Origin of the sequence: Micromonospora globbae (assembly GCF_003610785.1) — a bacterium.
In the GTDB taxonomy this organism is placed as follows: Bacteria; Actinomycetota; Actinomycetes; order Mycobacteriales; family Micromonosporaceae; genus Micromonospora; species Micromonospora globbae.
Genome location: NZ_RAQQ01000026.1, coordinates 1 through 57671, shown reverse-complemented (window position 1 = coordinate 57671; position 57671 = coordinate 1). Strand labels below are relative to the sequence as shown.

Annotated in this window: 45 protein-coding genes (1 of these 45 running past the window's edge); 23 read left to right on the top strand and 22 right to left on the bottom strand. The window is 74.4% G+C overall.

The features are described 5' to 3' along the window. Together D7I43_RS27525 and D7I43_RS27520 are read right to left on the bottom strand one after the other, a co-directional pair. A protein-coding gene (locus tag D7I43_RS27525) for a GH116 family glycosyl hydrolase (RefSeq protein WP_204985298.1) crosses the window boundary here: on the bottom strand, window positions 1–1962 show its 5' portion. It extends 1722 nt beyond the left edge of the window; only the first 1962 of its 3684 coding nucleotides appear in the window; the start codon lies at window positions 1960–1962; the stop codon falls past the left edge of the window. 17 nt (window positions 1963–1979) lie between these two features. After that, a complete protein-coding gene (locus tag D7I43_RS27520; protein WP_204985297.1) occupies window positions 1980–3059 on the bottom strand; it encodes a GTP-binding protein in 1080 nt (359 codons plus the stop codon). Between the two features lie 253 nt (window positions 3060–3312). On the opposite strand from D7I43_RS27520, the gene D7I43_RS27515 reads away from it, so the two are divergent. The 5 genes from D7I43_RS27515 (at window position 3313) to D7I43_RS27495 (ending at window position 12094) form a co-directional block, all read left to right on the top strand. Beyond that, window positions 3313–6564: a DUF2961 domain-containing protein gene (locus D7I43_RS27515; RefSeq protein WP_120331485.1), complete on the top strand. Its 3252-nt coding sequence runs from the start codon at window positions 3313–3315 to the stop codon at window positions 6562–6564. Window positions 6565–6652: 88 nt separating this feature from the next. Then, the gene (locus tag D7I43_RS27510; RefSeq protein WP_120331484.1) at window positions 6653–8191 is read left to right on the top strand and encodes a sugar ABC transporter ATP-binding protein; all 1539 of its coding nucleotides are present in this window, start codon (window positions 6653–6655) and stop codon (window positions 8189–8191) included. Then, the gene (locus tag D7I43_RS27505; RefSeq protein ID WP_120331483.1) at window positions 8188–9249 is read left to right on the top strand and encodes an ABC transporter permease; all 1062 of its coding nucleotides are present in this window, start codon (window positions 8188–8190) and stop codon (window positions 9247–9249) included. The genes D7I43_RS27510 and D7I43_RS27505 overlap by 4 nt, the downstream gene beginning before the upstream one ends. Window positions 9250–9275: 26 nt before the next feature. Further along, window positions 9276–10280 carry a substrate-binding domain-containing protein gene (locus tag D7I43_RS27500; RefSeq protein ID WP_120331482.1) on the top strand — a complete coding sequence of 335 codons (1005 nt, stop codon included), beginning with the start codon at window positions 9276–9278 and terminating at the stop codon, window positions 10278–10280. A gap of 128 nt (window positions 10281–10408) precedes the next feature. Continuing rightward, the gene (locus D7I43_RS27495; RefSeq protein ID WP_120331481.1) at window positions 10409–12094 is read left to right on the top strand and encodes a family 43 glycosylhydrolase; all 1686 of its coding nucleotides are present in this window, start codon (window positions 10409–10411) and stop codon (window positions 12092–12094) included. 66 nt (window positions 12095–12160) lie between these two features. Here D7I43_RS27495 and D7I43_RS27490 read toward each other — a convergent pair whose 3' ends face one another. Continuing rightward, window positions 12161–12766, bottom strand: a complete 606-nt coding sequence (locus D7I43_RS27490; protein WP_120331520.1) for a YdeI/OmpD-associated family protein — start codon at window positions 12764–12766, stop codon at window positions 12161–12163. Window positions 12767–12990: 224 nt separating this feature from the next. Here D7I43_RS27490 and D7I43_RS27485 point away from each other — a divergent pair, with 224 nt between their 5' ends. After that, window positions 12991–14097: an esterase-like activity of phytase family protein gene (locus tag D7I43_RS27485; protein WP_240033193.1), complete on the top strand. Its 1107-nt coding sequence runs from the start codon at window positions 12991–12993 to the stop codon at window positions 14095–14097. A 107-nt stretch (window positions 14098–14204) separates the two neighbouring features. Further along, complete coding sequence (locus tag D7I43_RS27480; RefSeq protein ID WP_120331480.1) at window positions 14205–15365, top strand: low temperature requirement protein A; 1161 nt, start codon at window positions 14205–14207, stop codon at window positions 15363–15365. Window positions 15366–15385: 20 nt separating this feature from the next. On the opposite strand, the gene D7I43_RS27475 is transcribed toward D7I43_RS27480, so the two are convergent. Further along, the gene (locus D7I43_RS27475; RefSeq protein ID WP_120331479.1) at window positions 15386–15970 is read right to left on the bottom strand and encodes a TetR/AcrR family transcriptional regulator; all 585 of its coding nucleotides are present in this window, start codon (window positions 15968–15970) and stop codon (window positions 15386–15388) included. Window positions 15971–16075: 105 nt separating this feature from the next. Here D7I43_RS27475 and D7I43_RS27470 point away from each other — a divergent pair, with 105 nt between their 5' ends. Together D7I43_RS27470 and D7I43_RS27465 are read left to right on the top strand one after the other, a co-directional pair. After that, complete coding sequence (locus D7I43_RS27470) at window positions 16076–16543, top strand: MarR family winged helix-turn-helix transcriptional regulator (protein WP_120331478.1); 468 nt, start codon at window positions 16076–16078, stop codon at window positions 16541–16543. Continuing rightward, entirely contained in the window at window positions 16540–18180 is a 1641-nt protein-coding gene (locus D7I43_RS27465) for an MDR family MFS transporter (RefSeq protein ID WP_120331477.1), read from the top strand. Before D7I43_RS27470 ends, D7I43_RS27465 begins: the two co-directional genes overlap by 4 nt. A gap of 136 nt (window positions 18181–18316) precedes the next feature. Here the strand turns inward: D7I43_RS27465 and D7I43_RS27460 are convergent, their stop codons facing one another. The 3 genes from D7I43_RS27460 to D7I43_RS27450 all read right to left on the bottom strand — a co-directional run bounded on the left by D7I43_RS27460 (window position 18317) and on the right by D7I43_RS27450 (window position 21675). Continuing rightward, a complete protein-coding gene (locus tag D7I43_RS27460) occupies window positions 18317–19465 on the bottom strand; it encodes a winged helix DNA-binding domain-containing protein (protein WP_120331476.1) in 1149 nt (382 codons plus the stop codon). A gap of 68 nt (window positions 19466–19533) precedes the next feature. Continuing rightward, window positions 19534–20850 carry a low temperature requirement protein A gene (locus D7I43_RS27455; protein ID WP_120331475.1) on the bottom strand — a complete coding sequence of 439 codons (1317 nt, stop codon included), beginning with the start codon at window positions 20848–20850 and terminating at the stop codon, window positions 19534–19536. 234 nt (window positions 20851–21084) lie between these two features. Next, window positions 21085–21675 (bottom strand): DoxX family membrane protein, encoded by a 591-nt coding sequence (locus tag D7I43_RS27450; protein ID WP_120331518.1) that lies wholly within the window; start codon window positions 21673–21675, stop codon window positions 21085–21087. 285 nt (window positions 21676–21960) lie between these two features. Here D7I43_RS27450 and D7I43_RS27445 point away from each other — a divergent pair, with 285 nt between their 5' ends. After that, window positions 21961–23187: a low temperature requirement protein A gene (locus D7I43_RS27445; protein WP_158610160.1), complete on the top strand. Its 1227-nt coding sequence runs from the start codon at window positions 21961–21963 to the stop codon at window positions 23185–23187. Window positions 23188–23306: 119 nt separating this feature from the next. On the opposite strand, the gene D7I43_RS27440 is transcribed toward D7I43_RS27445, so the two are convergent. The 7 genes from D7I43_RS27440 to D7I43_RS27410 form a co-directional block, all read right to left on the bottom strand. Next, window positions 23307–25610 (bottom strand): M64 family metallopeptidase, encoded by a 2304-nt coding sequence (locus D7I43_RS27440; protein ID WP_204985296.1) that lies wholly within the window; start codon window positions 25608–25610, stop codon window positions 23307–23309. Between the two features lie 120 nt (window positions 25611–25730). Continuing rightward, the gene (locus D7I43_RS27435) at window positions 25731–26372 is read right to left on the bottom strand and encodes a TetR/AcrR family transcriptional regulator (RefSeq protein WP_120331472.1); all 642 of its coding nucleotides are present in this window, start codon (window positions 26370–26372) and stop codon (window positions 25731–25733) included. Between the two features lie 190 nt (window positions 26373–26562). Next, entirely contained in the window at window positions 26563–27924 is a 1362-nt protein-coding gene (zwf, locus tag D7I43_RS27430) for a glucose-6-phosphate dehydrogenase (RefSeq protein ID WP_120331471.1), read from the bottom strand. A 195-nt stretch (window positions 27925–28119) separates the two neighbouring features. Beyond that, window positions 28120–30939, bottom strand: a complete 2820-nt coding sequence (locus D7I43_RS34185; RefSeq protein WP_120331470.1) for a M14 family zinc carboxypeptidase — start codon at window positions 30937–30939, stop codon at window positions 28120–28122. A gap of 63 nt (window positions 30940–31002) precedes the next feature. Then, window positions 31003–32292, bottom strand: coding sequence for an MFS transporter (locus D7I43_RS27420; protein WP_120331469.1), 1290 nt, complete (start codon window positions 32290–32292; stop codon window positions 31003–31005). Window positions 32293–32539: 247 nt separating this feature from the next. After that, window positions 32540–34408, bottom strand: coding sequence for an adenylyl cyclase (locus tag D7I43_RS27415; RefSeq protein WP_120331468.1), 1869 nt, complete (start codon window positions 34406–34408; stop codon window positions 32540–32542). Window positions 34409–34590: 182 nt separating this feature from the next. Next, window positions 34591–35097 (bottom strand): winged helix-turn-helix transcriptional regulator, encoded by a 507-nt coding sequence (locus tag D7I43_RS27410; protein ID WP_120331467.1) that lies wholly within the window; start codon window positions 35095–35097, stop codon window positions 34591–34593. Window positions 35098–35295: 198 nt separating this feature from the next. Between D7I43_RS27410 and D7I43_RS27400 the strand changes: the two genes are divergently transcribed. From D7I43_RS27400 to D7I43_RS27385, 4 genes are all read left to right on the top strand, one after another. Then, window positions 35296–35619, top strand: coding sequence for a nuclear transport factor 2 family protein (locus tag D7I43_RS27400; RefSeq protein ID WP_120331466.1), 324 nt, complete (start codon window positions 35296–35298; stop codon window positions 35617–35619). Between the two features lie 46 nt (window positions 35620–35665). After that, window positions 35666–36448 carry an FkbM family methyltransferase gene (locus D7I43_RS27395; RefSeq protein WP_240033191.1) on the top strand — a complete coding sequence of 261 codons (783 nt, stop codon included), beginning with the start codon at window positions 35666–35668 and terminating at the stop codon, window positions 36446–36448. An 85-nt stretch (window positions 36449–36533) separates the two neighbouring features. Beyond that, on the top strand, window positions 36534–38930 hold the full coding sequence (locus D7I43_RS27390) for a PEP/pyruvate-binding domain-containing protein (RefSeq protein WP_120331465.1): 2397 nt from the start codon (window positions 36534–36536) through the stop codon (window positions 38928–38930). Between the two features lie 117 nt (window positions 38931–39047). Beyond that, window positions 39048–39626 carry a TetR/AcrR family transcriptional regulator gene (locus D7I43_RS27385; RefSeq protein WP_120331516.1) on the top strand — a complete coding sequence of 193 codons (579 nt, stop codon included), beginning with the start codon at window positions 39048–39050 and terminating at the stop codon, window positions 39624–39626. Between the two features lie 157 nt (window positions 39627–39783). Here D7I43_RS27385 and D7I43_RS27380 read toward each other — a convergent pair whose 3' ends face one another. The 3 genes from D7I43_RS27380 to D7I43_RS27370 all read right to left on the bottom strand — a co-directional run bounded on the left by D7I43_RS27380 (window position 39784) and on the right by D7I43_RS27370 (window position 44864). Continuing rightward, the gene (locus tag D7I43_RS27380) at window positions 39784–40539 is read right to left on the bottom strand and encodes an ABC transporter permease (RefSeq protein ID WP_120331515.1); all 756 of its coding nucleotides are present in this window, start codon (window positions 40537–40539) and stop codon (window positions 39784–39786) included. 104 nt (window positions 40540–40643) lie between these two features. Beyond that, window positions 40644–41624, bottom strand: a complete 981-nt coding sequence (locus tag D7I43_RS27375) for an ATP-binding cassette domain-containing protein (protein WP_120331464.1) — start codon at window positions 41622–41624, stop codon at window positions 40644–40646. A 66-nt stretch (window positions 41625–41690) separates the two neighbouring features. Continuing rightward, window positions 41691–44864, bottom strand: a complete 3174-nt coding sequence (locus tag D7I43_RS27370; RefSeq protein ID WP_240033188.1) for an AfsR/SARP family transcriptional regulator — start codon at window positions 44862–44864, stop codon at window positions 41691–41693. 127 nt (window positions 44865–44991) lie between these two features. Between D7I43_RS27370 and D7I43_RS27365 the strand changes: the two genes are divergently transcribed. After that, on the top strand, window positions 44992–46176 hold the full coding sequence (locus D7I43_RS27365; RefSeq protein ID WP_420870250.1) for an FUSC family protein: 1185 nt from the start codon (window positions 44992–44994) through the stop codon (window positions 46174–46176). A gap of 35 nt (window positions 46177–46211) precedes the next feature. Here the strand turns inward: D7I43_RS27365 and D7I43_RS27360 are convergent, their stop codons facing one another. The 3 genes from D7I43_RS27360 to D7I43_RS27350 all read right to left on the bottom strand — a co-directional run bounded on the left by D7I43_RS27360 (window position 46212) and on the right by D7I43_RS27350 (window position 48523). Further along, the gene (locus tag D7I43_RS27360) at window positions 46212–46628 is read right to left on the bottom strand and encodes a hypothetical protein (protein WP_120331463.1); all 417 of its coding nucleotides are present in this window, start codon (window positions 46626–46628) and stop codon (window positions 46212–46214) included. A gap of 51 nt (window positions 46629–46679) precedes the next feature. Then, window positions 46680–47147, bottom strand: coding sequence for a hypothetical protein (locus D7I43_RS27355; protein ID WP_147427305.1), 468 nt, complete (start codon window positions 47145–47147; stop codon window positions 46680–46682). Between the two features lie 296 nt (window positions 47148–47443). Further along, entirely contained in the window at window positions 47444–48523 is a 1080-nt protein-coding gene (locus D7I43_RS27350; RefSeq protein WP_120331461.1) for a Gfo/Idh/MocA family oxidoreductase, read from the bottom strand. Window positions 48524–48686: 163 nt separating this feature from the next. On the opposite strand from D7I43_RS27350, the gene D7I43_RS27345 reads away from it, so the two are divergent. Next, on the top strand, window positions 48687–49169 hold the full coding sequence (locus tag D7I43_RS27345) for a hypothetical protein (RefSeq protein ID WP_120331460.1): 483 nt from the start codon (window positions 48687–48689) through the stop codon (window positions 49167–49169). Window positions 49170–49247: 78 nt separating this feature from the next. Beyond that, window positions 49248–50438 carry an MFS transporter gene (locus D7I43_RS27340; protein ID WP_120331459.1) on the top strand — a complete coding sequence of 397 codons (1191 nt, stop codon included), beginning with the start codon at window positions 49248–49250 and terminating at the stop codon, window positions 50436–50438. Window positions 50439–50630: 192 nt separating this feature from the next. On the opposite strand, the gene D7I43_RS27335 is transcribed toward D7I43_RS27340, so the two are convergent. Both D7I43_RS27335 and D7I43_RS27330 read right to left on the bottom strand, forming a co-directional pair. Then, window positions 50631–50930, bottom strand: coding sequence for a putative quinol monooxygenase (locus D7I43_RS27335; protein WP_120331458.1), 300 nt, complete (start codon window positions 50928–50930; stop codon window positions 50631–50633). A gap of 208 nt (window positions 50931–51138) precedes the next feature. After that, on the bottom strand, window positions 51139–52608 hold the full coding sequence (locus tag D7I43_RS27330; protein ID WP_192902290.1) for a S1 family peptidase: 1470 nt from the start codon (window positions 52606–52608) through the stop codon (window positions 51139–51141). 224 nt (window positions 52609–52832) lie between these two features. Between D7I43_RS27330 and D7I43_RS27325 the strand changes: the two genes are divergently transcribed. From D7I43_RS27325 to D7I43_RS33820, 6 genes are all read left to right on the top strand, one after another. Then, entirely contained in the window at window positions 52833–53246 is a 414-nt protein-coding gene (locus D7I43_RS27325; RefSeq protein ID WP_120331457.1) for an RlpA-like double-psi beta-barrel domain-containing protein, read from the top strand. A 15-nt stretch (window positions 53247–53261) separates the two neighbouring features. Continuing rightward, window positions 53262–53618 (top strand): hypothetical protein, encoded by a 357-nt coding sequence (locus D7I43_RS33300; RefSeq protein WP_204985295.1) that lies wholly within the window; start codon window positions 53262–53264, stop codon window positions 53616–53618. After that, window positions 53615–53857 (top strand): hypothetical protein, encoded by a 243-nt coding sequence (locus D7I43_RS33295; RefSeq protein WP_204985294.1) that lies wholly within the window; start codon window positions 53615–53617, stop codon window positions 53855–53857. The genes D7I43_RS33300 and D7I43_RS33295 overlap by 4 nt, the downstream gene beginning before the upstream one ends. Before the next feature lie 67 nt (window positions 53858–53924). Further along, window positions 53925–54791, top strand: a complete 867-nt coding sequence (locus D7I43_RS27315) for a MauE/DoxX family redox-associated membrane protein (protein WP_192902289.1) — start codon at window positions 53925–53927, stop codon at window positions 54789–54791. Between the two features lie 42 nt (window positions 54792–54833). Then, window positions 54834–56027 carry a peptidoglycan DD-metalloendopeptidase family protein gene (locus D7I43_RS27310; RefSeq protein WP_120331456.1) on the top strand — a complete coding sequence of 398 codons (1194 nt, stop codon included), beginning with the start codon at window positions 54834–54836 and terminating at the stop codon, window positions 56025–56027. Between the two features lie 58 nt (window positions 56028–56085). Beyond that, window positions 56086–57471: an N-acetylmuramoyl-L-alanine amidase gene (locus tag D7I43_RS33820; RefSeq protein WP_120331455.1), complete on the top strand. Its 1386-nt coding sequence runs from the start codon at window positions 56086–56088 to the stop codon at window positions 57469–57471. The last annotated feature ends 200 nt before the right edge of the window (window positions 57472–57671 follow it).

Genomic DNA, 57671 nt, shown 5'->3' with positions numbered 1-57671 from the left:
GGCCACCGACCCGGCCTGCCCGGCCAGCGAGCCGTCCACCTCGGTGGGGCCGTCCTCGGCGGCGAAGACCTCGTCCGGGCCGTCCCAGCGGGCGACCGACGGCCGCGCGACGGCCCGGCCGTCCAGCGCGGCGAGCGCGAGCGTGCCGTGGTCGGGGACCTGCTCCAGCGGCCGGGTGTCCGTCGGTACGTCGCTGAAGACGATGCGGTCGACGTTGACGTGACCCCACCCGCCGGTGTCCGCGTCCACGATCTCGATGACCGCCGTGCGGCCCTGGTAGGCGAAGACGTTCATGGTCGCCACGCTCACCGGCTCCGCGTCGCGGCCGGCCACGCTGGCCACCAGCACCCCGTCGACCAGGAGGTTCACGCAGGTGGTGCCGCGGTGGCTGCCGCCGCCCACGGCCACGTTGACGTAGCGGCGCGCGACGGTGAACGGCCGGCTGGTGAGCTTGCCGGTGGCGGCGTCGGCCCGACCCGCGTCGCCGCCGGCGCCACGGAAGTCGTGCGAGGTCACGAACCGCTGGCCGGACGCCCCGAGGTCGCCGAAGCGCTTCATGTAGTCCGGGATCTCGGAGACCGGCACCGGGCCGGCGCCGAACGCCGTGCCCTCGACGGTCCAGCCCTCGTACGTGTCCCGTTCCCAGTCCTCGAACACGATCTCGGGGCGGGGGGCGACGTCGGTGAACACGATCCGGTCGCAGTTGACGTGCCCCCAGGCGCCCGTGTGGTCGTCGACGATCTCGATGACCGCGGACTTCCCCTCGTGCGCCGCCACGTCGAGGAAGACGGTGTGCATCACCTCGGTGTCCCGGCCGGTCGCCGTGGCCACGACCGCACCGTCGACCACCACGTTGACGCAGGTCTGCCCGGGGTGGTTGCCGCCGCCGAGGGACAGCCGGACCGACCTGCGGGTGATGGTGAACGGCCTGCTGGTGAGCCGGCCGGTCGGCGCGTCGGCCCGCCCGATGTCGCCGCCGGCGCCGCGGAAGTCGTGGGACGTGACCAGACGCTGCCCGGTGGCGTTGAGGGGGCCGCTGCGCTTCATGTAGTCCGGGATCTCCGAGACCGGCACCGGGCCGGCGCCGAACGCCGTGCCCTCGACGGTCCAGCCCTCGTACGTGTCGCGCTCCCAGTCCTCGAAGACGATGTCGGGGCGGTCGGCCGTCTCCGTCTGCTCGGCGGCGGAGAACGCGATCCCGCGCAGCGACCGGCCGCCGAACGCGGACGACCGCAGCGTCACGCCCCGTTGCGTCCGCGTGTCGAGGCAGACGGGGTTCTCCACGTACCCGAGCAGGGTGGCGTCGACGGTCCGTCCCGAGGTGTTGCGCAGCGTGTAGGCCAGGACGGTCGCCGGGAGGGTCGAGTCCGCCACCGAGAGCGGAACGAACGGCGAGAACGCCTCCAGCGTGACCTCGACGGGGGCGTCGGCGGCGCGGTACCGCACGCGGCCGAGGGGGTACTGCCCGGTGAAGCGCACCTGGTCGAAGCCGGCGGCGTCGAGGGCCCGGGTCTGGACGCGGCCGGCGGACCGGGTCCGCAGCGCGAAACCGTGCCGGATCGGGGAGGAGGGCTGTCGCGGGTTCGCGTAGCCGGCGTCGGTGGTGCCGGCTGCCGGCCGGTTGAAGATGTCCCAGTTCCAGAGCCGCCCGTCGCCGCCGAGGTACAGCTGGCCGGCGGCGCCGCCGCCGATCGGCATCCCGATCCAGCGCAGGTCGGCTCCCTCGTAGCTGGTGGGCTCGCCCCGGCGGTACAGCTCCGCGGACCAGTCGGGGGGCAGCGCCTTGTCGACCGGCACCGCGATCAGCCGGTCCTCGGGTACGCCCAGCGCGGCGGCGGCCTCGGCCCGGGAGCCGGCGAGCACCGTGCCGGCGGCGGCCCCGAGGGTGATGGTGAGGAACTGGCGACGGTTGGGGCTGCAGGCGTTGCCGGGGCAGCACTCGTCGTACGACTGGTCGGCCATTCGTGGCTCCTGACGGGTCATGCCGGTGCGGCGGGAAGGCGGTGCACGGGCCGGGGATAGGACGGGGCGAAGGCGCGCGCCGGGCCGGGCCGGGCGGTGGCGCCGACGGCCAGGTCGGCCGTGTACGCGGCCGCCCGGACCAGCGATTCGAGGTCGGCCGGTGGGCAGGTGGCGCGGACGTTGACGAGCACGGTGGCGCTCGCCACCGGTGGTTCCTCGGGTCCGGCGGGTTCGTGCGTCGGCGGGTCACCGGCGGCCACGACGCTCATGCGGACCAGCCCGGCGGGTGACTGGACGGCGAGTTTGGCGTGACCGATGACGTCACCGCGCCGCGCGCAGGCGGCGGAGAGCGAGTCGAGCGCGACGTGCGCCCAGCGCCGCGCCGGGAACCCGCCGTCGGCCGTGACCTGCCAGACCTGGTTCAGCCAGCTGAGCTGCGCCTCGGCCGCGGCGTACCGGTCGTAGTCGACCTCCAGGTCGACGTCCCGCCGGCGTCCGGCGCCGGTCCATCGCGACACGAGGTCGTCGAGGTTCTCGCCCCGGCCCGCGCTGTACCCGAGCACGTCGGCGTCGGGGTGGGCGCGGCGCATCCGGTGCAGGAGCGCGTCCAGCCCGGCCCGGGGGAGGGTGTCCGACTTGTTGACCGCGATGAGGTCCGCCTCCGCGAGCTGGCGGTCGAAGAGGTAGCCGAGGTCGCCGTCGAGGGCGCCGACGCGTGCCGGGTCGACGACGGTGGTGAGCGGAGCCAGGGCGAGGCGGTCCCCGTAGTGGGCGCGTAGCGGTCGGACGACGGTCGCCTGCAGGTCGGTGCAGCTGCCGACGGCCTCGGCCAGGACGGTGTCCACCCGTCCGGCGTCGACCAGGTCGGTCACGAGGTCGGCGAGTTCGTCGAACCGGCAGCAGAAGCATCCGCCGGTGACCTCGGCGACGTCGGGTACCGCCTCCCGGGCCAGCCGGGTGTCGACGAGGTCGCTGCCCTGGTCGTTCGTGATGACGGCGACCCGGTCGCCGCGCCGGGTGAGCAGCCGCCCGGCGGCCAGCATCGTGGTGGTCTTGCCCGCGCCGAGGAATCCGGTGAGGACGACGAGTCGGGGCACGGGCGCCTCCCAGCCCGCCGCAGCGGTCGCGGCGTCTCTTCGCAAACGGAGAAATCGTTTGCTCGGTTCTGATCGAGGACCATAAGAGTGGCCTGCGAGGCTGTCAACGCCGGGATGTCCGCGACCTCGTAATCGACAGTCGAGGATTGACCGCCGCGCGGCGTCTGCCTACCCTGACGCTACTGCAGCGAGAAATCGATTCCTTGCCCTGCCGCACCTGACCCGCCCCACCCACCGATGTGGAAGGCGATTCATGACACCCACCACCCGCGCACCACGTACCCCCGGCCGCCGGCTGCTCGCCGCCGCGGCCACGGCGACGCTCGTCGCCGGCGGCGCCCTGGTCGGTCTCCCCGGACCAGCCGCGGCCGCCACCGGCTCGACCACGAACGGTCCCGTCGGCTGGGACGTCTACCGCCGGCTCGACCGGCTCCCGGAACTCACCGACGGCTCCCGGGCCTACCAGTTCTCCAGCTTCGACCGCACCGGCGGCAACGACGACGGCTTCTCCGGCCGGTACTCCTGCCTGCGCACCACCGCGGAGGGGTGCGTCCTCGCCGAGGCCACCGGCGCCGGCGAGATCGACTCCATCTGGTTCACCCGCGACGAGGGCAACGTCTCGGCCACCGGCACCATCAAGGTCGTCCTCGACGGCCGGACCGTGCTCGACGCCCGGCTCCAGGACGTCGTGGACGGCAAGCTCGGCGCCCCGTTCGTCTACCCGGTCGTCGCCAACGCGGCCCAGAGCTCCGGCGGCGTCTACATCAAGGCGCCCATGACGTACCGCGGCTCCATGCGGGTCGTGACGGAGAAGAACCCGGTCTTCTACCACGTCACCTACCGGAAGTTCACCAGCGCCGAGGGCGTGCGCACCTTCGACCCGTCGGACAAGGCCCTCGACGTCGTCGAGCGGCTGAAGGCCGCCGGCACCCGGGATCCCAAGCCCGCGCAGCCGGGCGCGACCACCGTCGAACGCCCCTTCTCCGTACCGGCCGGCGGCCGCACGACCCTCGCCAGCGGCGTGGGCCCCGGCGCCATCACGGCCCTCACGCTGCGCATGCCGCAGCTCGTCGGCGCACCCCAGCCGATCGCCGACGACGGGCGCGCCTTCGGCCCCGGCGGCAGCAGCCGGTTCACCGTGACGGTCGACCCGGCCAACACCGGCGTCCGGCTCACCCGCCGGCTCGACCCGCACATCGGTCACCAGCGGGCGCGGATCCTCGTGGACGGCGTACCGGTCGCCGAGTGGCCGGCCAACGACCCGGTGCCGTTCGGCACCTGGCTGGACCAGACCGTCGAACTGCCGGCCAGCGCCACGGCCGGCAAGTCCACGCTGACCGTCACCAACGAGTTCGTCTCCTCCGACCTGGACTTCAACGAGTTCACCTACTGGGTCGACAGCATCGTCTCCGGCACGGCCAGGCGCACCGACACCGTCGACGTCGGCCCCGCGCACGCCGACGCCGAGGCCGCACACGCCTACCGGATCACCGCCCAGAACTGGCAGGGCAGCAACACCCTGTCCTACCCGGCGGACGCCGAGCGCAAGGCGGCCGTCGCCGCGTCCGACGCGGTGCTGCGGCAGACCCGCCTGCGCATCACGTTCGACGGACGGACCACCGTGGACGCCCCGCTCGGCGAGTTCTTCGGCACCGGCCTCGGGCTGCACCCGGTGCGGTCGCTGATGTTCGGCGTCGACCCGGCGACCAGCACGCTGTCGTCCTGGTGGCCGATGCCCTACCGGTCCCGCTGGACGGTCGAGCTGCGCAACGGCTCCGACGTCCCCATCGCGCCGTCGGTGGCCACCGTGACGACCGCCCGGTCCGCCCGCTGGGCTCCGGCGTTGCGCCCCACCGGTGACGCCGGCTACTTCCGCGCCACGGCGACCAGCGCGGACACCGTGCCCGGCGCCGACCACCTCTTCCTCGACGTGGCCGGGCGCGGCAAGTTCGTGGGGGTCACCCACACCATGGAGGGGCACATCCCCTCCGGCAACCAGCGCAACTACCTGGAGGGCGACGAGCGGGTCTACGTCGACGGCGCGCAGAGCCCGAGCATCCACGGCACCGGGACCGAGGACTTCTACGAGAGCGGCTGGTACTTCAACCACGGCACCTTCTCGGCACCCACCAACGGCAACCCGGCCCACGAGGTCGCCGACTACGGCTGCCGGTACGACTGCACGGGCGCGTACCGGCTCATGCTCGCCGACTCGGTGGCGTTCGGCACGGCCCTGCGGTTCGGCATCGAGCACGGCCCGGGCGACCAGGACCCGGCCCGGTACGGCTCCACCGCGTACTGGTACGGGCAGGACACCGTCGCGCAGCGCTGGACGGACACGGTCGACGTGGGCGACGCCGCCAGCGAGGCCGCGCACGCGTACGCCTCCGGCGGCGAGCGGCAGGTGCTCACGGCGACCTTCGAGGGCGACGACGGCGCCCCCCGGCCCGTCACCGACGACACCCGGGCCTCCACCACCCCGATCCGGTTCCGGGTCGCCCTCGACGCGGACAACCACGGTGCGGTCCTGCGCCGGATCGGCGACCAGTCGGCCGGGTACCAGTCGGTGGCCGTCCGGGTCGACGGGCGTGACGCCGGCACCTGGACCCAGCCCCTGGCCAACGGCACCCACCGGTGGCTGGAGGACGAGTACCGGCTCCCGGCCGCGCTCACCGCGGGCCGGTCGGCGGTGACCGTCACCCTGACGCCCACCGACGGCGCGCCGGCCTGGTCCGCCGCCCGGTACGCGGCGCTCAGCCTGGTCACCCCGTTCACCGACCACACCCGACCGAGCCCGGTCACCGGTCTCACCGCCACCAGCGGAACCACCAACGCCGTGACGCTGTCCTGGGAGCCGGCGAGCGACGACGTGTACGCCCCGCACTACGAGGTGTACGCCTCCCGGCAGGCCGGCTTCACGCCGGGCCCGGGCAACCGTGTGGGCACCACGACCCGGACCAGCTTCACGCACTCCGGGCTGGGCCTGCGCGAGACCTGGTACTACCGGGTCCGCGCCGTGGACGCGGCGGGCAACGCCGGCGCGTACTCGGCGGTCGCCTCCGCGAGGACCGGCACCACGCTGCGGATCGAGGCCGAGTCGCTCCTGCCCGCCGTCAGCGCCGACGCGCCGGCCGAGGTGCAGGGGGACTGCTGCGGCATCCACTGGTCCCAGGGCGCGCAACTGTGGTTCCGGCCCGACGCGCCGGGCCGCAGCGTCACGGTGTCGTTCACGGTCCCCACGACCGGCACCTACCGGTTGCGCCTGGTGCAGACGCTCGCCCGGGACTACGGCGTCAACACGGTGGCGATCGACGGCACCCCGATCGGTGACCCCTTCGACGCGTACCACTCGCCGGAGGTGGTCGTCAGCGAGCCGCTGGACTACGGCCAGCGGGACCTGACGGCGGGCGCGCACACGCTCACCCTCACGGTGACCGGCAAGGCCCCGGCGTCCGTCGGGTACCTGGCCGGCCTCGACTACGTCGAGGCGCAGCTCACCTCGTGACCGGCACGGTGTCGCCGGGCCCGCCCCCGGGCCCGGCGACACCGCCCCCGACCGCAGCAGATCCCGCACGAGCCCCACGAGGTGCCGCATGACGAAAGGCCCGCTGGTCCGGATGACCGGCATCGGGAAACGGTTCGGCGGTGTGCACGCCTGCCGCGACATCGACCTCACCGTCACCGCCGGTGAGGTGCACGCGCTGCTCGGCGAGAACGGCGCCGGCAAGTCGACGCTGATCAACATCCTGTCCGGGGTGATCACCGAGTACGACGGCACGATCGAGGTCGACGGGCGGACGGTCGCCTTCGGTGGGCCCGCGGACGCCCAGCGCGCCGGGATCGCCACGATCCACCAGGAGCTGGACCTCGTCGCGGGCCTGTCCATCGCGGAGAACATGTTCCTCGGACGCGAGCCGCGCACCCGCCTGGGCACCGTCGACACGAGGCGGATGCGCCGGCAGGCGGCCGAGCACCTGCGGACGCTCGGCGCCGACCTCGACCCGCGCCGCCTCGTGGGTTCGCTGCGCGTCGGCGAACAGCAACTGGTCGAGATCGGCCGGGCGCTGTCGCTGGACGCGCGGGTGCTCATCATGGACGAACCGACCGCCGCGCTCGCGGACGCCGAGGTGGACCGGCTCTTCGCGACGATCGCCGAACTGCGCCGCGCCGGCGTCGGCATCGTCTACATCTCCCACCGGATGGCCGAGATCGAGGTCGTCGCGGACCGGGTCACCGTGCTGCGCAACGGCGGTGTCGCGGGCACCGTCGACCCGAGGACCGCCTCCCGCGACGAGATCATCCAGCTGATGGTGGGGCGGTCCGTCGACGCCCTGTACGGCGAGGGCCGCAACGAGCCCGGGGACGTGCTGCTCGACGTACGCGGGCTCGCCGTGACCCCCCGGCGGCCGACACCCGGGCGGACCGAGCCCGCCGGGGTGGACCTCACGGTGCGCTCCGGCGAGATCGTGGGGCTCGCCGGTCTGATGGGCGCCGGCCGCACCGAACTCCTCGAGACGCTGTTCGGGGCGGGCGGCGCCGGGCGGCGCAGCGGCGCCGTGACCATCGACGGCCGCCCGTACCGGCCCCGGGGACCCCGGTCGGCGCTCGCGCGCGGTGTGGCGTTCGTGCCCGAGGACCGGCGCGGCGCCGGGCTGATGCTGGAGCACTCCGTGACCGACAACGTGGTGCTCTCCGCGCTGTCGTCACTGACCGCGCTCGGCGTGGTCCGCCGGACCGCGGTGAGGCGTACGGTGGCCGAGCAGCTGCGTGCCCTCGCCGTGAAGGCCGCCTCGCCGGCGGTCGCCGCCGCCACGCTCTCCGGCGGCAACCAGCAGAAGATCGTCTTCGCCAAGCAACTGCTCACGCGGCCGCGCCTGCTCCTGCTCGACGAGCCGACCAGAGGCGTCGACATCGGGGCCAAGGCGGAGATCTACCGGCTGCTGCACCGGCTCGCCGACACCGGCATGGCGATCCTGCTCGCCTCGTCCGAACTGCCGGAGCTGCTCAGCCTCTGCGACCGGGTCGTCGTCCTGCACCGCGGTCGCACCGTGGCCACGCTGCCCCGGGCGTCCGCCACCCAGCAAGCGATCCTCGCCGCGGCCAACGGCGACGATGCCAAGGAGGCCCGATGAACCCGCCCAACCCCACCGCCGTCGCCGAGGCGCCGCCGGAGACGCCACCCCGGCGCCCGCTCCGGCTGCCCCGGGACCGGCACGCGATCGTCGACAGCTTCTTCCGGTTCCAGAGCCTGTTCGGCCTGGTGGCCGTGTTCCTGATCGCCATCGCGGTGTCGCCCGTCCGCAACGGCGAGAACGTCTTCCTCAGCTCCGGCAACCTCGCGAACATCGTCCGCGCGGTCTCGGAGATCGGCATCATCGCGGTCGGCATGACGTTCGTCATCCTGATCGGGGGGATCGACCTCTCGGTCGGCGCGGTGCTCGGGCTGGCCGCCGTGGGGTCGGCCACGCTGATGGTGAACAGCGGCCTGGGCATCCTGCCGACGGTGCTCATCGTGCTGTTCATCGGCACCGCCTTCGGCGCCACCCAGGGGGCGATCGTCGCCCGGCTCGGCATCCAGTCGTTCATCGTGACCCTCGCCGGCCTCCAGGCGGCACGCGGCATCGCCCGGATGTGGTCCGGCGGGCTCGGCATCCCCATCGCGTACGGCGACGGGCCGCAGGAGGCCCCCGAGGCGTTCTCGCTGCTGAGCGGGTCGATCAACGGGGTGCTGCCGGTGCCGGCCGTCCTGTTCCTCGCCATCGGGGTCGGTGCCCTCCTCGTGCTGCGCAGCACGGCCTTCGCCCGGCACGTGTACGCCATCGGCGGCAACGAGAAGGCCGCCCGGCTCTCCGGCGTGCCGGTCCGCCGGGTCCGGATCACCGTCTTCGCCATCTCCGGCCTGCTCGCCGCGCTGGCCGGGATCATCCACGCCGGGCAGCTCAACCAGGGCAGCCCGAACGACGGCGCCGGCTACGAGCTGGACGCGATCGCGGCCGTGGTCATCGGCGGGACGAGCCTCGCCGGCGGCAGCGGGTCGATGGGCGGCACCATCGCCGGCGCGCTGCTGCTCGGGATCCTCAACAACATCCTCGCCCTCAACAACATCGACGCGAACGTGCAGCTGGTCGTCAAGGGACTGGTCATCGTCGCTGCCGCCGCGTTGCAGAAGCTCCGCCCCCGCATCGCCTGACCCCCACCACCAACCCGGAGGACACCATGCGTTACGCCCGGAGAGCGGTCGCCATCCTGGCGCTCACCGTGCTCGCCACCACCTCGGCGTGCAGCATCGAGAAGGACGAACCCGGCAGCGGCACCGACGCCTCGGCGAAGTGCGGCAGCGGCAAGGACTTCCTCATCGGCATGTCGCAGGCCAACAACGCCGAACCGTACCGGCAGGTCATGAACGACGACGTCACCAACGCGGCGAAGGACGTGCCCGGGTTCAAGGTGGTCGTCTCGGACGCGGCCCAGGACAACAGCAAGCAGGTCGCCGACGTGGAGAACTTCCTCTCCCAGGGCATCGACCTGCTGATCATCTCGCCGAACGAGGCGAAGCCGCTCACCGCGGTCGTCAAGAAGGCGTACGACCAGGGGATCCCGGTCATCGTGCTGGACCGCAAGGTGGAGGGCGACGCGTACACCGCCTTCATCGGCGGCGACAACGTCGCCATCGGGCGCGCGGCGGGCGAGTACTACGCCAAGACGCTGCTGCCGCAGGGCGGCAAGGTCGTCGAGATCTCCGGCCTGCCGGGCTCCACCCCGGCGGCCGAGCGCGCCCAGGGCTTCCGGGAGGGCATCGCGAGCAACCCGAAGATCGAGATCGTGGCCAGCCAGACCGCCGAGTGGCTGCGGGAGAAGGGCCAGAGCGTCATGGACGCGATGCTCAAGGCGCAGCCCGACATCGACGCCGTGTACGCCCACAACGACCCGATGGCCGAGGGCGCGTACCTCGCGGCGAAGGCCGCCGGCAAGGAGAGCACCATCAAGTTCACCGGCATCGACGCCCTGCCCGTGCCGTCCGGCGGCATCAAGGCCGTCGAGCAGGGGCGGCTGCAGGCGACGTTCCAGTACCCGACGGGCGGGCGTGAGGCCATCGACATGGCCAAGAAGATCCTCGTCGACTGCGCCACCGACGTCCCGAAGACCACCACGCTCGGCACCATGCAGATCACCAAGGAGAACGCGGCCGAGGCGTACACCACGCTCGGCGGAAAGCAGTAGTGCGCCGGGCCGTGCCCCGCCGGGCGCGGCCCGCCCCGCACGCCCGGCCCCGGTGCGGGGTCCGCCGCCGGAGGCAGGCGGCGGAACCCGCACCGGCCCACGACCCCCGTCGAGCACTGGAGGAACCCATGCCGCGCCCACCGTCGCGAGCCGGCCGCCTCGGCGCGCTGCTCGCCCTCACCCTCGGGCTGGTCGCCGTGCCGGCGCCGGCCCGCGCCGCCGACGTGGTGGACAACCAGCCGTACGAGAACCGGTCCGTCGAGGTCAGCGCCGGCGAGTTCGTCAACGTCTACGACCCCGGCCAGGGCGAGAACGAACGCTGGTACTACAACGACCACACCCTGGTGCGTGACCGCGCGACGGGCCTGTGGCACGTCTTCGCGATCACCCACGCCGAGCCGGCCCAGCCGCTGGACGAGCGGTTCTTCGGCCACGCCACGGCGCCGTCGCCCCGCGGCCCGTGGACGAAGCAGCCGTTCGCCCTGGAGGCCGACCCGAGCGCGGGGGAGACCCACATCTGGGCGCCGTACGTGCTGTTCCACGGCGGCACCTACTACATGTTCTACGCCGGCGGCACGCCGGACCACGAGGCGTACCGCATGCACCTCGCCACGTCCCGGGACCTCGTGACCTGGACCCGGCACCCGGACAACCCGCTGTTCACCGACGGCTTCGACGGCCGGGACCCGATGGTGACCCGGGTCGGCGACCGGTGGGTGATGTACTACACCGCCACCAGCACGCCCGCCGGCGGCCACCACATCGTCGCGTACCGCACGAGCCGCGACCTCGTGCACTGGAGCGAGCGGCGGACGGCGTTCGAGCACCCGGCCACGGGGACGTTCGGCGGGCCCACCGAGTCCCCGTTCGTGGTGCGCCACGGCGGCTCCTGGTACCTCTTCGTCTGCTGCGAGAGCGGCTACCAGGACACCCGCGTGTACCGCAGCGACGACCCGTTCCACTTCACCGTCGACCAGGCGGCCGGCCGGATCGAGGCGCACGCCGCCGAGGTGGTCAAGGACGACACCGGCGGCGGCCAGTGGTACGTGACGGGCGCCGGCTGGGGTCAGGGCGGGCTCTGGCTGGCGCCGCTGCACTGGCGTACGCCGGTGGTGACCCGCGGACGTGTCGTCACCACCCCGTACTACCGGGCGGTCGTCCAGACCGCGCCCCAGACGCGGCTGGTCTCCTACGAGGTCGATCCCGCCGGCCGCGGCGCGTACCGGCCGGTGACCGACTCGTCGTTCCGGTCCACGGCGCCCTACCTCGCGGTCGGCACCTTCGGGCCCACCGACGTGGCGGGCGCCGCCGCGGCCGTGAACGTGTCCTCGGACGGGGCGGACCTGAGCCTCACCGGGATTCCGCTCGGTGACGAGCCGGTGTCGGTCGACTGGCGGTTCCGGTTCGCGCCGACCACGATGGACGTCGACTTCCTGTGGCACGTGACCGGCCCGACCACCGCGCCGGTCTGGGAGGCCGCCTGGAACCTGGACTCGACCCTGCCGCGCCTGTCCGATCCCGCGGGCGCCGACCGGGACGGCGACGCGGCCGGCTTCTCACCCTGGACCCTCGCCACCGACGAGACGACCACGTTGGTGGCCGCCTACCGTGCCGGCTCGGCCTGGAGCGAGGACAACCGCTGGTTCAACCGCCCGAGTGGCTCCATCGCCTGGCAGCCCCTTTGGCAGCCGGGCGGCCGAACGCTGCCCGTCGGCGACCTGCCCGGGGGGACCTGGCGGATCGGCGTGAGCGGGGCTCCCGCCGACACGGCGTACGCCGACGCCCTGGCCGCCGCGCTCAACGGCGCGGCGTAGCCGCCGCGTGCCGGCCACCGACGGGGTGGCCGGCACGCGCGCGTCGGTGTCGTCGTCCGCGCCGCGTCAGTCGGCGCTGTCGAGCGTGCGCCGCTGCGGGTAGATGGTCTCGCCACGGGCCAGCATGTCGACGAACTGGGCGATCCGGCGCTGCCGCGTCTCCGCGCGTTTGGCGCTCGTCACCCGGTACACGATCGCGTACCGGTTCTGGCCGGTGAGGATGTCGAACATCCGCTGCGCCCGCGGCACGGCGGCGAGTGCGGCGGCCAGGTCGGCCGGCACCGTGGCGGTGGCCTGGCCCGCGTAGGCGGCGTCCCACCGGCCGTCGGCCTTCGCGCGTTCCACCTCCGCGACGCCGGCCGGATGCATGCGTCCCGCCTCCAGGAGCCGGCTGGCGATGCCGACGTTGCGCGCCGACCACGGGCTGCGGGGGCGCCGGGGGGTGAACCGCTGGCGGTAGGTCGCCTCGTCGCCGCCGCGCACCTGGCCGTCGATCCATCCGTGGCACAGCGCCTCTTCGAGGGCCTCGTCGTACGTCAGGGTGGTGGGGGCGTCGGCGTTGCGCTTGGCGAGGACCAACCAGACGCCTCGCGGCTCGCCGTGGTGCTCGGCGAGCCAGTCCCGCCAGGCCGTCGCGTCGGGTACGAGCAGGTCCGGCAGGTCGTCAGGCATGCCGTCGACCTCCCGCACGCCGCCGGCCGGGCCGGCGTTCCCCGGCCGGCCTCCCTTCCACGTGGGACATGCCCGGTGACCTCCTGTCCTCCTCGGCACGACGACGCATGTCGTGCCACCCGGTGCTCCGCCGTCCCCAGCATCGCCCGTACCCGGGATTCTCGCGGCCCCGACCCCACCGACCCGCCCCGCCCACGCCACGCGGCGGTGGAAGGATTGCGGCGATGCGGACACTCGACGGGACCAGGACGTGGCGGATCGCCGTGGGCGCGGCCGTTCTCGCCGCCGTGGTGGTCCCGGCCCGGGCCGCGGCGGGACCGGCGCCGACGCCGGAGCCCGGCCGGACGGTCTGCGAGGTGCGGGACGGCCGGCTGCTGGAGATCTCCGGCATGGTGGCGACGGACGACGGGTTCGTCGTCGTCAACGACGGTGCCGACGACGAGGCGCGGCGGCGGATCTTCTTCCTCGACCGGGAGTGTGCGGTCGTGCGGGCCGTGCCGTACCCGTCCCGACCCCGGGACACGGAGGACCTCGCCGTGGGCCCCGACGGGACGCTCTGGGTGGCGGACGTCGGCGACAACGACCGCTCCCGGACGACCGTGGCGGTGTGGAGGCTGGCGCCGGGCGCCGACCGACCGGAGCTCTACCGGATGTCGTACCCCGACGGCGCGCACGACGCCGAGGCCATGCTCATCACCGGCGACGGCCGTCCGCTGATCGTCACGAAGTTCTCCGCCACCCTCTACGCCCCGACGACCGCCCTGCGGCGGGGCGCCACGGTGCCGCTGGCCAAGGTGGGACGGGTGCGGCTGCCCGGCTCCACGACGAGCAACCCGTTCGGGCTGCTCGGGCGGACGGTGATCACCGGCGCCGCGGCCGCCCCGGACGGGAGCCGGGTCGTGCTGCGCACGTACGCCGACGCCTTCGAGTTCGACGTCACCGGCGGCGACGTGGTGGCCGCGCTGACCCGCGGCACCCCACGGGCCACGCCCCTGCCCGACGAGCCGCAGGGCGAGTCCGTCGCCTACAGCCGGGACGGGCGCTCGCTGCTCACCGTCTCCGAGACCGCCGGGCAGCCGCCCGGCACGAGGCCGCGGATCCTGCGCTACGCGGTGCCGTCCGCCACGCCGTCCCGCCCGCCCTCGGGGCCGGCCGGTGCCACGCCGGCGGCGGGCGGCGGGACACCGGCGCCGGCCGGGCACGCGGGCGGGAACGGCGGCGGGACGTCCACGGCGGCCCTGGCCGCCGGTGGGATCGGGGTGGTGCTGCTGGTGCTGGCGGCGCTGGTGGCGGCGCGCCGCCGGCCGAGGCGGACCTCGTCGACCCGGTGACGTCACGGCCCGGACGCGGTCACCGGGGAGTACGTGGACCGGCGCCGGACGGGGGATAGCGCGACAAGAGGGCGTTTCCGCGCGTACCGGACGGATAGCCTGCCCAGGTGGAGTCACGCGTCCGCCCGGTCCCGGCGGCCCGTGATCCGGCGGCGGGACGCCGGTCGAGCTGGCTCGAACTCTTCTTCGACCTCGTCTTCGTCGTGGCCGTCTTCCAGCTCGGCGAACTCCTGAACGACGACCCGTCGGCCGGCGGGGTGCTGGTCTTCGCGGGGCTTCTCACCACGATCTGGTGGCTGTGGTTCAGCTTCTCCTACTTCGCGGACCTCTTCGACGACGACCGTCCGCCGAGCCGGTTCGTCCAGCTGGTCGCGATGCTGGGCGTGCTGGCCCTGGCCGCGTCCCTCGACCGGGGGGTGGCGGACGAGTCGGGGCGCTTCGCGGTGCTCTACGGGCTGCTGCTCCTGCTGCTCACCGGCATGTACGGGCTGGTCGGATGGCGTCGGGCGGCGGCACGCGAGTTCTGCTGGTGGAACGCCGCCGGGTTCGTGCTCGGCGCGGCACTCTGGTTCGGGTCCCTGCTGGTCCCCACGCCGGCCCGGTACGCGCTGTGGGCCGTCGGGCTCGCCGTCAACGCCGCCGTGGCCGGGCCCCTGGCGTACGCCCGGGCGGGGCAGGCGCCGGTCCAGCAGTCGCACATGCCGGAGCGGTTCGGATTGTTCACCATCGTGGTCCTGGGCGAGGCGGTGCTCGCGGTCGCGAACGGGATCGGCGAGACCGGCTGGCGGCCCGCGGCCGTCGTGATCGGCATCGGCGGTTTCGTCATCGCCTGCGGCATCTGGTGGGTCTACTTCGCCTCCACCTTCGATCCCGAGGCGGGCAACCGGGCGGTCCGGGGAGGCCGGGCCGTCGTGGTCCGCAGCTACCTCTACGCGTACGGGCACCTGTTGGTGTACGGCTCGATCGTGGCCGCGGGGGTCGCCGTGGAGGTGGCCGCCCGGGAGGCCGTGCACGGCGGCCACGGCGTGGCCGGGCCGTTGCTCGGCGGCAGCCAGTTGACGCTGATGGTGGGCTGCGTGGTGGTCTACCGCGGCTTCGACGTGCGGGTCAGCCGGCGGGTCGCGCTCGCCCAGCTCGGCCTGGTGATCGCCGCCCTGGTGATCGGCCTGGGCGGGCTCCCGCCGGTGGCGGTGGTGCTGCTCGTCGCGCTGGCGTGGGTCGTCCTGGCCGTGATCGAGTGGACCGCACCGCCGGTCTGGCGGCGGTGATCGCCTCGGCGGTGGTCGACCTAGGCGGGGGCGACGGCCGCGAGCGCGGAGCGGACCGCGTCGACGAGCGGGCGGTCGGGGTGTTCGATCCAGTCCTGCACGGCCACCCGGACGGTGGTCAGGAAGACGGCCGCCAGGACGCGGGACCGCAGCGCCACGTCGGGGCCGGTCATCCGCTTCGCCAGCTCCGCGGCGACCTCCCGCTCGACCGTCGCGTACGCGGCGATCTGGTGCGTGGCGAGGCTGGGGTAGGCGCGCAGCATCCGGCGCTGGGTCAGCCACTCGGCGTCCGCGTCCCGGTACGCCTCCTCGGTCAGCCGCAGCGCCGCCCCGGTGAGCACCGTCCAGGGCTCCTCGTCGGCCGGCTGCTCCCGGATCAGCTCCAGCATCCGGCGCAGGCGGGCGGTGTCGCCGTGGAAGATCGCCTCTTCCTTGCTGGAGAAGTAGTTGGAGAACGTCCGCCGCGAGACGTTGGCGGCGTCGGCGATCGCCTCGACGGTCACCCGGTCGAGTCCCTGGTCGATGGCGAGTCGGAGGGCGGCCTCGTGCAGGGCGAGGCGGGTTGCCGCCTTCTTGCGTTCCCGCAGCCCCGGGGTCTCGTCCATGGCGCCCACCGTACGTGACGCACTTCTCAAGGAGCAAACTTGCCCGCTGGGCAAGATTTGTGAATGATTGCATGAGGCAACCATCTGTCCGTCGGGGGGATCCACGTGAGCAGCGACGTTCGGGAACTCGTGCGCCGGATGCACGATTTCCTGCGCAGCGTCCGGCTCGTGAAGCAGCGGAGGGCCGACGAGCAGCCCAGGGTTCCGCTGGGGGCGGTCGGCATCCTCGCGCAGATCGACCGGCTCGCCGCCGGCTGCCACGCCCGGGAGCTCGCGATGCGGGCCCAGCTCGACCCGTCGACCGTCAGCCGCGCCGTCGCCACCCTCGTCTCGCACGGCCTGGTCGAGCGGCGCCCGGACCCCAGTGACAAGCGGGCCCACGTCCTGGCGCTCACCCCCGACGGGCGGACGGCTCTGGCCGACACCTACGACTGGTACGCCGGCGTGCTGGCGCGCGCCCTCGCCGGGTGGACACCCGACGAGGTGGCCGCGTTCAACGCCGCCCTGCACCGCTTCACCCGCGACATCGAGGTCGCGCTCGGGAACAACGACAATCTGGAGGCCGCGCGATGAGCGCACCCACCACAACGGCCGGCGCCGAGCCGATGACGCACCGGAGGACGCTCGAGGCACTGAGCGGCCTGCTGCTGGTGCTCTTCGTCGCGATGCTGAGCAGCACGGTCGTCTCGACCGCGCTGCCCAAGATCATCGGTGCCCTGAACGGGTCGCAGACCCAGTACACCTGGGTCGTCACCGCGACCCTGCTCACCGCCACGGCGACCACCCCGATCTGGGGCAAGCTCGCCGACCTGTTCAACAAGAAGTTCCTCATCCAGATCGCCATCGTGGTCTTCCTGCTGGGCTCGGTGGTGGCCGGATTCGCGCAGAGCGCCGGCCAGCTCATCGCCGCCCGTGCCTTCCAGGGCATCGGCGTCGGCGGTCTCCAGGCCCTCGTCCAGGTGGCGATCGCCGCGATGATCCCGCCCCGCGAGCGCGGCCGCTACAACGGCTACCTGGGCGGCGTGATGGCCCTGGCCACGGTCGGCGGCCCGCTGCTGGGCGGTCTCATCGTCGACACGTCCTGGCTCGGCTGGCGCTGGTGCTTCTTCGTGGGCGTGCCCGTCGCCGCCGTGGCGCTGATCCTGCTCCAGGCCACCCTGCGCCTGCCGACCGTACGCCGCGAGAACGTCAAGATCGACTACCTCGGCGCCTTCCTGATCGCCGCGGGCGTGAGCGTGCTGCTCATCTGGATCTCGTTCGTCGACAGCTCGTTCGCCTGGATCTCGTGGCAGACCGCGGCCATGGTGGGCGCCTCGGTGATCCTGCTCGCCCTGGCCATGGTGGTCGAGGCACGGGCCGCCGAACCGGTGGTTCCGCTCAACATCATCCGCGAGCACACCACGGCGCTGGCCATCCTCGGCAGCCTCGCCGTCGGCATGGCCATGTTCGGCGGCGCCGTCTTCCTCGGCCAGTACTTCCAGATCGGCCGCGGCTACAGCCCGACCGAGGCCGGCCTGCTCACCATCCCGATGATGGCCGGTGTGCTGCTCTCCTCGATCGTCGCGGGGCGGCTCATCACCCGGACCGGCAAGATCAAGCCGTACATCGTGGTCGGCTCGATCGTCCTCGTCGCCGGGTTCGCCCTGCTCGGCACCATCGACCACGAGACGTCGCTGCTCATCGTCGGCGCCGCCATGTTCATCGTGGGCACCGGCGTCGGCATGACGATGCAGAACCTGGTCCTCGCCGTGCAGAACACCGTCTCGCTCAAGGACATCGGCGCGGCCAGCTCCAGCGTCGCGTTCTTCCGGTCGCTCGGCGGCACCATCGGCGTGTCCGTGCTCGGCGCCATCCTGGCCCGCCGGGTCTCCGACCAGATCACCCACGATCTTGCGGCCGCCGGCGTCCCCGCCTCCGCCAGTGGCGGGAGCAGCAACCTGAACATCACCGCGCTGCCCGACGCGATCCAGCACATCGTCCGCGCCGCGTACGGCGACGCGACCGGTCACATCTTCCTGATCTCGGCGGCCATCGCCGTGGTCGGTGTGATCGCCGCGCTGCTGCTCAGGCCGGTGACGCTGCGTACCAGCCTCGACCTGCCGGACGCCGCCCGCTCGACGGCCGTCGCGGCCGACGCCATCGACGGCGCGCCGGCCTTCGACGAGGTCGCCGTCGAGGACGCGCAGGACCGGGCAAGCACCCGCCGCTGACCGTCGACCGAGACACGAGGGCCGTCCGCCGCACCGGCGGGCGGCCCTCGTCCGTCCGGCCCGGCGGCGCCTCGGCGGCGGGGATGGCGTGCGACCGGGCGTACCTGATGGCGACCGCCCGCTCCCGTGGCGCCGTTCAGGACGGCGGAAGCACGCGGGCGACGTGCGTGGGCGCCTCGGGGGCGGCGAACCGGAGCACCCGGTGGGCCTCCGCCTCGACCGCCGCGAGGTCGTCGACACGCAGCCGGGCGAACGGTTGGACCGTCACCACCCCGGCCGTCCGGTCCAGCTCCCACGTGCCCGCCACCATCCCGTCGACCAGCAGGGTCGGCCGCACCACGTCGGGCAGGCACACCCGCCCGCGGACCTCGTCGGACATGAGCCGCGTCCGGTCGGCGAAGGCGAGCAGCATGTTGTCGAAACCGGTCAGCAACCGCACCGGTGCCGGCGTGTCCGGATCCGGCCGGGGCGCGTCCGGCAGGTCGTACACCGGCCGGCCGTCCTCGTCGACGAAGCAGCGCAGCTCGTCCCGCATCGCCGCGACGACCTCGCGCAGGCCGCTGACGCCGGACCAGGACCGCACGTCGGCCACCGTGGCGGGCCCGAACGCGGCCAGGTGGCGCCGGACGAGCTGCCGCGGTTCCGGCGGATCCAGGGGCCCGACCACGCGGGTGGCCAGCGTGACCGGGATCGCCCCGCCGGCGTCCCAGGTGCCGCTGGGAGCGGGGTGCACCACCGGGAGCAGGTACTGCACCGTCCAGGCCAGGGCCGTCGCATCCGACCCGGGGCGGCCCGCGGCGAGACGCCGCCCCAGCTCGGGGCGGGTGAGCACCTCCGCGCCGAGGATCCGCTCCGCGTCGGCGACCAGGTCGGCGAGGTCGACGCCGGCGGTGCGCCGGCCGAAGGCGTTGCGCTGCGCGCGGGCCAGCAGCGGCGCCAGCACCGGTCGCAGGACGCGGAAGTCGGCCGCGGTGAGCAGGTGCTGCGTGGCCCGCATCGTCGCCGACCGGACCAGCCGCCCGGACTCGATCGCCGTGGTGAGCGCGCCGACCGTGAACGCCGCCAGCCGGGAGTGCAGGGCGAGGTAGGGATCGTTGGCGTTCTGCGCGTTCAACCCGCCCAGCCGCTCGGTGGCCGTGACGACGTCGAGGTCGTCGCGGCGCAGCAGCAGTTGGCGCGCGAGGGTGGCCCGGTTGAGCGAGCGCCGGTCGAGCCGATCCGCCGCCGGGCGGACTGAACCGGACCGCGAACCGGAGACGACCTTCTGCCGCGGCGCACTGGTCATGGCGGGCAGGCTAGGCCACCCGTACGACACCGTCCCCGACCGGCGGGTCCGGTCGGGGGCGGCGGTGCTCAGCGCTCGCGTTCGCGCCACCGGGCGCGCCAGGCGGCCTCGGCCGCCTCGTGGGAAGTCTTCTCCTCCAGCACGGCCGCGCGCAGGGCGCGGCGCGAGCTGCCGAAGATGATCGCCTCGGCCGCCACGAGCGCGACGCAGATCGCCGTGAGCAGGGCGAGCGTGGCGAGCGCGGGCAGGTGGCTGCCGATCGGCAGGGCGGCAGCCAGGACGACGAGCACGCCGATCCGGGTCCACGGGAGGTTGCGCAGGGCGCGCAGCTGGAACGCCAGGTCGGCGGCGAGGTAGAGGATCACTCCGCCGAAGAGCAGCGGCGCGGCGGGGCCGTGCGGGCGTTCGCCCACCCCGCCGGTCGGGTCGGTGATCGTCCGCAGCACCTCCTCGGCGCCGATGGCGAACAGGATCACGCCGGCGATCATCGGGAGATAGAGGTACGCGTAGGCGTCCCGGGCGAGCGCGATCCGCGAGCCGCCCTCCGCGGCGTGCAGGGCGATCCGCGCGGCCGGTCCCACGAAGTCGAAGTGCGCCCACCACAGAGCCGCCGTGAACATGATCCCCAGCATGGCCGCCGGGATGGCCTCCCAGGTCACCCGTTGCCCGATGAGGTTGCCGCCGACGCCCACCGAGATGACCGACTCGCCCAGGGCGATGATCAGGATCAGGTCGTACCGCTCCGTCCAGTGCTCCGCGGAGGGAAGCTCCCAGCCCCACGTGCCGGTGGTCAGTCCGCTGCCGTACTGGATGATCACGACGGCGATCCACAGCCCGTCGCGTACGAGCACGGCCGTTCCCGGATCCTCGATGTGCTTGGGGAGCATCGCGGCGACCAGCAGCAGGGCGGTGGTGAGCACGATCTCCGGCACGAACTGGAGCATCTTGCGGCGGGCGTGCGGCTTGTCCTGCACGGCGTGCAGGTAGAGGAGCAGGTGCACGGCGCGGATCGCCACGTAGCTGATCGCGACGAGCAGCGGCCCGGCGACCCCCTCGTGTGGGTCGTCGAACGCCTGGGGCAGGGCGAGCGCGAAGGTGAAGAGCGCCACCATGCCCAGCACCATGGCCACCGGGACGAAGCCCTCACCGAGCCGGACCCGGCTCGCCACGACGCTGTGCACCACCCAGCACCACCAGAGGACGGCGAGCACGAGCATCGCGTGCAGCAGTTCCCGGCCGGTGACGTTGGCGGCGGTGGCGCGCGTGATGATGAAGAACGAGACGACGAAGACCAGGTCGAAGAAGAGTTCGAACTTGTCCACCCGGGTGCCCGGCGCGATGGGCACGGCCGGCCCCAGCGTCCTGCGCAGCCGCTGCCCACCCACCGAATGAGTCTCGCAGCGCCACGCACCGCGCCGGGCCGATTCCGCGTACCCCCGCGACCGCGCCGCCCGCTCCGTGCGTCGATCATGAAGTTGTCGCCCCGACACGCCGGCACGGAGGGCGACAACTTCATGATCAACCCCGCCGGCGCGCGGGGCGCGCGGGGGCGGGGGAGGGGCCGGGGTGAGGGACGACGGCGGCGGCACCCCCGCTGGGGTGCCGCCGCCGTCGGGTGGTCACTTCAGGACGGGGAGCCGTCGCACCAGCGGGAGGCGGGCCCAGTAGCGGCCGAGGCCGAGGGTGTCACCGGCCGCCGTGAGGGCGAGGACGGCGAGGACGCCGGCGTAGATGAGGTGGTCGTCCATGAAGGGGTTGTTCTCCGGAGGCAGGACGGCGGTCCACATCATCACCAGGAGCAGCGCGCCCGCCACGGCGGCGATCCGCGTGCCGATGCCGAGGACGAGGGCGGTGCCGATGGCGGCGAGGCCCAGCATGAAGAGCCAGTCGGCCCAGGCGGCGCCCGCGAACGACCGGTAGAGGTCGGCGAACGGCCCGGCGACTGCGTGGCCCAGGAAACCCTTGGTGGGGCTTCCGCCGTTGACCCAGGCCTGCGCTGTCGTCGTCTCGTGGCCCAGGCCGAACGTCTTGTCGAGGAAGGCCCAGAGGAACGTCCAGCCGAGCGCGAGCCGCAGCCCGGCGAGGACGAAGCGGGTCGCCTTCTCGCGGGTCGCCTTCTCCCGGGGCGTCTCGGCCGGGGTCGCGATCTCCCCGCGGGCGGTGGTGGTGGCGGTCCGGTCGATGGTCGGACGCTCGGCGATGGTGGTCATCTCGCCGTCTCCTCTCGCTTCTCGTCTACACCTCCATTCCATCCGTCGGGCGCCGCCGCGAGCAGTGCCGACGGACCACACCGCGCGGGACCTTCGGCCCGCGTCGGGCGGGACGTCCGGCGTACGCGCGGCGCGACGTGGACGCCGTCCTCCCCGCGCCGAACGGCGAGGACATCCGATCGAGGCGCGCGTCCGCGCCTCGCCGGGGCCCCGGCGACCCCCGGACCGCCGCTTCGCCGCCGTGGTAGAACTGACTGGAGGGCGAATCGGACTAAGGCGGACATCTTGACCAGTGCCGGCGTGCGCCTGTTCGGACACGCCGCGGTCCCTCGCGGCGCGACGGTCCTGGAACTGCTGTTCGACATCGTCTACGTGTTCGCGCTCGCCCGCCTCGCCGGACGCGTGGCGGACGACCTGACCATCGTCCGGGACACGCTGCTGTCGGAGGCCGGCCAGACGCTGCTGTTCTTCGCGGCGATGTGGATGATCTGGTCACTCAACGCGCTCATGACCAGCGTCTACGATCCGCGGCGCACCGACATCCAGGTCGTGCTGCTGGCGACGATGCTCGGCACTCTGGTGCTGGCGGTCGCGCTGCCACAGGCGTTCGGCGAACGTGGAGTGATCTTCGCCTGCACGTACGTCCTGCTCCAGGTCGGTCGCCCGCTCTACCTGACGCTCGCGCTGCGGCGGCAGCCGGAGTGGCGTGAGCCGTCCCGGGTGCTGAGCTGGCACGTGGCCTCCGGACTGCTGTGGCTCTGCGGCGCCGCCACCGCTGGCCTCCCCCGGGGCATCTTCTGGACCCTGGCGCTCGCCATCGAGGCGCTGGGCAGCGTCACGAACTGGCCCATCCCCCGGTTCAGCACCGGCGGGCGGGGCATTCGGAGCGCCCGGCTCCACTCGAACCGGCCCGGGTTCGCCCGGGTCAACTTCGACCACCTCGCCGAGCGGTACAACCAGTTCTTCATGATCGCTCTGGCGGAGGTGGTGCTCGAGGCCGGCGGCGCGATCAGCTTTCCGGGTTTCTCCCCGGTGCGGACCGTCGCCCTCGTCGCCGCGTTCGCGGCCGTCGTCGCCTTCTGGCGGCTCTACTTCTACCACTCGGGGACGCGGGCGGCGCATCCGGAGACCGGCGGGCCCGCCCTGCGCCTGCCGCGGTGGTCGAGCCTCAGCCTGCTGCTCATCGTCGGCGGGGTCATCTGCACGGCCGTCGGCTTCGCACAGGTCGTCGAGCATCCGAACCCGCCCATCGACTGGGCGCTGGTCGTCGTCATCTTCGGCGGGCCGGCGGTGTTCCTGGTCGGAAGGTCCTTCCTCGAGAACCCGTCAACCAGCCTCCGGCACTGCCCGGCGCTGCTGGCCGGTCTGCTCCTGCTGGGCGTGGCGGCGCCGGTCACGCTGCTCCTGCCGCCGATCGCCGCCGCGGTCGCCGTCGGGACGATCATGGCCGGTACGGCCGTCTACGACGCCACCGTCCACCGCGACGGCGGGGAGAGCAACCCCGCCATGTGATGCCGCGGGTGCCGCGGGACACGTCTCCCGCGGCACCCGCCGAGGTCATCCGCCGCGCGGCCCGGGGCGCCGGCGACCGGTCGCGGCAGCGCCCCGGTGTGCCCGGCGCTCCAGACCGGTCACCACGCTCGGCACTGGCCGGACGCGGCGCCCCGCACCGTGTTCGGGGCGCCGAGGTCGACCGGGGCCGGGCTGTTGCCGGAGCAGTGCAGGGTGCCCACCGTGTTGCCGGCGAGGATCGCCGCCATCGTGCCGGTGGCGTTGCCGGCGAGCAGCAGCGCCCCGTCCACCCGCGTGCCCACGGCCGTCACGTGGCCGGTGGTGCCGGTCACCGAGACCGCGCCGCGCACCGTGCTGTCGAGCAACTCGACGGCGGACGCGCCGGTCGCCGCCACCGCGCCGCTGATCGTGGAGCGCTCGACGACGAGGGACGCCCCCGGCCGGACCGTCACGGCGCCCGACACGGTGGCCGCGCGCAGGCAGGTGACGCCGGAGGTGACGACCAGGCCGCCCGTACGCCGGCCCGTGACGACGTCGGTGCAGGCCGGCGGCGGCGGGATCAGGGTGGCCACGAACTCCCCGGCCGCGCCGATGTTGCCGACCGCGTCGATGCCCCGGTACTCCACGGTGTGCCGGCCGTAGCCGGGGGAGCGTGCCGCGAACGGTGACACCGACAGGCCGCCCGATCCGAGGTTGCCGTAGACGAGGCCGTCGACGTCGGTGCCCGTGGCGGTGAACAGGAACGGCGCCTGCGCGTCGGTCGGCCAGCCGTAGTAGTTGTGCCAGCCGTCGCGGTCGACGCGGAACTCGGCGGTGACCTGCCCCGTCCCCTCGTCGGTGCCGGTCAGCCGCATGGTGAACGGGCCGTTGTAGACGTACTCGGTGGGCTTGCCGGGCTTCACGGTGGTGAGCAGGGGCTCCGAGAGGTCGTACCCGACCTGCGGGCGGGCCGCGTCGACCGTCCAGGACCGCGTCACGGACTCGCGCATCAACGGGTCGGTGACGGTGGCCGTGAGCCGGTGGGCGGCGCCGGTCAGGCGAAGCGGAGCCAGTTCCAGGTCGCCGTCGTGGCCGGGGTTGGCCACGGGACGCCCGTCGAGGGTCCAGCTGACCGTCGGCACCCGGTCGGTCGGGTGGCTGCTCTCCACGTACACGACGTCCTGCGCGCCCACCGGCCGGTCGGTGGCCGTCGATGCGGTGATCTCCAGGGGCCCGCCGGCCGGGGGAGTGGTGAGCGCGGTGTCGACCGTCCAGGTGCGGCGCTGGGTCAGCGACGGCGACTCGCGGACGGCGGGGTCGCGGACGAACGGCGTCGGGTCGGTCACCGTGGCGGTGACCGTGTGCGTGCCGGGCGCGAGCCGCAGCGACCGCAGGTCGAGGCTGCGTGCGTTGCCCGTGCCGCTCACCGGGGTGCCGTCGACCGTCCAGGACACCGTCAGCTCGTGGCTGACCGGGTGCAGCGTCTCCACCCAGACGACCCGGTCGGCGCCGATCGGCTGGTCGGCGGGGGTGCCGTCGGCGAGGATCGCGACCCGGCTCGCGATCCGCTCGGTCATCCGCTCCCGGGCGACCTGGTCGAAGTAGAAGCCCAGCGACTTCATCATCGAGTGCTGGCTGGGGCGCCAGACCCCCTTCTGGAGGTACAGCCCGCCCTCGTAGCGGCCGATCGTGCCCCCGGACTCGCTCGGCTCGCCCAGCCAGCGCCACCACTTGGCCTGCGTGTCGCGCATCTGCTGCTCGGTGAGGACGGTGTGGTGCACCGAGGCGGGCTCGGGGCCGTCGTACGTGTCGCCCGCGACCCCACGGGCGTAGTAGTCGTACTCGTCCTGGAGCCCGCCGAGCGAGTGCCCCAGCTCGTGCGGGCTGATGAGCGCGGAGAGCGCGTTGCCGCCGGAGGCGGTGGCGTTGACGCCGCCCGCGCCCCCGTACGTGCCGCTGTTGGCCAGCGCGACGAGCTGCCGGTTGCCGCGGTGGGTGCCGGTCGCCAGGTCGGCGTACGCGTTGGCCGCCGTGCCGTTCACCGACAGCAGGCGCTGCACGCTGTTGGGGTTGCAGCCGCCCCAGAAGCCCATGTCCAGCGCGGTGTCCCGCTGCGGGTCGGTGAGGCCGGGGTCGCAGTCCACACCGGACTCGGCGGAGACGATCTCGACGGCGTAGACGTTGAAGTAGCTCCGGTAGGACTTGAACGGCTCGATCGTCCAGAGCGTGTTCAGGTGCTTGTCCACGTGCTCCCGGAAGGTGGGCAGGTCCGCCTCGGTGTAGCCGTCGCCGAGCAGCACCAGGTTGAAACGCTCGGCCGGATCACCGGTCACCTGGATCGGCACCACCGTGGCGTCGCCCACGTCCGCGGCGGCCGCCGGCTGCGCGGCCACCAGCCCCGCCACGACCATCGCCGCCGCGCACAACCCGGCCCTGATTCTCACCCTGCGCCCCTCTCCACGGACCGCCGGACGTCCGGGAGTGCGGCCGCCCCGGCGGTGTGATCGCGTCCAGAGGGGACGGTACCGGTGGTGGGCCCACCGCAGAACCCTCCGGCGGGCGGCTCAGGCGGCGAAGGTCTCGATGTAGCCGATGGCCGCGTCGGTGGCGGCGCGCAGCGGCTCGGTGCGGCGGCGTACCTGGCTGAGCAGCAGGCCGCCCTGGACCGCCGCCAGCAGCGCGGTGGCCAGCCGGTCGACGTCGGCCTCCGGCACGAGGACGCCGCGCTCGCGCATGCGGCGCAGCCCTTCCCGGATGGGTGCCTCCCAGCGGTCGAAGGCCGCCACCAGGTCGGCCCGCATGGCCTCGCAGGACTCGACCAGTTCGCTCGCGAGGGAACCGATCGCGCAGCCGCCCTCGCAGTTGCGCCGCTCCTGTACGTCGATCACGACGGCGCCCCACGCCCGGAGCGCGTCGAGGCTGTCCAGCCGGTCGAGCAGCGGCTGCTGCCCCTGGAGGGTCTGCTCGACCTGGTAGCGGATGACGGCGCGGACCAGGTCGCTCTTGTCGCCGAAGTAGTGGTAGACCTGCGACGCGCTGACCCTCGCCGCCTGCTGCACGTCGGGGATGCTGGTGCCGGCGACGCCCTTGCGGAACATCAGCTCCGCGGCGGTCCGCACGATCCGGTCCCGGGTCCGCCGGCCGGCGGCCGTGATCCGCGGACCGGACGGCGCCGGAGCGGTGGTGGTGGCGTCGGGCGACGTCATCGCCCCAGCTTACCGCCGAGTAGCTTCGGCCGCCCGCCGCCCGCCGCCCGCCGCCCGCCGCCCGTCGCCCGTCGCCCGCCTTGGCGGGCACGCGACCACCGGAAGCCGGGCGGACCGATGATGTCCGGCGCTCCGGGTCGACGGACCACCCACGGGTGGGCCCGTGTCCCGGGCCCACCCGTGCCGCCGGTCACCGCGGGTCGTGCCAGTGGCCGGCCAGGGCCTGCGCCTGCGCCGGGCCCCAGCTTCCCCGGGCGTACGGCGCCACCGGCTCGGGCAGGTCGAGGATCGGCTCGACGATCCGCCACTCCTGAGCGATGGCCTCCTCGCGGGCGAACCGCAGGTGCCGCCCGTCGAGCGCGTCGTCGAGCAGCCGCTCGTACGCCTCCCGCCGGTGGCCCAGCGCGGCGTCGAAGTCGACGGGCAGCTCCACCGTGTGCCCCGCCACGTCGGCGCCGGGCTCCTTCACCTGGATCGACAGGGTGATGCCGTCGCGGCGGCCGAGCCGGAACCGGAGCAGGTTGGGGGTGGCCCCGCCCGGCACGAGGGCGCGTTCCGGGATCTTGAACTCGACCACCACCTCGGTGGCGGTGCCGGGCATGAGCTTGCCGGTGCGGAGGTAGAACGGCACGCCGGCCCACCGCGGTGTGTCGATGCGCAACCGGGTCGCCACGAACGTCTCGGTGTTCGAGTCGGGGGCGACGCCGGGCTCGTCGCGGTAGCCCGCGTACTGGCCGCGGACGGTCGACTCCGGCGCGAGCGGTTCGATCCGGCCCAGCACGCGGATCTCCTCGGCGCGGAAGGCGTCGTCACCGGCCTCCGCCGGGGGCTCCATGGCGAGCAGCGCGACGACCTGGAGCATGTGGTTCTGCAGGACGTCGCGGGTGGCGCCCATGGTGTCGTAGAAGCCGGCGCGGCCCTCGGTGCCGAAGCCCTCGGCGAGCGTGATCTGGATGTTGTCGATGTGCTCGGCGTTCCAGAGCGGCTCGAACAGCCGGTTGGCGAAGCGGAACACCCGCAGCCCCTCGACCGCCTCCTTGCCGAGGTAGTGGTCGATCCGGAAGATCCGCTCCTCGTCGAAGGCGGCCCGCAGCGCCTGGTTCAGCGCGTACGAGGAGGCCAGGTCGCGGCCGAACGGCTTCTCGACGACCACCCGGCCGCGGGCGGCCAGACCGCTGGCGGCGAGGCCGTCGACCACGGGGGTGAAGACCGCCGGTGGGATGGCCAGGTAGAACAGGGGCTGCCGCGCGGCCGTGAGCGCCTCGGCGAGCCGCTGGTAGGTGGTGTGGTCGGCGTAGTCGCCGGAGAGCATCGTGAGGTTGGCGGCGAGGGCGTCGAAGACCTCGTCGTCGATCCGGCCGTTCGCCTCCAGCACCGACTTGCGCGCCGCCGTGGTCAACTGCTGGTGGTCCCAGCGGGAGCGGGCGACGCCGATGACCGGCATGTCGAGCCGGCCCCGGCGGGTCAGCTCGTACAGCGCCGGGAAGAGCTTCTTCGCGACCAGATCCCCGGTCACGCCGAAGAGCACGACAGCGTCTGAGCGCAGGTCCATGGCACGTTCACCTCATCTTGGAATCAGCTTTCCAAGACTCCTGCGCGGCCGTGCCGGCGTCCACGGCCGGCCACGTGAGCTGCGCGACAACGACCGGCCGTGCCCCCGCCGGGTCGCGGACGGGGACGGGCGGCGACGCGACGGCGGCCCGGCCCGCCCCCGTCCGGGGCTGGTCCGGGCCGCCGCCGGCGACCGTCAGGCCACCAGGGACCGCAGGGGCACCCCCTCCTCGCGCAGCGCGCGGACCAGGTCGCCGAGGAACGGGTGCTCGTCGGCCTGCCGGCCCTCCCGGTTCGGGATCACCAGGTACGCCGAGCCGCCCGCCACCGAAGTACGGGCGTCGGCGGTGAACCGCTCGACCACCGCGCGGGTGCGGGCCAGGTCGGCGCCGGCCACCTCGATGGTGATCGGCCGCCAGCCGCCGCCGAGGTCCTCGGCCACCGGAGCGGCCGCGGCGCGGGCACGGGCCGGGTCGACGGCCGCGGCGGTCGGCGCCGCGGACCGCCCGGCCGGCCCGGCGCTCGCCGGATAGAGCAGGGCGTTGGCCACCAGGTGCAGCCCGTTCTCGTTGTACGCCCGGAACAGCGGGTTGAACGCGAAGAGCACCGCCCGGCCGGCCCCGGTCGGCTCGTCGACCACGGCCGCCGTCCCCCGCAGCGCGTCGACGCCGACCGTGTAGCCGTTCGCCCAGAACGTCTCGCCGCTGGGGTAGCGGAGCACGTTGGTGCCGGTGGTGCTGGGGTTGAGGATGGGGTCGCCGTTGTTGAACTGGAAGTCCTCGGCGGGCCGTCCCGCGGCCACCGGGCTGTCCCCGTCGACGTCGACCCGCAGGTGCGAGCCGATCACCTGGTAGCCGGTCGGCTTCGGCTTCTCCGTGGTGGAGGTGAGCCCGGCGGCGCGGGCCATCCGGGTGCCCTCGTTGCGCAGCCCGATGTACGTGTGCCCCTGGGCGATCCAGTTGCGCAGGTTGGCCTGCCCGGCGGCGGTGAGCCCGCCGGTCGGGTTGCTGCCGTCGGGCACGAGCAGCACGGTGCGGCCGGTGAACGCCTCGGTGTTGTCGTTGATGTCGGCCGTGGTCACCGGCGTGAGGTCGAGCCCCCACCGCTTCCCGAGCACGTACCGGGCCTCGCCGTGGGAGCCGGAGGTGGTGGAGATGCCGGCGCCGGAGAAGAGCCCGACGTCCGGCAGGTCGAGCCGGACGCCGGTGGCGGGGCCGCCGGGCGTGAGGGTCACCCCGAACGACTCGGCCAGGTCGTCGATCTCCCGGGTCAGGCGGGTCGCCGGCAGCCGGACCGCGCTCGTCTCGAGGTCGCGCAGCAGGGGTACGCCCCGGCCGAGCAGCCGGAACGTGAACTCCGCGGCGGCGGCCGAGTCGAGGCGGTAGCCGTACGAGCCGCGGGCCGGGGCCGTCCCGGTCCTGCCACCCGAGATGCCGCGGACGAGCTTCGCCTTCGGCCGCACGTCGTCCCCGGTGTAGATGGTCGGTACGCCCATCAGCAGCGGGTTGCTCCAGGAGGAGACGTCGTAGAAGTAGGGGAACGGCGTGTACGGGTCCTCACCCATGATCGCCTGGATCCAGTGCTTCTGCGGCTGGTCCATGGGGATCCAGTACGCGCCCTTCGGCACGGTCACGTTCCGGGCGGTACGACCACCGAAGACGTGCGCGGCGGCCACCCGCGTCTCCTTCTGGACCTCGTACACCTCGACGTCCATCCGCCGCAGCCGCTCGACCAGCTGCCGTACGTCGGCGAGCTGCCGGTGCGGCAGCAGGAAGTACGACCGGATCCGCAGGTCGGGCACCGGGAACTGGACCTCGTTGGTGGGCTGGACCACCTCGTTCGGCTCCAGCCGGCCCGCCCGTCCCTGCGCGAGCGCGTCCGTCCAGATCCGGTAGTAGTCGTCCAGCACCTCCCGCTTGTTGGCGGCCGCCCAGCCGAGGGTCGACCACTGGGTGTGGAACTGCTGCTGGACCCGGTCGGCGACGGCCGACGCGCTGCCCTTCTCGAAGGTCATGCCGGCGGCGCCGAAGCCGGCGGCCGGCACGGTGTCGCCGTAGCCCATGAAGAAGAGGTCGTAGGTCGAGTAGTTGAAGTAGCACTCGGTGGTGACGTCGCCGCCGCAGGCGCCGTTGTAGCCGAAGCCGGCCTTGTTGGCCTCGCCGATCCGGTTGATCCAGTCGACCGCCTCACCGGCGATCTCGTGGTGGATCGGGTCGGCGTTGGGCGGGAAGAAGTACTGCCGGCCGCCCATCTCGTGGGCGTCGACGAACACCTGCGGCGGGTAGCGCCGCATCAGTTCCAGCTTGCTGTCGGTCTCCGGCTGGGTGCGGGCGAACCAGTCCCGGTTCAGGTCGAAGCCGAACTCGTTCTGGCGGCGGCTCGCGTCCCGGCCGTCGGGGTTCTGCGTCGGCACGATGACCGTGACCAGGTTGTCGTTGCGCTGCGCCACGTCGCAGGACAGGCCGGCGGCCAGCTCGTACAGCGTCTTGAGCGCCGCGTCGGCGCCGCTCTTCTCGCCGCCGTGCACGTTGCCGGCCACCCACACGATGGCCGGGCTGTCCGCGGCGGTCCGGGCCGCCTCCTTCCGGCTGGTCCGGCGCGGGTCCCGCAGGTCCCGGATGTCGTCGGCGATCCGGCGCAGCGCCGACGGGCGGACGTGCCGCTCGTTCGACACGACGGCGTACGGCAGGGGTTGGCCGAGGGCGCTGGTGCCGAGCACGCCGGTGACGACGCGGTCGGAGGCGCCGTCCACGGCGTGCAGGTAGGTGCGGATCTCGTCGGTGGTCACCGGGCGGTCCTGGCCCGTGCCCAGCGGGAAGCCGAGCACGCTCTCCGGACTGGGCACGCCCGGCAGCCGGGCGCCGGGATCGGTGGTGCACCGGGCGGGGGACGGGGGTCGGGCTCCGGCCGGGGCGCCGCCGAGCAGCGGCGCCGTGGCGACCAGGAGGGCGATGGCGGCGGCACTCGCCAACCGCCGGGAGGGATGCGTACGGAACGGGCGGATCGACCGGGCCATGCAGGCTTCCCCTCTCGGGAAATGGCACATTGACGCGAGCCTATGACCTGCGGATTCGGACGGTCAAGATCCCATCGAGGCGGTCGTCACCGGCGGCGCGCCACCCACCGGCCGCGACGCCAGCTCGTCCAGGTCACGCACCCGCCGTAGGGGTGACAGCAGCAGGGGTACGGGCGCCAGGGTGAGCCCGACGCCGATGACGAGGAGGGTGGTCCGGACGCCGAGGGCGTCACCGAGTACGCCGCCGAGCAGGCCGCCGAGCGGCATCGCGCCCATGACGAGGAAGCGCATGCTGGCGTTGACGCGGCACAGGAGCCGGTCGGGCACGACGGTCTGCCGGTAGGTGACCTGCGCGATCCCGTAGACCACCTGGCCGATCCCGCCGACGACGATCCCGGCGACGAAGGCGACCGCGCCCCAGCCCGGCCGGGTCAGGGGGATGAGCAGGTTCGCGGGGCTGGTCACCACCAGCGACAGCCAGATGACGCGGGCCGACCCGACGCGGCGGGCCAGCCGGGTGGCCGTCGCGGCGCCCAGCAGCGCGGCGGCCGGGGCGGTGGACAGCAGCATGCCGGCGGTGCCGGGCGCGAACCCGGTGTCGACGAGGAACAGGACGAGCAGGGCCGTGGCGGCGGTGAAGAGCAGGTTCGACCAGGCGCTGGTGGCGGCGATCGCGCGCAGGACGGGGTGGGCCAGCACGAAGGCCAGTCCGTCGCGGGCCTCCGACACCACCCCGGAGCGGCCGGTGCGGCGCGGCGCCGGCTCGCGGGTCCGGATCCGGGCCAGGCAGGCGGCGCTGAGCAGGAAGCTCACCGCGTCGACCAGCAACGTGTTGGTGGCGCCGACGAGTTGGGTGAGCCACCCGCCGAGGCCGGGACCGGCGATCTGGCCGGACGAGCGGACCGTCTCGACGGCCGAGTTGCCGCGCAGGAGGTGACGACGGCCCAGGACCATCGGCAGGTACGACTGGTGGCCGATGTCGTACAGCACCCGCATGACGGCCATGACGCCGGCGACCGCCAGCAGCAGCGGCAGGCTCAGCCGGGACAGCGCCGCCGCCGCCGTGACGGTCACGAGCGCGGCGCACCGCACGAGGTCGCTGGCGATCAGCACGGGCCGCAGCCGCCGCCGGTCCAGCCACACCCCGGCCGGGACTCCGACCAGCAGGAACGCGCCGTTCTGCACGGCCACGAGCAGGCCCAGCTGCCACGGCGTGGCGTCCAGCAGCAGGACGGCGACCAGGGGGAACGCGAGCGTGGTGACGTCGGTGCCGAGCTGGGTCACCGTCTGGCCGGCCACGAGGAGCCGGAAGTCGCGGGACCGCCAGGGCCCGTCCTGCGGTCGAGCGGTCATCTGCGCCCTTCGCACACCCGAGGAGAGGTCGTGGCGGCCGGCCTCCGGCGGCGGCCACGGGGGTGTGCGAAAAGGCGACTCGACGGGTCGTCCCCCCGCTTGCGAGGCTAGCCCGGCGGGGGCGGCCGGCGTCGGGATTCCAGGCCGCGGCCCGGCCGCCCGGTGTCGTCGTCCACGGCCGGGCCGACACCGCGGGAGGGGCCGGCGGCGGGCCGGAGCGCAGAGGCACCGACCCGCCGCCGGCGGGTCAGCGAACCGGGTACTCGGCCACGTAGACGGGCGCGCCGACCCGGGTGGTGTCGGCCGCCTCGCCCACACCGTTGACCACGTGGTCGATCGTGCCGGCGTTGAGGTTGACGGTCATGACGTGGTGCAGCCGGACGCCGGGGGTCTCCGGCACCTCGAACCCGTTCTCGGTGTGGATCGAGGGGTTGTTCTGGTTGAAGACGTAGACGCCACCGCCGTACAGGGTGTGGTGGCGTACCCGGTCGCCGACCTTGTAGCCGGCCCACCCCCGCACGTCGCCGTTCATCCAGTCGGCCTGTGTGGGCGGGTCGTACGGCAGCTCGTTCTGGTAGAGGACCGTCGTGCCGTGGTCGCCGTTCCAGACGGTGTTGTATCGCTGGAAGTGCTCGACGAAGAGCCCCGTCGCCGTCACGTGGTCGCCGTTGATGACAGCGGCGTAGCGGCCGGTGTTGGTCCGCCAGCGGTCGGTGTCGCCGTTGACCCCCTCGGTGAAGCCCTCCACGCCGTGGTCGCCGCGCCACACCCAGGTGTGGTCGATGAGCACGTGGTCGCTGTTGACCTCCAGCGCGATGTTGGTCCGGCCGACGTGCGGGCCGCCGACGCGGAAGTACACGTCGGACAGGGTGGTCGGGTCGGCGGGGTTGGCGCGGTCGCGCCCGTGCCGGTCGCCGACGCGCAGCAGGGCCGGGGACTCCCGCAGGCCGGCGTCGACGGTCACGCCGGCCACGACCACGCCGGGAACGTCGGCGATCTCCAGCGGGACGGCGCCGCCGACGGCCGTGAGGGTGGCGTGGCCCAGCCCGAGCACCACGGTGCCGGGACGCTTGACCCGGATGCTGCGGGCCACGTCGTACACGCCGGGGGTGAGCAGGAGGTGCTTCCCGCGTGCGAGCTGCCTGTTGATGGTGCTCACCGCGTCGCCCGGGCGGGCGACGAAGAAGTCGTCGAGCGGGACCGTGCGGCCCGGGGTGAGGCCGTCGGCCCAGGAGACGCCGCGGCTGTCGTGCCGCGCCGCCGGCACGCGGACCTGGTACCGGCTGCGGCTGTCGACGAAGAGGTACGGCTTCTCCCGGCTCACCGGGGTGGTGTCCAGGGTCGTGTACGGCGGGTCGGGGAAGCCGGCGTCGTCCGGGGCGCCGACGACGCCCGCGAAGACCTGGTTCCACACAGCGTTGGACCAGCCGGCGATCTCGCTGTTGCGGGTCAGCCACTGCTGTTGGGAGCCGTTGGTGACGGCCGGCAGCCGGGAGTCGGCGATGAAGCCGCCGCTCGCGTACTGGGGGCCGGCGGTGCAGTAGTCCATGAGGGACAGCCCGCCGCCGGAGACGTCCAGCCGTCGCAGGGACACCGCCTGGGACACCGCCCAGAAGTTCGCCGAGGCCCGGCAGCTGTCCTGGCCGGCCGCGTCGATGCGCAGCGAGAGGTTCGACAGCGTACGCCAGAAGTTGACCAGCGCGATGCAGTTGCCGGTGCCGCCGTCGGCCAGGCAGCGGTTGTACGCCTCGATCTTGCCGTTGATCCGCACGTCCGTGGGGGACGCGCCGAGGCCGGCGATCTCGGTGTAGTAGCCGACCTTGATCTGCAACGGCTGCTCGGGGGTGCCGTAGGTGCCCGGTTTGAACAGGTATGCGTACCGCTGGGTGCCCATCTCGTCGTCGACCTGCCGGGCGTACGTCGCGTCGAGCGTCGCCTGGATCTCGCTGACGGGCATGCTCGGGTCGAAGACCGTGACCCGCGGGCCGAGGTCCGCGGGGCGGTGCCGGGACGGGGCGGCGCCGGCGGCCGTCCCCGTCGTGCCGGCGGCCGTGCAGAGCACGAGGCCGAGGATGAGCGCGCGGCGGAGCCGCCGCGCGCCGGGGGAGTGTGTCATCCGGTTCCGTCCTCTCCGCCGCCCCGGAGGTCCGGGCGGCGACGTGGGGGAGGTGCGGTGAGAGCGCTCTCTCGCACCTGCGGCTCGTATCACGCCGTGATGGAAGGGATCGGCATGTTTCTACCCGGTAAAGCCGCGCGGCGCTACGGGGTGGTGGCGGGGAATCGGGGCGCCGGTGGGCGTCAGCTGCCCGGGCGCGGTGTGGGCGTGACCCCCGCGTAGCGGGTGCGCATGACCTCGCTCGCCGCGGGGCCGGCGGCGAAGACGAAGCTCTCCGGGTCGAGTTCACGCCCGGTGGCGCGGTCCACCACCACGGGCTCGACCTCCTCGCCCGTCTCCCGGTCCACCAGGATCATGCTGCGCTGCTCCGGCCGGAGCCGGGAGTTCCCCCAGGCGGCGAGCGTGACGATCACCGGCCGCAGGCTGCGGCCGAGGTCGGTGAGCACGTACTCGTACCGGTCCGGGTGCGTCTGGTAGCGGCGGCGCTCCAGCAGGCCGTTGGCGGTGAGCGTCCGCAGCCGGCTGGTGAGGATGCTGGAGGAGATCTTGAGGTTCTCCTGGAACTGCTCGAAGCGGGTGTAGCCGTCGAACGCGTCGTGGAGGATCAGCAGCGTCCACCACTCGCCCACGACGCCGAGCGTCGCGGAGAGCGGGCACTCGCGGTCCTCCAGGCGGATCTTGCCGGCCATCCTGCTTCCCCCTCCGAGGGTTGGTGCTAAAGTCGAAGCGACTAACTTCTAGTTCAGAAGTAACTGTACGACGCCGCAGCGCGTCCGTCCCGTCGCCTTCCTCGTGTCCGACCGCGCCGCCGCGATCGTCGGCGCCGAGCACGTCATCGACGGCGGCACCGTCCCGACGGTCTGACCCCACAGGAGAGGAAACCCGCCATGACCACGACACCCGACATCGTCCGTCGCTACTTCGAGCTGGCCGGGCAGCCGGACGGGGACGCCTACCTCGCGCTCTTCGCCGACGACGCGGTGGTGGAGGACGAGGGGAGGACGCACCGCGGGATCGAGGCGATCCGGCGGTGGCGGCGCGAGGTGCCGCTCGTGACGTACGAGATCACCGACGTCGAGGAGGCGCCGGAGGGCACGGTGGTCACGGCGACCATCAGCGGCGACTTCCCGGGCGGCCCCGTCGCCGGCCTGCGGTTCCGCTTCGAGGAGTACGACGGCGAGCGGATCCGCCGGTTGCGCATCGCGCCCTGACCGAAAGTGAGTACGTCTCGGTTCGGCCCGGGCTAGATTCCGGTCAGTGGACCGAACCGGCGCCATCGAAGCCCTGAAGACGGATCCCGCCGCCGTCTCGGTGCGTCGTTCCCTGGAGGTCTACTACGGGGACCCGGCGCGGGACGCGGCCATGGACGCCTTCTACGCGCAGTTCGTCCGGCCGGGCGACCTCGTCTTCGACATCGGCGCCCACGTGGGTGACCGGGTCGGCAGCTTCCGCCGGCTCGGCGCCCGCGTGGTCGCCGTGGAGCCGCAACCGCCCTGCACGCGGGCGCTGCGCGCGATCTACGGCTCGGACGACGGGGTGACCGTGGTCGAGGCCGTCTGCGCGGAGGCCGCCGGCCGGGTGGCCTTCAACGTCAACTCCGCCAACCCCACCATCTCGACCGCCTCCACCGACTTCATCCGCGCGGCCGACGGCGCGGCCGGGTGGGAGGGCGAACGGTGGGACGCGCGGATCGAGGTCGGGTCGGTGACCCTCGACGACCTCGTCGCCCACCATGGTGTGCCGGCCTTCGTGAAGATCGACGTCGAGGGCTTCGAGGACGCCGTCCTGGCCGGCCTGAGCCGGCCGGTGCCCGCCCTCTCCTTCGAGTTCACGACGATCGGACGCGAGGTCGCCCGCCGCTGCCTGCGCCGGGCCACGGCGCTGGGCTTCCACGCCTTCAACCTCGCGCTCGGCGACACCATGGCGCTGGCCTCCCCGCAGTGGATGTCCGAGGCCCGCATGGCGGCCCACCTGCGGTCGCTCCCCTACGAGGTCAACTCCGGCGACGTCTACTGCCGGTCCGCGCGGCGTCCCCGCTGAGACCCGCACCTCTTTTGCATTGCAGTCGCATTGCAAAGCGCGTTACCGTGTTCGCAATGCAGTCGTATTGCGAAGAGGTGCCCGTATGCGTGTGATCGCGTTGACCGAGCTGACCCCCGGGACGACCGACCTGGTGGGCGGCAAGGCGGCCGGGTTGGGCGAGCTGGTCCGGTCCGGGGAACGGGTGCCGGAGGGCTTCTGCGTCACCACCGCCACGCCCGCCTCCGAGGCGCTGCCCGAGGCCGAGATCGTCGCGGCGTACCACCGGCTCGGCGGCGGCCCCGTGGCCGTCCGCTCCAGCGCCACCGCCGAGGATCTCCCGGACGCCAGCTTCGCCGGCGTGCAGGACACCATCCTCGGCGTCGAGGGCGATGCCGACCTGCTGGCCGCCGTCGAGAAGTGCCGGCGGTCGCTGCACGCCGCCCGCGCGGTGGCCTACCGCGACGCCCACAGCATCGACCAGGAGGTGCGGATGGCCGTCGTGGTGCAGCGCATGGTGGACGCGGCCACGGCGGGGGTGCTGTTCACCGCGAACCCGGTCACGGGCTGCCGGACCGAGATGGTGGTGGAGGCGGCCGCCGGCCTGGGCACGGCCGTCGTGGACGGGGCCGGCGACGTCGACCGGTACGTGCTCGACGGGACGCCGGGCCCCGAGCGGGGCGTGCTCACCCGGGCCCAGCTCGACGAGCTGCGCGAGGTGGGCGAGCGGCTCCAGCGCCGGCTCGGCGCCCCGCAGGACGTCGAGTGGGCGTACGACCGGCAGGGCGTCCTGTGGCTGCTCCAGTCGCGGCCGATCACCACGCTGTTCCCCCTCCCACCGGCCACCGACGACCCGGCACCCCGGGTCTACCTGGAGTTCGGCCACGTCCAGGGCATGCTGCGGCCGGCCACCCCGATGGGCATGTCCACCCTGAAGGCGCTCATCGCGGCGATGGTGGCCAGCCTCGGGCTCCGGGTCGAGATCACCGACATCGGCGGCCGGCTCTACGGCGACCTCACCGACCTCGCGCGTGACCCGTTCGCACGCAAGCGCCTGGTCAAGCTCATGGCGGTCGACTTCGGCCCGCGCGCCCAGGCGGTGATGGAGCGGGTGCTCGCCGACCCCCGCTTCGCGCCGCGACGCCGCGGCCGCACCCGCCGTGCCGGCGGCGGCCAGAGCGCGCGTACGGCCGTCCGGGCCCTGACCGGCGTCACCCGGGCGCTGGCCCGCCCGGACGCCGCCCGCGCCCGCCTGTTCCGCGAACTCGACCGGCTCGCGGCCGAGTCGGTCACCCCACCCGGGCTCCACACCGCCGCCGACCGCCTCCGGTTCGTCCGCGCGCAGGACCCCTCGGCCGGCCCCGACGACATCGTCTGGCCGATCGTCGCCGGCATGCTGGCCGCGGCGCTGCCGGGCCCCCTGCTCGCGGGCGTCGCCGACCGCGACGAGATCAACACGGTGCTCGGCGGGATGCCCCACAACGTCACCATCGAGATGGACCTCGCCCTGTGGCGGGTCACCGAGCGGGCGCGGCCCCACCGGGACCTGCTGCTCACCACCGCGCCGGGCGACCTCGCCCGCCGGTACCGGGACGGCACGCTGCCGGACATCGGGCTCGCGGAGTTCCTCGACCGCTACGGTCACCGCGCCGTCGCCGAGGTCGACCTGGGCGTGCCCCGCTGGGACGAGGATCCGGCCCCGGTCTTCGCCATGATCGCCAACTACCTGCGGCTCACGGACCCGGAGCAGGCGCCGGACCGGCGCTTCGCCCGCGCCGCCGCGACCGCCGAGGCCCGCCTGGAGGAGCTGGTGGCGCGGGCCCGCCGCCGGCGGCCGGTCCGCGGCCGGCTCGCCGGGTTCCTGCTGCGCCGGGCCCGGTCCCTCGCCGGCCTGCGCGAGGCCGGCAAGTTCGCGGGCCTGTACCGGCTGCGCGAGATGCGTCGCCAGCTCCTGCTCATCGGGGCCGAGCTGGCGGACACCGGCCTGCTCGACCGGCCGGAGGACGTCATGTTCCTCACCCTGGACGAGGTCGCGACCGCCGTGCACGAGCGCGCCGACCACCGGGAGACGGCCGCCGCCCGGCGTGCCGTGCACCGGCGGGAGCTGCGTCGCCGGCGCGTCCCGGTGGCCCTGCTCTCCGACGGGACGGACCTGGAGGTCGCCCTGGCCCCGGCGACCGCGCCCGACGGCGCGCTGCGGGGCGTGGGCGCCTCGGCCGGAGTGGCGACCGGGCGGGCGCGGGTGGTCCACGACCCGGCCACCGCCCACCTCGAACCCGGCGAGATCCTCGTGGCGCCCACCACCGACCCCGGCTGGACGCCGCTGTTCCTGACCGCCGGCGGGCTCGTCACCGAGACCGGCGCGGTCATGGCGCACGGCCCCACGGTCGCCCGCGAGTACGGCATCCCCGCGGTCATCTGCGTCCCGGACGCGACCCGGGCGATCCGCACCGGCGACCTCGTGACGGTCGACGCGGCGGCCGGCACGGTCACGATCGGCTGACCACGTCGATCACCGAACCGCGCGTCGGGACGGGGCATTCCGCCCCACGGCGAGTCCATGATCGACACGAGCGGACGGACGGGGCGGGGGAGTCCGCACCGTGACAGCATGGGGGCCATGCCCAAGAAGGTCGACCGTCACGAGCGGCGTACGCGCATCGCCGACGCGTTGATGCGGGTCGCCGCCCGACAGGGGATGGAGGCCGTCAGCCTGCGGCACGTCGCCGCCGAGGCGGGCGTCTCACCGGGCATGGTGCAGCACTACTTCCGCACGAAGGACGAGATGATGGCCTTCGCGATGGCCGTCGTGCGGGAGCGCAACCAGGCCCGGGTCACCGAGGCGGTCAGCCGCCTGGGCGACGACCCGCCGCCCCGGCTGCTGCTGCGTACGATGATCGCCACGCTGCTGCCGCTGACCGAGGAGTCCCGCGAGGACGGCCGCGTCGCCCTCGCGTTCCTCGCCTACACGGCGGTGCGGCCCGAGGCCGGCGAGGGGCTGCGGGAGGACACCCGGGAGCTCGTGGCGTTCATGGCGAGCCTGATTCCGGGGCCGTGGCGGGAGGAACGGGCCACCGGTCTGCTCGCCCTCATGGAGGGGCTGGGCATCTACCTGCTCGGCGGTCAGTACACCGCCGAGCAGGCGGTGGCGGCCCTGGACGCCCAGCTCGACATCCTGTTCCCGCCGGCCGGGGCGTGACCCCGGGCCGGGCGTGACCCCGGGCCGGGCGTGACCCCGGGCCGGGCGTGACCCCGGGCCCGGGCCAGCGCGCGCCGAGGCTGCGACCCGGGCCGGGCCACCCGGGCCGGGGCCACGCCGCGCCGGTGGCGCCCGGCCCCGATCCCGGGTCACGTCGTCAGCGGCTCAGGCGCTGGTAGCGGCGGACGGCCAGCGGGGCGACGACCACGATCAGCAGCACCGGCCAGGCGACCGCCAGCGCCAGGGCGTGCTCCGCCGCCCACGAGTCGCCGCCGATGCCCGGGTTCCCGAAGAGCTCCCGGGCGGCGGCCACCGTCGCGGAGAGCGGATTCCACGCGGCGACCGCACCGAGCCAGTCCGGCAGCAGGTCGGGGGCGACGAACACGTTGGAGAGTGCCGTGAGCGGGAAGGCGAGCGGAAACACGATCACCGACACCGTGTCCGGGTTCGGCACGAGCAGGCCGAGCAGGATGCCCACCCAGGTGAACGCCAACCGCAGCAGCAGGATGAGACCGACGGCCGCCAGCGCGTCGCCCGTCCCGTTGCGCCACCGCCAGCCGACCAGCAGCCCGCACACCACCAGGACGGTCAGCTCCAGCAGTGCGCGCAGCAGGTCGGCGGCCGCCCGTCCGGTCAGCGGCGCGGACCGGGCCATCGGCAGCGAGCGGAACCGGTCGACCACGCCCCGGCTCGCGTCGAGCGAGATCTGGGAGGCGGTCGCGCCCAGACCGTAGAGCATGGTCATCACGAACACGCCGGGCAGCAGGAACTCCCGGTAGCTGCCGTCGCCGGGCACCGCCATGCCGCTGCCGAACACGTAGCCGAACACGAGCACGAACATGATCGGCAGGCTGAAGTAGAGGACGATCTCCTCGGGCGAGCGGATCACGTGGCGCATGTTCCGGCCGGCCATCACCGCGCCGTCGGCGACCGCCCAGCCGAGCCGGGCCAGCGGGCCGCCGGTCCGGGCCGGTTCCGGCCCGGAGACCGGGGTGCGGGGTGTCGTCACCGTCGCGCTCACGCGCTCACCTCCGTCCGCTCGCGGGGACCGCCGGCGCGGTGCCCGGTGATGTGCAGGAACGCCTCGTCCAGCGTGGGCCGCCGCAGCACGACGTCCTCGACGACGATCGCGGCGTCCTGCAACGCCCGGAGCAGGGCGGCGAGCGTCGTGATCCGGTCGACGACGGGCGCGCCGAGCTGCCGGATCTCCCGGTCCACGGTCACCGGCCCGCCGGTCACCCGCTCGATGACGCCCGCCGCCGCGGCCAACTGCGCCGCGTGGTGGACCACCAGTTCGATCCGGTCCGCGCCGATGCGGGACTTCAGCTCGGCCGAGGTGCCCTCGGCCACCACCCGGCCGGCGTCGACCACGCAGATGCGGTCCGCGAGCTGGTCCGCCTCCTCCAGGTACTGGGTGGTCAGCAGCACCGTGGTGCCGTCGGCGACCAGCGACCGGACGGCGTCCCACAGCGCGTTGCGGCTGCGCGGATCCAGCCCCGTGGTCGGCTCGTCCAGGAACAGCACGCGTGGCGTGGTGATGAGGCTGGCGGCGAGGTCGAGCCGGCGCCGCATCCCGCCGGAGTACGTCCCGGCCGAGCGTCCCGCGGCGTCGGCGAGCCCGAACTGGTCGAGCAGCTCGTCGGCCCGCCGCCGGGCGACCCGCGCCGGCAGGTGCCGCAGCCGGGCGAACAGCAACAGGTTCTGCCGGCCGCTCAGCGTCTCGTCGACGGCCGCGTACTGCCCGGTCAGGCCGATCGCCGCCCGCACCCGGTCGGGGTGCCGGGTCACGTCGTGGCCGGCCACCCGGGCGTGGCCGGCGTCGAAGCGGAGCAGGGTGGTCAGGATCCGCACGGCCGTGGTCTTGCCGGCGCCGTTCGGGCCGAGCAGCCCGCAGACGGATCCCGCCGGCACCGTCAGGTCGAACCCGTCCAGCGCTGAGGTGCGGCCGTACCGTTTGCGCAGCCCGTGCGCCACGACGGCCGATGTCTCGTCGGTCATGCCGGCAGCCTCACCGCCGCCACTGACCGGCCGCGCACCGGACGCTGACGGCCCCGGCGTCCCTCGTCAGGCGGTGGTCAGCAGCGCCAGCGCCTCGTCCCGGTCGAGCGCGGCGCCCCGGTGGAACTGCCGGTCGAAGCGGGCGGCGCCGAGCCGTTCCCGGGTCGCCGCGTGGGCGGGCGCCTGCGAGGCGGCGTCCTGCGCGCCGTCCCGCTGCACCGCCGCGACGGCGCCGAGCAGCAGTGCGGCCCGTTCCTCCTCGCCCCGGCGGAGCACCGGCCCGACGAGCCCCTCCACGGCCCCGGCGAGCGTCGGCAGGTCCCAGATGCCCGCGGTCGCGCCGAGCACCTCGACGAACAGGGCGCGGGCCGCCGCCGGTTCGCCGGCCGCGGCGTGGACGTGCCCGAGGGTGACCAGCGCCCCCAGCCGCACCATCTCGGCGCCGAACCAGCCGGTCGGGCACTCGGCGAGGGCCTGCTCGCAGAGCCGCCGGGCGTCCTCCAGGTCGCCGCGCCGCCGGGCGATCTCGCCGAGGCCGAGGTGGGCCGCCGCCACCAGTTCGGGCGCACCCGCCGGCTGGGCAACCTCCACCACCCGCCGGTAGTCGTCCTCCGCGCCGGTCAGGTCACCGGCCCCGAGCCGCCCCTCCGCCCGGGCGCGCAACAGCTCCGCCGTGTCGAGTGCGGACCCCAGCTCACCCGCCAGCCGCAGGGCCTCGGCCATGGGTGCGGTGGCCGCGGACGGATCACCGACCCGGTAGGCGACCTCGACGAGGCTGGACAGCGCGAGGATCATGCCCCACCGCTCGCCGATGGCGCGGAAGCCGTCGAGGCCGGCGCTCAGCTCGACGCGGGCCTCCTCGTACCGGCCGTCGAGCATCGCCAGCGTGCCGGTGCCGACCGACCCGATCGCCCGGCTCCACGGGTCGACGCCGAGCACCGACTCCCGGCTCTCGCCGACGCCGTGCGTCGACAGCCAGTCGCGCGACGGTGGCCCGACGGCCGTTCCGGACAGGTAGAGCAGGAACGGGTATGCGGGCGGCCGCCCGAGTTCCCACAGGATCATGCCGGCCGGCGTGACGTCCGGTGGCGTCGTGCCGCCGGCGCCGGTGAGCGCGGTGACCAGCAGGCAGACGGCGTACTCCTCCTGAAGCCCGGCCGGCGGGCCGTCGAGCCGGTCGACCAGCCGGGCGGCCAGCGCCGCCCCCTCGCCGCGCAGGCCGCGCAGCCACCAGTAGAAGGACAGCGCCGCGACGAGCCGCAGGGCCGTGCCGACGTCACCGTCGTCGACCGCCCGGCGCAGCACGGCGTGCAGGTCGGCCCGGTGCGCGTCCAGGCGCCGCAGCCAGTCCAGCTGCGCCGGGCCGCGCAGCCCCCCGTCGCCGGCACGGGCGAGATCGAGGAGGTACGCGGCGTGCGCGCGGCGCACCTCGTCGGCCTCGCCCGCCTCGGCGAGCCGTTCGGCGGCGAACGCGCGCACCGTCTCCAGCATCCGGAACCGTCCGTCGCCCGACTCGACGAGTGACTTCTCCACGAGGCCGGTCAGCACGTCGAGGACGTCGGCGCCGACCGGGGCGCAGATCCGTTCCACGGCCGTCAGGTCGGCGCTGCCGGCGAAGACGCTCAGCCGGCGGGCCAGCCGCCGCTCGGGCTCGGCCAGCAGGTCCCAGCTCCACCGCACCACCGCGCGCAGCGTCTGGTGCCGCGGCGCGGCCACCCGGCTGCCCCGGTTCAGCAGCCGGAACCGGTCGTCCAACCGGGCCGCCACCTCCGCGAGGGGCAGCGCCCGCAGGCGCGCCGCGGCGAGTTCGATGGCGAGCGGCAGGCCGTCGAGCGTACGGCAGATGCGCAGCACCTCGGTCACGGTGTCGGCGTCGAGGGTGAAGTCCGGTGCCACGTCGGCGGCGCGCTCGGCGAAGAGCCGCACGGCGGCGTACGCGCGGGCCTGCTCGGGCGGCGCGGTGTCGCCCGGCACCGGCAGGCCGAGGACGGGGCAGAGCGCCTCACCGGTGAGGCCCAGCGGTTCCCGGCTGGTGGCGAGCACGCGGACCCCCGGCGCCGCGCCGAGCAGCCGGGCGGTGAACCGGGCCGCGTCGTCGACGACGTGCTCGCAGTTGTCGAGCACCAGCAGCAGCCGACGGTCGGCGAGCGCCGCCACCAGCCGGTCGGTGACGTCACGCGGACCACCCGGCACGCGCAGCGGGGTGTCGCGCAGGTCGAGCGCCGCCAGCACGGCGGGGGCCACCGGCGCCCCGGGCGGCAGCGCGGCCAGCTCGACGAGGCGGACCTCGTCCGCGTAGCGCTGCGCGGCCTCCAGGGCCAACCGGGTCTTCCCGGCGCCGCCGGGCCCGTGCAGCGTGACGATCCGGGACTCGCCGAGCAGTCTGGCCAGCCGGCGCAGCTCCTCCTCTCGACCGACGAAGCTGGTGAGCTGCCCGGGCAGCGGGGACGGTCGGGGCGGCGCGGCCGGCCCTGGTGCGTCCTCGTGCCGCAGCAGCGTGGTGTGCAGCGCCGTCAGCTCGGGGGAGGGGTCGGCGCCCAGCTCGTCGGCGAGCAGGCGGCGCAGGTCGGCGAAGGCCGCGAGCGCCTCGGCCCGGCGCCCGTCGGCGTGCAGGGCGCGCATGAGCTGGCCGTGCAACCGTTCCCGAAACGGGTGGGCGGCGACCAGGCCGCGCAGTTCCGTGACGAGGGACCGGACGTCCCCCACGCCGGTCCCGGCGGCGGCCAGGTCCGCCTCGATCCGGTCCTCGACGGCGCCCAGCCGGTGGTCGCGCAGCCGGCCGGCCTCCGCGGGCGCGAACGGCGCGTCCACGTCGGCGAGGGGCTCACCGCGCCACAGCCCGAGCGCCTCCCGGAGCAGGGCGGCGGCGCGGCGGTGGTCGCCCCCGGTGAGCGCGGCGCGCCCGGCGTCGGCCAGTCGCGTGAACCGGTGCACGTCGACGTCGTCCGGGTCCACGGCGAGCCGGTAGCCGGCCGGGTGGAACTCGACCGGGTCGGCCGCGCCCGCCGACAGCACGTGGCGCAGCCGGGACACCTGGGACTGGAGGGCGTTGGTCACGTTGGCCGGCGGGTCGGCGCCGTAGAGGCCGTCGATCAGGCGTTCCCGGGGCACCACCCGCCCCGCGTCGAGCAGCAGCAGGGCCAGCAGCGCGCGCAGCCGGGGTCCGCCCACCGTGAGCCGGCGACCGTCACCCGTGTGGGCCCTGGTCGCGCCCAGAATCCCGAACCGCACGGCGCCCATTCTCGTCCAGCCGCCACCGATGGCACGAGGGCGTGCCCTCGCGTCCCGTACGCGCCACCTCCGCCGGGTCGCCGACGATCGCTCGTCGGGCGACGACTGATCCGGCCGGCGCAGGGTAGATGCGGCCGTGGCCGACGCCGACGCGCGCAGGGAGGGTGGCGGAACGCGCGGGCTCGCGTACGTCCGCGCGTCCGCCGTCCTCGCGCGGCTGCGCGACCGGTGGACCGGATCTCTGCGGGACCGGCTGCGGCGGACCCGTGCCGGAGCCGGGCTCGCCGTGCAGGCGGGCCTCGCGGCGGCCCTCGCCTGGTGGGTGGCCGACGGGCTGCTGCGCGTCCCGCAGCCGGTGTTCGCGCCGATCTCCGCGGTGATCGCGCTCGCCGCGTCGGTCGGGCAACGGCTGCGCCGCACGATCGAGCTGATCGTCGGGGTCTCGCTCGGCGTGCTCGTCGGCGACATCCTGATCTATCTCGTCGGGACCGGCTGGTGGCAGCTCGGTCTCATCGTGGTGCTGTCGATCGTCGCGGCCGTGCTGCTTGGCGGCAGCCCGGCGGTGATGGTGCAGTCCGCGGCGACCGCCGTGCTCATCGTCACGCTGAGTCCCGCCGTGGAGAACCTGGAGTTTCCACGCTTCCTGGCGGCCCTCATCGGCGGGGCGGTGTCGGTGGTGGTCACCGCGGTGCTGCTGCCGCTCAACCCGCTCCGCATCATCAACCGGGCGGCCTCGCCGGCGCTGAACTGCTGGCCGCGCAGCTCGACGCCACCGTGGACGCGCTGCGCGGGCGCGACGCCGCTGCCGCCCCAGGCGGCCCTCGACCGGTTGCGCGCGAACAAGCCGGAGATGGGGGCGTTCGGCGAGGCGGTCCAGGCGGCGCAGGAGGCCAGCACGCTCTCGCCGGTGCGGTGGGGCAACCGGCAGGGTCCGGTGGGGCGGTACGCGCGGGCGGTGGAGCCCGTCGACCGGGCTTCGCGCAACAGCGGGACGTTGATCCGTCGCAGCGTGACGCTCATCGAGGACGGCGAGCCGATCCCGGAGGCGATGATCGCCGCGGTGTCCGTGCTGGCGAAGGCCGTCCGGGTGCTGCACCGGGAGTTCACCACCGCCGACGAACCGGACGAGGCGCGGGAGGTGGCGTTGCGGGCGGTGCGCCACGCGGGCGACGCCTACCGGGCCGGCGTCGGCTTCTCCGGTGCGGTCGTGGTCGCCCAGGTCCGGACCACGGCGAGCGATCTCCTCGTGGCCGCCGGCATAAAGCAGGAGGAGGCGAACCGGCTGATCCGGCGGGCGTTCGGCTCGTTCCGCACGAGGTGAGCCGGGGGCGGCCACGGTGGCGGGGCGGCCCGTGGTCAGGAGCGCGGCGGCGACGGCGGGCGGTCGGACCGCAGCCACGGCGCCGCCCCGACCAGGGCGAGCGCGAGCAGCGTGATGACCGCCTGCCCGACCCGTCCGGGCGTGACGCCCGGCGCGGGGTCGAGCGCGTAGTTGGCGTACGCGTTCGCCGCGGCGTCGGTGACCAGCACGGCACAGCCCAGCACGAGCCCGGCCGTCCGCCGCCGCCACAGCAGCACCGCGGCCAGCGGGTCGAGCACCGTCAGCGACGTGAAGTAGAGCGCCAGCCAGGCCGGCAGCGACGGGTAGGGACGCGGGCCCCCGGTGAGCAGGTGGAGGACGTGCACCACCGTGCCGTACGCGAACACCAGCAGGTACGCCGCCACGACGAGCCGGACCCGGCGCGGCGCGGGCATCCGGCGTCCGTCTCCCATCCCGCCAGTATCCGGGTGGCGGCGACCCGGCCCGGTCCCGCCGCAGCCGGGTCAGGCGAAGCGTTCGGTCGTCACCGGCACGAGCCCGCACAGTCGTACGGCGGAGGTCAGCTCGTGCAGGAGCGGCCCCACCGTGCGGTCGTCGGCGGTCGCCAGGTCGGCGGTGACGTCGACCGCCCAGGCGACACCGCCGCCGACGCGGCGCAGGACCCAGGCGAACCGGTCGTCGTGGACGCGCCGCCGCCCGGCGGACGGCACACCGGCCGCCGCCGCGCCGCCCGCCGGTCGCCACCGCTCGGCCAGCTCCGCCACCCGCTGCGCGGGCAGGTCCCCGGCGAACAGCACGCGGTAGACCCGCCGCTCGTGGCATCCCTCGGGGGCGTCCGCGGGGCCGAGCCGCAACGGGGCCGTGGCCGGGAAGACCTCGACCTCCGCGAGACGGGTACGGAGCACCGGCTCGTCCGGCAACGGCCCGCCGCCGAGCCGGCGGTGGACGGCCTCCGCCTCGGTCCGGTCCACGGGGTCCACCCCGCGCCCCGCAGGCCCACCGTCGTCCCGTCGCCGGCCCGGACGAACTCCTCGGCGACGATCGCCTCGACGGCGGCGCCGGTCCCGCCGCGCCGGTCGAGGACCACGTAGTAGTCCAGGGCCGGTCGGTGCCCGGCCTGCCGGCCCACCGCCACCGACCACCGGTCGGCCGTCGCGGTCACCGCGGGGCGCCCACGCGCCGTGTCCCTGCGCACCCGCCCCTCCTCCGGCTCCCGGCACGGGAGCCCCGACGGGGCACGCTAGCGGAGCCGGCGCTCGGCGGCGGGTCAGCGCGCCGGGGGCGGTACGGGAAGAACGACGCCCTCCGCGGCGGAGCGGTGCGCCAGCTCGATGAGCGCGACGGTGTCCACGGCGTCGGCCGGGTCGACCGGCATCGGGCCGTCGCCGCGCAGCGCGGCGGCCACCTGCTCGTAGAAGCTCTCGTACCGGCCGCGCTCGGTGGGCACGGCGCGCAGGTCGCCGTCGACGCCGAGCCGGCCGTACCGGTCGGGCGTGACCTCGCCCCAGCCGGGCGTGCCCGGGCCGCGGCCCTCGCGCAACGCGGCCTCCTGGGGGTCCAGCCCGTAGCTGGTGTATCCGGCACGGTCGCCGAGGACGCGGAAGCGCGGGCCGAGCTGCGGTGTGACGGCGCCCATCCAGAGGTGGGAGCGGACGCCGCCGGCGTGGGTCAGCGCCACGAACGCGTCGTCGTCGACCTCCGCGCCCGCTCGCCGGCGGTCGACCTCGGCGTAGACGTGGGAGGGCGGCCCGAACAGCTGCACGGCCTGGTCGACGAGGTGGGCGCCCAGGTCGTAGAGGGCGCCGCCGGCCTCGCCCGGTGCGGCGCTCTCCCGCCAGCCCGGCTTGATCGAGGGCCGCCACCGCTCGAACCGCGACTCGAAGCGCGTCACCCGCCCCAGCTCGCCCTGCTCGACGAGCCGGCGCACGGTCAGGAAGTCGCCGTCCCAGCGCCGGTTCTGGAACACGGTCAGCGGTACGCCCCGGCGGGCCGCCTCGTCGACCAGCTCGCGCCCCTCGGCGGCGTTCGCGGCGAGCGGCTTGTCGACGACCACCGCCAGACCGGCGGCCACCGCCGCCCGGGCCATCGCCACGTGCTGGCGGTTCGGCGTCGCGACCACGACCAGGTCGAGCGCGTCCCGGGAACGCCACAGCAGCTCGGCGTCGTCGACCAGGCGCGCGTCCGGGTGGTCGCGCCGCACCTGCTGGCGGCGCTCGGGGTCGCGCGTCACGACGGCGTGCAGTGTGAGCCCGGGGGTGGCGGCGATCAGCGGGGCGTGGAACACCCGGCCCGCGAGCCCGTAACCCAGCAGCGCCACCCGCAACGGCGCCTGCGCCGTACCCGCCATGCCACCCTCCGTCTCCGCGGGCGGCGTCGGCCGGCCCGGTGGCTCCGAATCTACGCCCGCCCCCGGTGGATCATCGCCATGACGACGATCACCCTCCGCAGCCGCCGGGACGGGGAGGCGGTCCGGAGCGACCCGACGGCGCGTGTCAATGTAGCGTTGACACGTGGACGCCGAGCTGGACGAGTTGGGCGCCCTGCGCCACGCGCGGGCGCGTCTCGACGAGCGGGAGCTGGACCTCATCGACCGGGCGCGGCACGCCGGCGCGACCTGGGCGCAGGTCGCCTCGGCGCTGGGCATGGCGAGCCGGCAGGCGGCCGAGCAGCGGCGCCGGCGTCTCGTGGCGGCACGGCGGGCACGCCGACGGGACCTCGATCGTGGCTGGTCCCCCGAGGTCGTGGCGCTGCGCGGGGTCGTGGCCGACCTGCAACGCTGGATCGACGCGGACCGGCGGTGGGACGGCCGGTTCGCGCGGGCGGCCCTCGTCCGGGACACGGTGGCGGTCGCGCACGACGCGGAGCCCGGTCCGCTGCACACGCTGGCCCGGCACGTCGCCGCCGACCTCGCCGCGGCCGGCACGGCGGGCCTGCCGGGCCCGGTCCGGGCCGTCGCCGCCCGCCTGGAGGCCGCGCTGTCAATAATGCGTTGACAGCCGTGACCGGTATTGAATCGGGTCCGCTCAACTCCAAGGGTCTGAGTCGTCCCGACTCGACCCCATGGAGGATCCGTGCGGCGTAACGCGGCGCTGTTCGTGGCGGTGTCACTGCTGTCCGGGCTCGGCGGCAGCGCCATGAACCTGGTGAGCGGCATCTGGGTCCTCGACCTCACCGGGTCCGCCGGTCTCGCGGCTCTCGCCGGGCTCTTCCTCTACGGGCCGCAACTGGCCGGCCCCTGGCTCGGCGGCGTGCTCGACCGCGTACCCCGGCGAGCGCTGCTCGTCGCCACCAACCTGGCCCTCGCCGCGGCCGTGCTGAGCCTGCTGACCGTGCGCGGGCCCGGCCAGAGCTGGCTCGTCTTCGCCGTCTCTTTCGCCTACGGGATCAGCTACCTGCTCATCGACGCGGGGGAGACGGCGCTGCTGCCGTCCGTGCTGGCCCCGGAGGATCTCGCCCACGTCAACGGCTGGCGCTCCAGCGCCCAGGAGGGGATGAAGCTGGTCGCCCCGGCGGTCGGCGCGGGCCTGTACGCGTGGCGGGGCGGCCCGGCCGTCGCCCTGCTCTGCGCGGCGCTGCCCGTGCTGGTGGCCGTCGGCTACCTGGCGCTGCGCCCGACCCGTGCGCCCGCCGCGCCCGCGCCGCGGCGGCCCGGGGGCGTGCGCGCCGGACTGCGGATCCTGGCCGGCCAGCGCGCGACCCGGGTGACCGTCGGGCTCGCCGCCGTGTCGATCGGCATGTCGGGCTTCGCCACCGCGGCGGTGTTCGCGGTCGTCACCGGGGACCTGGGCCTGCCGAGCACCTTCCTCGGCGTGCTCGTGACTGCCCAGGGCGCCGGGTCGATCGCCGGAGGGCTGGTCGTCGGCCGGCTCCTGTCCCGGTACGGCGCGGCGCGGGTGGCGGTGGCGGGCACCCTGCTGTTCGCCGCCGCCTGCCTCGGCCGCTGCCTGCCGTGGCCGCCGGCGCTCGTCGGGGCGGCGCTGGTCGGCGGCGTGGGCCTGCCCTGGACGCTGGTCGCGGCGATCACCGCCGTCCAGACCCACACGCCCCCGGCGATGCTCGGGCGGGTGTCCGCGACGGCCAACACGGCGATGTTCGGCCCCGTGGTGCTGGCCACCCCGCTGGGCTCCGCCGCCGTCGTCCTGGGCGGCCGTCCGTCGCTCGTCGTGGCGGCCGGTGTCTGCCTGGCCGCCGCGGCCGTCGCGGCCGGGCGGCGACCCGCGCGCACGCCCGACCTGCCCAGGGAACGGGAGGCGGTCCGGTGAGGGCCGGGTCCACCCGGCACAGGGAACCCGTGTTCGACCGCACGACGATCAGCGCGCGTCCGTCCGGCGTACGGGCGATGCCGTTCGCGTTGATCCCGGTGCCGCCGGTGGACGGCGGGCGGGTCGCCGTCTGAGCCGGACGTACGCCGGTCGTGGCGGCCCGCGTCACCGCGGGTCGCCACGCGGTCCTGGCTACACGCCCAGGCCGCCGAGGACCGTCATCTCCTGGCTGGCGAACTCGCCGGTGAGCAGGGGCATGGCCCGGGCGATGGCGGCCTTCGTCTCGGGCAGGTCCAGCGACCGGTCGTGGTGCTCCTTCGACTCCCAGATCTCGCTGACCCGGACGAGGTCGGGGTCGTCCTCGACGACGCCGACGGCGTAGAGGCGGCAGCCCGCCGCTCGCAGGCCGTCGACGCCCTCCAGCAGGATCGCCACCACGTCGTCGCGGTGCCCCGGTCGGGTCCTCATGGAGTTGACGAATCCGTACGGCATCACACGTCCTCACGCCGGGCCGAAAGCTGACGGCATCAGCTTGCCCGCCCGGTACGACAGCGGGCGTGCGCCCCGGGCGTGTCGCGGAGGAGCGGGCCTCGACGCCCGGCCCGTCGCCGGCGGAGACGGCGACGCGCCGGCGGGGTGCGGACGGCTCCGCGCCCCGCCGGTGGCCGGTCCCGCCCGCGGGGGGCGGGACCGGCGGGGCTCACGGGTTGGTGATCCCCATCGTGTAGCTGCCCGAGCCGCTGTAGGCGTGGACCTCGAACCGGTAGTAGCCGGCGGTGCCCGTGTAGGTCAGCGACTCGTCCGGGCCGGGGCTGTACGACCCGGCGACGTCCACCCAGGTCGACCCGTTCCACTTCTGGAGGTACAGGTCGAAGTCGACGCCGGTGGGGCCGTCCAGGCAGCCGCGGTGGGTGCCGGAGACCGACGAGTAGTAGTAGCTGCCGTTGGGCTGGTAGACGCTCTGCCCGGAGGAGACGGAACCGGTGTAGGTCGCCTCGTAGCCGGTGCAGCCGGTCGGCGGCGGCTCACCACCGCCGCTGGTGCGCAGCGTCAGGCCGTACGCGGAGAGGATCTCGTTGACCGGCTGGAAGTAGGTCGTGCCGCCGGAGGTGCAGTTGCCGGAGCCACCGGAGGTGACGCCCTGCGCCTGCTGGCCGGAGAGCCACGATCCGCCGGAGTCGCCGGGCTCGGCGCAGACGTTCGTGCGGGTGAGGCCGGTGACCGTGCCCTGCGGGTAGTTGACCGTCTGGTTCTTGGCCTGGATGGTGCCGCAGTGCCAGCCGGTCGTGGAGCCGGAGCGGCAGATCGAGGCGCCGACGGCGGCCTCGGTGGAGCCGGCCACCGTGACGTTGCCGCCGGCGTAGTTGTTCACCCACGGCTGCGGGGTCCAGTTGGAGTTGGTCTGCACCCACGCGTAGTCGTTGCCGGGGAACGAGGATCCGCGGAAGGTGCCCTGGGCGACCTGGTTGTAGCCCTGGGTCGCCGTGCCGACGGTGCCGCAGTGCCCGGCGGTCACGAACCCGCCGACCACGGAGAAGCCGACCGAGCAGCGCCCACCCATGTAGTAGGCGTCGCCACCGCGCACGTCGTAGTAGGTGCGCGGGGCCTCGGTGGTGGCGACCACGCGGACGGCGGCGGGGTCGACGCGGCTGGCCCGGACGAACGCGGCGGCCGCGCCGGTGTCGCGGGCGAGGACGACCACCGTGTTGGTGGTGACGTCGACGTACCAGCCGGGGATGGCGGTGGCCGACGCCCGGGCGGCGTGGCGGTCCAGCGCCGACTTGATCCGGTCGAGGTCGGCGCCGCTGCGGGTGACGAGGGCGGGCTGCGCGCCGGCGGCCCGGACGCGGTCGGCGGCGGAACGGTCGGTGACCGCGACGACGAGCGTGTCACCGGCGAACCAGCCGCCGGCGTACGTGGCGCCGAGCGACCGGCGCAGGGCGGCGTCGGTGCGGCTGCCCTTCTCGTCGCGGGCGACGCGGGCGCGGGCCTGGCCGGCGGTCAGCCCCAGGTCGCGCTGCATCGCGGCGAGCATCGCCGACGACGCCGCGTCTGCTCCGGCGGCGACGGCGGGGCCGGTCGGTGCCGCGGCGGCGGGTGACGCCACGGCGGTGAGGGCGCCGACGGGCAGCAGGATCGCTGCTGCCGCGGCGGCGAGGCTTCGTCTCATCGTGCCTCCTGGTGGACGGCCGCGGCGCGGTCGGGGGTGCACCGCGGGCAGGTCAGGCACAACCTACGACGTCCCGATCGAGGTGTCTCTATATCACCTGGCTCATACCGTCTCGCAGGCTGTAGGAAAACTTCTTTCAAGCGATTGACTTCGATGGTTTGCGACACAACAATCCTCGCCTATATCAACTCCCATCAATCTCATTCCCCTGGGAGGAGGCACCCATGGCAGCTCTACGAGGCGAGGTGTCCTGGTTCTGCTGCGGCAGCGCCTGGGGCCCGTGCGGCACCGCCGGCGGCGGCGCGTGCGGCACCTGCCGGTCGGGCAACTACCAGCACGCCTGGCCGAACACCTCGGACGCGTGCCTGGCCATCACCCGCCCCGACGCCTGCGGAATCACCGGCATGAGCCGGCGCGGATGCGGGTTCCGGCACTACACCACCAACCTCTGCAACGGCGCCCGGGTCGGCACCACCATCGCCGACTGCGGGCCGCAGACCGACCTGTTCTGCGGTGAGCGCACCTGCTGCGGCTCGGCCTGCGGCAGCAACCGGATCATCGACCTCACACCGGCGGCGTACAGCGCGATCGCCAGCCTCTCCACCGGGCTGCGGCCCTGCTCGGTCGACACCGTCTGAACGGGAAGGTGCCCCATGAACCAGACCCTGGACCGCCGCCGACTGCTCGCCACCGCCGCGCTCGGCGGAGTGGTCGGCGCCACCGCCCTCGGTTCGCTGGCCCCCGAGGCGGCCTTCGCCGCCGAGGCGACGGCCGTCGAGCCCGGGATGCCCGACCCGAACTTCGCCGAGGGTCGGATCAGCAAGATCTCCGGCAACATGCTGCCGTCACCGGCTCGGACACGGTCCTGCACTCGATCCGGATCACCGGCGGCACCAGCATCTGGAAGCTGCAACCGACCACGTTCGACCAGGTCGCGGTCGGTGACGGCCTCTACGCCCGCGGCGTACGGCTGCCCGACGGCACGCTCGCCGCGGACGCCGTCTGGGTGAACATCGTGAACCTGCACGCCCACATCGCCTCCGTGGGCCGCAACGTGCTGCACCTCGACCACAAGGGACAGCACATCGTCGGGCACGTCGTGCCGCGGCTCTCCGCCGCGGTCTACAACGGCACGCCGGCGGTCAGCGACCTGTCGCTGCTGCGCGTCGGCCGGCACGTCCAGGTGCTCGGCGCCTGGCACCCCGACACGAACGAGATCGACATCGCCACCGTCTACGCCGCCGCCTGACCGGGCGGCGCCCCGGGCGCTGCCCGCGTACGCCCGGGGCGCCGCCACGAGCACCGGAGGGAGAACCATGATCGAGATGATCGCGGCGCTGCAACCGCTGGTCGTCGGCGCCGTGCTGCTCTGGTCCGCCCGCGTCAAACTCCTCAGCCGGCACGCCGCCGCGGTCGCCGGCCGGTCGGCGCTGGTCAACCTGCTCGGCGAGCGCCGGGCGCTGCCCGCGTACCGGCTGGTCGGCGGCGTCGAGCTGACGCTCGGCGGGCTCCTCGTCCTGCCGCCCGCGCTGCGTGCGGAGGCGGCCGCCGCCGCCGTGCTCGCCGCCGGCTTCCTCGCGTACCTCGGCTACGCCCGCCGGGCCGCGCCGACGTCGTCCTGCGGCTGCCTGAGCGCCCGCGCGGCTCCCGTGTCCCGCCGCGGCATCGCCCGCGCCGGGCTGCTCCTCGCCGCGAGCGGCCTCGCCGCGCTGGCCCCCGGTGGCTGGCTCGCCGCCCTCACCGCACGGCCGTTCGCCGGGACGGCCGTCCTCCTCGTCGAGCTGGCCGCGATCGTGGCGCTCTCGCCCGAGCTGGACCGGGCCTGGCTGCTGCCGCTGCGCCAGCTGCGGATGCGGCTCACCCACCCGCTGCGCGGCAACTCCGGGGTGCCGCTGCTCGCCACCGTCCAGCAGCTCCAGCTCAGCGACGCGTACCGCCGGGTCGCTCCACTGCTCCGCTCCGACGTGCGCGAGCACTGGGACGACGGCGACTGGCGCTTCGTGGGGCACGCCGCCCGCTACCAGGGGCGAGCGGCCACGGCCGTGTTCGCCGTGCCACTGGCCGACCCGGAACCCGCCGCGGTGCGCGTCGCCGTGGTCGACGACACCACGGGACACACCCTGCTGAGCCTCGCCGGCACCCCGCCGGCCGCCGGCCCCCATCTGGCCGTCTCCCCGGCCTGACCGGCGGGAACGCCCCCGACCAAGGAAGCGAGGTCACCGACGATGCACAGCCGACGACGGGCCGGTGGAGCGGCCCTTTCCCTGCTGGTCGCCGGGCTGGTCGCGGCGGTGGCCGCGCCGGCCGCGGCGGCCGTCCCCGACGGCGCGGTCCGCGCCGCGGTCCCCGACGCGGCGGCGCTCACCGAGGCGGTGACCGGGAAGCTGCTCGCCATCGCCACGCCGGCGCGGGTCCCGGCGGCGTCGCAGACCCGGGTCACGGTGAGCCGCCGCGCCGCCGGGTGGGCCTTCGGCACCGCGGTGGCCCTCGCGCCACGGGAGACCGACGCCCATCCGACCGGTGCGGTCTTCGTCGCCCACGCCGAGCACGGCGCGTGGCGGGTCGCCTTCGACGGCGACGTCGACTTCGGCGCGCTCGCCACCGCGTCCCCGCTGGTGACGAGCCGGGAGAAGGTGGTACTCGGCAGCGAACCGGCACCGCTGTACGCGGGTGGCGACTACCGCACCGGAATGGCCCTGCCCTTCGCCGTCGGGCAGACGTGGACGCTCACCGGCGGCCCGCACGGCTGGGGCGGCGGCGAGTCGCCGTACAGCTCGGTCGACCTCGCCGGCGGCGACCAGGTGGTGCGGGCCGCCCGCGCCGGTACGGCGTACACGATGTGCCAGGGCTGGATCCGGGTGATCCACGACCGGGGCTACGCGACCGACTACTACCACCTGTGGAACAACATCTCCGTCAACGGGGCGAGCGTCGCCCAGGGCGCCTTCCTCGGCTACACCGGCACCGACGTCACCTGTGGCGGGGCCGCCTCCGGCCGGCACGTCCACTTCGGGCTGCGGCAGGACGGCGCGTACGTCCCGATCGCCGGCCACGACATCGGCAAGTGGGTGTTCGCCAACGGCGCGGGCGCGTACCAGGGTGGCGCCCGGCACGGGTCGGCCTGGGTCGGGGCCGGTGGCGCCCTGCACAACTTCGGCGCGCTCGGCCTGAACCAGGGCGTGGTCGACGCCAACGGCGGCGGGACCCTCACCCGGCGGGCGGGCCCGGGCACCGGCTACGCGGCCCTCGGCTCGCTGGCCGACGGTGCGACCGTCACCATCTCCTGCTCGGCGAACGGCACGACCCACACCGGGCGGTACGGCACCACCGCGCTCTGGGACCGGCTCAGCGACGGAAGTTGGGTCTCCGACGCGTACCTCTGGACCGGGGTCAACGGTCCGGTCAACGGCTGGTGCTGACCAGCGCGACCGTCGGTCGGTCCGCCGCACGGGCGGCCGGCCTCGGAAAGGAGTGGCAGTGACCGTAGCAGCAGCACCCGTCTTCCGTCGGGTCCGATTCGTGTTGGGCGGCGCGCTCGCCCTGATCACCGCGCTGGCCGCCCCGGCGGCGGCCGGCCCGGCGGCGCCCGCCGCGCCGGTCCGAGCGCCGTCCGGTCCGCTGGCCGTCGCCTTCGACACCGCCTCCGCGCGGTACGACGTGCCCCGCGACCTGCTCGTGGCGCTCGGGTACGCCGAGACGCGGCTGGACATGCACGCCGGGGCGCCGAGCGCGGCCGGCGGCCACGGGCTCATGCACCTGGTGCACAACCCGCGACAGCGCACCCTCGACGAGGCGGCCACCCTCACCGGGCTGGACCCGGCCGCGCTGCGCACCGACCCGGCCGCGAACGTGCTCGGCGCCGCGGCCGTGCTTCGCGCGTACGCCGACGAGGCCGGACTGACCGCGACCGCGCGCGACGACCTCGGCCGGTGGTACGGCGCGGTCGCCCGCTACGGCGGCGCGCGGGAGGCGTCGGCGGCGCGGCTCTACGCCGACACGGTCTACGACCTGCTGCGGAGCGGGTTCTCGTCCGACGCCGGCGAGAGCGTGCCCGGACGGGCCGTCACACCGCGGCGCGGCGAGCTGGAGCGGGCGGCGCCCGGCGGCATCGGCACGCTGAGCGCCGACTACCCGCCGGCGGCGTGGGCGCCGGCCAGCACCAGCAACTACACGGTGGCGAGCCGGCCCGGCAGCCACCCGGTGACGTACGTCGTCATCCACGTGACCCAGGGCTCCTACGCGGGCTCGATCAGCTGGTTCCAGAACCCGGCCGCGCAGGTCAGCGCGCACTACACCTTCCGCTCGTCGGACGGCGCCGTCACCCAGTCGGTGCGGGAGAAGGACATCGCCTGGCACGCCGGCAACTGGACCTACAACACCCGGTCGATCGGCATCGAGCACGAGGGGTACGTCGACAACCCGGCCTGGTTCACCGACGCGATGTACCGCGCCTCCGCGGCCCTGACCCGCAGCCTCACGGCGAAGTACGGCATCCCCCGCGACCGGGCCCACATCATCGGCCACGTCGAGGTGCCCGGCGCCACCCACACCGACCCGGGGCCGAACTGGAACTGGACCTACTACATGCAGCTCGTCAACGGCGTGACCGGCATCGGCTCGGGCACCGTGGCCACGTCGGGCAACCTGAACGTGCGCTCCGGTCCCGGCACCGGGTACGCGGTCGTCGACACCCTCGCGCCCGGCGCGACGGTGAGCGTCTACTGCCAGACCGCCGGCACCTCGGTCACCGGCCCGTACGGCACCAGCACCGTCTGGAACCGCATCGGCACCAACCGCTGGGTCTCCGACGCGTACGTCCTGACCGGGCACAGCGGATACATCCCGGGCGTGCCCCGCTGCTGACGACGTCGGGCGGTCGCGGTGCCGGGGACGACCCGGCCCCGCGACCGCCCTGATCGACGGACGGACGCGAGAACGGGCGGTCAGGTGGTGGTCCGGACGATCGCCGAGCACTCCCGGTCGACCTGGTCGGCGCTCGTGCAGGCCCGGAAGCGCACCTCGCTCCCCTCGTACATGTTCTTGTTGCAGTAGCCCCAGTCGCC

Excerpts from the sequence above, each read along its gene's own strand:
- D7I43_RS27350 (WP_120331461.1), bottom strand. The coding sequence starts at position 48,523 with ATGGCGGGTACGGCGCAGGCGCCGTTGCGGGTGGCGCTGCTGGGTTAC.
- D7I43_RS27410 (WP_120331467.1), bottom strand. The coding sequence starts at position 35,097 with ATGGCCGGCAAGATCCGCCTGGAGGACCGCGAGTGCCCGCTCTCCGCG.
- D7I43_RS34185 (WP_120331470.1), bottom strand. The coding sequence starts at position 30,939 with ATGGCCCGGTCGATCCGCCCGTTCCGTACGCATCCCTCCCGGCGGTTG.
- D7I43_RS27400 (WP_120331466.1), top strand. The coding sequence starts at position 35,296 with ATGACCACGACACCCGACATCGTCCGTCGCTACTTCGAGCTGGCCGGG.
- D7I43_RS27475 (WP_120331479.1), bottom strand. The coding sequence starts at position 15,970 with ATGGACGAGACCCCGGGGCTGCGGGAACGCAAGAAGGCGGCAACCCGC.
- D7I43_RS27315 (WP_192902289.1), top strand. The coding sequence starts at position 53,925 with ATGATCGAGATGATCGCGGCGCTGCAACCGCTGGTCGTCGGCGCCGTG.
- D7I43_RS27390 (WP_120331465.1), top strand. The coding sequence starts at position 36,534 with ATGCGTGTGATCGCGTTGACCGAGCTGACCCCCGGGACGACCGACCTG.
- D7I43_RS27310 (WP_120331456.1), top strand. The coding sequence starts at position 54,834 with ATGCACAGCCGACGACGGGCCGGTGGAGCGGCCCTTTCCCTGCTGGTC.
- D7I43_RS27385 (WP_120331516.1), top strand. The coding sequence starts at position 39,048 with ATGCCCAAGAAGGTCGACCGTCACGAGCGGCGTACGCGCATCGCCGAC.
- D7I43_RS27325 (WP_120331457.1), top strand. The coding sequence starts at position 52,833 with ATGGCAGCTCTACGAGGCGAGGTGTCCTGGTTCTGCTGCGGCAGCGCC.
- D7I43_RS27515 (WP_120331485.1), top strand. The coding sequence starts at position 3,313 with ATGACACCCACCACCCGCGCACCACGTACCCCCGGCCGCCGGCTGCTC.
- D7I43_RS27500 (WP_120331482.1), top strand. The coding sequence starts at position 9,276 with ATGCGTTACGCCCGGAGAGCGGTCGCCATCCTGGCGCTCACCGTGCTC.
- D7I43_RS27450 (WP_120331518.1), bottom strand. The coding sequence starts at position 21,675 with ATGACCACCATCGCCGAGCGTCCGACCATCGACCGGACCGCCACCACC.
- D7I43_RS27360 (WP_120331463.1), bottom strand. The coding sequence starts at position 46,628 with ATGGGAGACGGACGCCGGATGCCCGCGCCGCGCCGGGTCCGGCTCGTC.
- zwf (WP_120331471.1), bottom strand. The coding sequence starts at position 27,924 with ATGGACCTGCGCTCAGACGCTGTCGTGCTCTTCGGCGTGACCGGGGAT.
- D7I43_RS27485 (WP_240033193.1), top strand. The coding sequence starts at position 12,991 with ATGCGGACACTCGACGGGACCAGGACGTGGCGGATCGCCGTGGGCGCG.
- D7I43_RS27490 (WP_120331520.1), bottom strand. The coding sequence starts at position 12,766 with ATGCCTGACGACCTGCCGGACCTGCTCGTACCCGACGCGACGGCCTGG.
- D7I43_RS27370 (WP_240033188.1), bottom strand. The coding sequence starts at position 44,864 with ATGGGCGCCGTGCGGTTCGGGATTCTGGGCGCGACCAGGGCCCACACG.
- D7I43_RS27375 (WP_120331464.1), bottom strand. The coding sequence starts at position 41,624 with ATGACCGACGAGACATCGGCCGTCGTGGCGCACGGGCTGCGCAAACGG.
- D7I43_RS33300 (WP_204985295.1), top strand. The coding sequence starts at position 53,262 with ATGAACCAGACCCTGGACCGCCGCCGACTGCTCGCCACCGCCGCGCTC.
- D7I43_RS27435 (WP_120331472.1), bottom strand. The coding sequence starts at position 26,372 with ATGACGTCGCCCGACGCCACCACCACCGCTCCGGCGCCGTCCGGTCCG.
- D7I43_RS27380 (WP_120331515.1), bottom strand. The coding sequence starts at position 40,539 with ATGGCCGGCCGGAACATGCGCCACGTGATCCGCTCGCCCGAGGAGATC.
- D7I43_RS27330 (WP_192902290.1), bottom strand. The coding sequence starts at position 52,608 with ATGAGACGAAGCCTCGCCGCCGCGGCAGCAGCGATCCTGCTGCCCGTC.
- D7I43_RS27335 (WP_120331458.1), bottom strand. The coding sequence starts at position 50,930 with ATGCCGTACGGATTCGTCAACTCCATGAGGACCCGACCGGGGCACCGC.
- D7I43_RS27415 (WP_120331468.1), bottom strand. The coding sequence starts at position 34,408 with ATGACACACTCCCCCGGCGCGCGGCGGCTCCGCCGCGCGCTCATCCTC.
- D7I43_RS27465 (WP_120331477.1), top strand. The coding sequence starts at position 16,540 with ATGAGCGCACCCACCACAACGGCCGGCGCCGAGCCGATGACGCACCGG.
- D7I43_RS27460 (WP_120331476.1), bottom strand. The coding sequence starts at position 19,465 with ATGACCAGTGCGCCGCGGCAGAAGGTCGTCTCCGGTTCGCGGTCCGGT.
- D7I43_RS27495 (WP_120331481.1), top strand. The coding sequence starts at position 10,409 with ATGCCGCGCCCACCGTCGCGAGCCGGCCGCCTCGGCGCGCTGCTCGCC.
- D7I43_RS27510 (WP_120331484.1), top strand. The coding sequence starts at position 6,653 with ATGACGAAAGGCCCGCTGGTCCGGATGACCGGCATCGGGAAACGGTTC.
- D7I43_RS27420 (WP_120331469.1), bottom strand. The coding sequence starts at position 32,292 with ATGACCGCTCGACCGCAGGACGGGCCCTGGCGGTCCCGCGACTTCCGG.
- D7I43_RS27505 (WP_120331483.1), top strand. The coding sequence starts at position 8,188 with ATGAACCCGCCCAACCCCACCGCCGTCGCCGAGGCGCCGCCGGAGACG.